Annotated in this window: 59 protein-coding genes (1 of these 59 running past the window's edge); 52 read left to right on the top strand and 7 right to left on the bottom strand. The window is 44.5% G+C overall.

The annotated features are described in order from the left end of the window. The 8 genes from glnA to purH all read left to right on the top strand — a co-directional run. On the top strand, positions 1 to 351 hold the end of the coding sequence (glnA, locus tag A0765_RS00420; RefSeq protein WP_061908712.1) for a type I glutamate--ammonia ligase. 996 nt of this gene lie to the left of the window's left edge; 351 of the gene's 1347 nt are visible here — the last part of the coding sequence; its start codon lies beyond the left edge, outside the window; it ends in the stop codon at positions 349 to 351. 185 nt (positions 352 to 536) lie between these two features. After that, on the top strand, positions 537 to 1244 hold the full coding sequence (gene purC / locus A0765_RS00415; RefSeq protein ID WP_062004021.1) for a phosphoribosylaminoimidazolesuccinocarboxamide synthase: 708 nt from the start codon (positions 537 to 539) through the stop codon (positions 1242 to 1244). Between the two features lie 56 nt (positions 1245 to 1300). Further along, a complete protein-coding gene (locus A0765_RS00410) occupies positions 1301 to 5026 on the top strand; it encodes a phosphoribosylformylglycinamidine synthase (RefSeq protein ID WP_062004019.1) in 3726 nt (1241 codons plus the stop codon). Positions 5027 to 5038: 12 nt separating this feature from the next. After that, complete coding sequence (purF, locus tag A0765_RS00405) at positions 5039 to 6481, top strand: amidophosphoribosyltransferase (RefSeq protein WP_062004017.1); 1443 nt, start codon at positions 5039 to 5041, stop codon at positions 6479 to 6481. 38 nt (positions 6482 to 6519) lie between these two features. Continuing rightward, the gene (gene purM / locus A0765_RS00400; protein ID WP_062004015.1) at positions 6520 to 7542 is read left to right on the top strand and encodes a phosphoribosylformylglycinamidine cyclo-ligase; all 1023 of its coding nucleotides are present in this window, start codon (positions 6520 to 6522) and stop codon (positions 7540 to 7542) included. Beyond that, on the top strand, positions 7539 to 8090 hold the full coding sequence (gene purN / locus A0765_RS00395; RefSeq protein ID WP_062004013.1) for a phosphoribosylglycinamide formyltransferase: 552 nt from the start codon (positions 7539 to 7541) through the stop codon (positions 8088 to 8090). The genes purM and purN overlap by 4 nt, the downstream gene beginning before the upstream one ends. Before the next feature lie 60 nt (positions 8091 to 8150). Then, a complete protein-coding gene (locus A0765_RS00390) occupies positions 8151 to 8858 on the top strand; it encodes a suppressor of fused domain protein (protein WP_062004011.1) in 708 nt (235 codons plus the stop codon). A 41-nt stretch (positions 8859 to 8899) separates the two neighbouring features. Continuing rightward, positions 8900 to 10447, top strand: coding sequence for a bifunctional phosphoribosylaminoimidazolecarboxamide formyltransferase/IMP cyclohydrolase (gene purH, locus A0765_RS00385; RefSeq protein WP_062004010.1), 1548 nt, complete (start codon positions 8900 to 8902; stop codon positions 10445 to 10447). Positions 10448 to 10565: 118 nt separating this feature from the next. Here the strand turns inward: purH and A0765_RS00380 are convergent, their stop codons facing one another. Next, positions 10566 to 10865 (bottom strand): YbaB/EbfC family nucleoid-associated protein, encoded by a 300-nt coding sequence (locus tag A0765_RS00380; RefSeq protein WP_045500544.1) that lies wholly within the window; start codon positions 10863 to 10865, stop codon positions 10566 to 10568. Between the two features lie 169 nt (positions 10866 to 11034). On the opposite strand from A0765_RS00380, the gene A0765_RS00375 reads away from it, so the two are divergent. After that, the gene (locus tag A0765_RS00375) at positions 11035 to 11448 is read left to right on the top strand and encodes a hypothetical protein (RefSeq protein WP_062004008.1); all 414 of its coding nucleotides are present in this window, start codon (positions 11035 to 11037) and stop codon (positions 11446 to 11448) included. Between the two features lie 36 nt (positions 11449 to 11484). On the opposite strand, the gene A0765_RS00370 is transcribed toward A0765_RS00375, so the two are convergent. Further along, the gene (locus A0765_RS00370) at positions 11485 to 13776 is read right to left on the bottom strand and encodes a Xaa-Pro dipeptidyl-peptidase (protein WP_062004005.1); all 2292 of its coding nucleotides are present in this window, start codon (positions 13774 to 13776) and stop codon (positions 11485 to 11487) included. A 102-nt stretch (positions 13777 to 13878) separates the two neighbouring features. Here A0765_RS00370 and gla point away from each other — a divergent pair, with 102 nt between their 5' ends. The 11 genes from gla (at position 13879) to A0765_RS00315 (ending at position 22479) form a co-directional block, all read left to right on the top strand. Continuing rightward, positions 13879 to 14775 (top strand): aquaglyceroporin Gla, encoded by an 897-nt coding sequence (gene gla, locus A0765_RS00365; RefSeq protein ID WP_062003995.1) that lies wholly within the window; start codon positions 13879 to 13881, stop codon positions 14773 to 14775. A 192-nt stretch (positions 14776 to 14967) separates the two neighbouring features. Further along, the gene (locus A0765_RS00360) at positions 14968 to 15705 is read left to right on the top strand and encodes a CppA N-terminal domain-containing protein (RefSeq protein WP_062003993.1); all 738 of its coding nucleotides are present in this window, start codon (positions 14968 to 14970) and stop codon (positions 15703 to 15705) included. Then, positions 15702 to 16634, top strand: coding sequence for a serine hydrolase domain-containing protein (locus tag A0765_RS00355; RefSeq protein WP_062003991.1), 933 nt, complete (start codon positions 15702 to 15704; stop codon positions 16632 to 16634). The genes A0765_RS00360 and A0765_RS00355 overlap by 4 nt, the downstream gene beginning before the upstream one ends. Positions 16635 to 16813: 179 nt before the next feature. Beyond that, the gene (gene mvk / locus A0765_RS00350) at positions 16814 to 17692 is read left to right on the top strand and encodes a mevalonate kinase (RefSeq protein ID WP_062003990.1); all 879 of its coding nucleotides are present in this window, start codon (positions 16814 to 16816) and stop codon (positions 17690 to 17692) included. Next, positions 17674 to 18621 (top strand): diphosphomevalonate decarboxylase, encoded by a 948-nt coding sequence (mvaD, locus tag A0765_RS00345; protein WP_062003988.1) that lies wholly within the window; start codon positions 17674 to 17676, stop codon positions 18619 to 18621. The genes mvk and mvaD overlap by 19 nt, the downstream gene beginning before the upstream one ends. After that, positions 18611 to 19630 (top strand): phosphomevalonate kinase, encoded by a 1020-nt coding sequence (locus A0765_RS00340; protein WP_062003986.1) that lies wholly within the window; start codon positions 18611 to 18613, stop codon positions 19628 to 19630. The genes mvaD and A0765_RS00340 overlap by 11 nt, the downstream gene beginning before the upstream one ends. Continuing rightward, entirely contained in the window at positions 19614 to 20618 is a 1005-nt protein-coding gene (gene fni, locus A0765_RS00335; RefSeq protein ID WP_062003983.1) for a type 2 isopentenyl-diphosphate Delta-isomerase, read from the top strand. The genes A0765_RS00340 and fni overlap by 17 nt, the downstream gene beginning before the upstream one ends. Positions 20619 to 20795: 177 nt before the next feature. Next, positions 20796 to 21086, top strand: coding sequence for a 30S ribosomal protein S6 (rpsF, locus tag A0765_RS00330; protein ID WP_002896497.1), 291 nt, complete (start codon positions 20796 to 20798; stop codon positions 21084 to 21086). An 11-nt stretch (positions 21087 to 21097) separates the two neighbouring features. Then, positions 21098 to 21592, top strand: a complete 495-nt coding sequence (locus A0765_RS00325; RefSeq protein WP_062003981.1) for a single-stranded DNA-binding protein — start codon at positions 21098 to 21100, stop codon at positions 21590 to 21592. Positions 21593 to 21632: 40 nt separating this feature from the next. Beyond that, entirely contained in the window at positions 21633 to 21872 is a 240-nt protein-coding gene (rpsR, locus tag A0765_RS00320) for a 30S ribosomal protein S18 (protein ID WP_000068664.1), read from the top strand. A gap of 97 nt (positions 21873 to 21969) precedes the next feature. Then, on the top strand, positions 21970 to 22479 hold the full coding sequence (locus A0765_RS00315) for a GNAT family N-acetyltransferase (RefSeq protein ID WP_062003979.1): 510 nt from the start codon (positions 21970 to 21972) through the stop codon (positions 22477 to 22479). A 32-nt stretch (positions 22480 to 22511) separates the two neighbouring features. On the opposite strand, the gene A0765_RS00310 is transcribed toward A0765_RS00315, so the two are convergent. Together A0765_RS00310 and A0765_RS00305 are read right to left on the bottom strand one after the other, a co-directional pair. Continuing rightward, positions 22512 to 23186: a DUF1129 domain-containing protein gene (locus A0765_RS00310; RefSeq protein WP_062003977.1), complete on the bottom strand. Its 675-nt coding sequence runs from the start codon at positions 23184 to 23186 to the stop codon at positions 22512 to 22514. A gap of 18 nt (positions 23187 to 23204) precedes the next feature. Continuing rightward, the gene (locus A0765_RS00305; protein WP_045500579.1) at positions 23205 to 24149 is read right to left on the bottom strand and encodes a magnesium transporter CorA family protein; all 945 of its coding nucleotides are present in this window, start codon (positions 24147 to 24149) and stop codon (positions 23205 to 23207) included. Between the two features lie 122 nt (positions 24150 to 24271). Here A0765_RS00305 and uvrA point away from each other — a divergent pair, with 122 nt between their 5' ends. Next, the gene (uvrA, locus tag A0765_RS00300) at positions 24272 to 27097 is read left to right on the top strand and encodes an excinuclease ABC subunit UvrA (protein ID WP_062003975.1); all 2826 of its coding nucleotides are present in this window, start codon (positions 24272 to 24274) and stop codon (positions 27095 to 27097) included. 114 nt (positions 27098 to 27211) lie between these two features. Here uvrA and A0765_RS00295 read toward each other — a convergent pair whose 3' ends face one another. Further along, entirely contained in the window at positions 27212 to 27667 is a 456-nt protein-coding gene (locus tag A0765_RS00295; RefSeq protein WP_061422220.1) for a universal stress protein, read from the bottom strand. A gap of 257 nt (positions 27668 to 27924) precedes the next feature. Here A0765_RS00295 and A0765_RS00290 point away from each other — a divergent pair, with 257 nt between their 5' ends. From A0765_RS00290 to A0765_RS00245, 10 genes are all read left to right on the top strand, one after another. Beyond that, on the top strand, positions 27925 to 29139 hold the full coding sequence (locus A0765_RS00290; protein ID WP_062003973.1) for a pyridoxal phosphate-dependent aminotransferase: 1215 nt from the start codon (positions 27925 to 27927) through the stop codon (positions 29137 to 29139). Between the two features lie 205 nt (positions 29140 to 29344). Further along, positions 29345 to 30133: a GTP-sensing pleiotropic transcriptional regulator CodY gene (gene codY, locus A0765_RS00285; protein ID WP_062003971.1), complete on the top strand. Its 789-nt coding sequence runs from the start codon at positions 29345 to 29347 to the stop codon at positions 30131 to 30133. Beyond that, on the top strand, positions 30133 to 30690 hold the full coding sequence (locus A0765_RS00280) for a cysteine hydrolase family protein (protein ID WP_062003969.1): 558 nt from the start codon (positions 30133 to 30135) through the stop codon (positions 30688 to 30690). The genes codY and A0765_RS00280 overlap by 1 nt, the downstream gene beginning before the upstream one ends. A 311-nt stretch (positions 30691 to 31001) precedes the next feature. After that, positions 31002 to 32738 (top strand): aspartate--tRNA ligase, encoded by a 1737-nt coding sequence (aspS, locus tag A0765_RS00275; RefSeq protein ID WP_062003967.1) that lies wholly within the window; start codon positions 31002 to 31004, stop codon positions 32736 to 32738. Between the two features lie 201 nt (positions 32739 to 32939). Next, positions 32940 to 33242 (top strand): Asp-tRNA(Asn)/Glu-tRNA(Gln) amidotransferase subunit GatC, encoded by a 303-nt coding sequence (gene gatC / locus A0765_RS00270; RefSeq protein ID WP_062003965.1) that lies wholly within the window; start codon positions 32940 to 32942, stop codon positions 33240 to 33242. Then, positions 33242 to 34708, top strand: a complete 1467-nt coding sequence (gene gatA / locus A0765_RS00265; protein WP_062003963.1) for an Asp-tRNA(Asn)/Glu-tRNA(Gln) amidotransferase subunit GatA — start codon at positions 33242 to 33244, stop codon at positions 34706 to 34708. The genes gatC and gatA overlap by 1 nt, the downstream gene beginning before the upstream one ends. Beyond that, the gene (gene gatB / locus A0765_RS00260) at positions 34708 to 36141 is read left to right on the top strand and encodes an Asp-tRNA(Asn)/Glu-tRNA(Gln) amidotransferase subunit GatB (protein WP_062003961.1); all 1434 of its coding nucleotides are present in this window, start codon (positions 34708 to 34710) and stop codon (positions 36139 to 36141) included. Before gatA ends, gatB begins: the two co-directional genes overlap by 1 nt. Positions 36142 to 36231: 90 nt before the next feature. Beyond that, entirely contained in the window at positions 36232 to 36588 is a 357-nt protein-coding gene (locus A0765_RS00255) for a hypothetical protein (RefSeq protein WP_048763482.1), read from the top strand. A 48-nt stretch (positions 36589 to 36636) separates the two neighbouring features. Next, complete coding sequence (locus A0765_RS00250) at positions 36637 to 36834, top strand: hypothetical protein (RefSeq protein ID WP_257000776.1); 198 nt, start codon at positions 36637 to 36639, stop codon at positions 36832 to 36834. A gap of 199 nt (positions 36835 to 37033) precedes the next feature. Next, the gene (locus A0765_RS00245) at positions 37034 to 37945 is read left to right on the top strand and encodes a DMT family transporter (protein ID WP_062003959.1); all 912 of its coding nucleotides are present in this window, start codon (positions 37034 to 37036) and stop codon (positions 37943 to 37945) included. Between the two features lie 66 nt (positions 37946 to 38011). Here the strand turns inward: A0765_RS00245 and A0765_RS00240 are convergent, their stop codons facing one another. Continuing rightward, positions 38012 to 39379 carry an aspartate kinase gene (locus A0765_RS00240; protein WP_062003956.1) on the bottom strand — a complete coding sequence of 456 codons (1368 nt, stop codon included), beginning with the start codon at positions 39377 to 39379 and terminating at the stop codon, positions 38012 to 38014. Between the two features lie 245 nt (positions 39380 to 39624). Here A0765_RS00240 and A0765_RS00235 point away from each other — a divergent pair, with 245 nt between their 5' ends. The 17 genes from A0765_RS00235 (at position 39625) to A0765_RS00155 (ending at position 53659) form a co-directional block, all read left to right on the top strand. Then, entirely contained in the window at positions 39625 to 40416 is a 792-nt protein-coding gene (locus tag A0765_RS00235; RefSeq protein ID WP_062003954.1) for an enoyl-CoA hydratase, read from the top strand. 118 nt (positions 40417 to 40534) lie between these two features. Further along, positions 40535 to 40969: a fatty acid biosynthesis transcriptional regulator FabT gene (fabT, locus tag A0765_RS00230; RefSeq protein ID WP_045500607.1), complete on the top strand. Its 435-nt coding sequence runs from the start codon at positions 40535 to 40537 to the stop codon at positions 40967 to 40969. Next, positions 40969 to 41943: a beta-ketoacyl-ACP synthase III gene (locus tag A0765_RS00225; RefSeq protein ID WP_062003952.1), complete on the top strand. Its 975-nt coding sequence runs from the start codon at positions 40969 to 40971 to the stop codon at positions 41941 to 41943. The genes fabT and A0765_RS00225 overlap by 1 nt, the downstream gene beginning before the upstream one ends. Before the next feature lie 54 nt (positions 41944 to 41997). After that, entirely contained in the window at positions 41998 to 42222 is a 225-nt protein-coding gene (locus A0765_RS00220; protein ID WP_005591706.1) for an acyl carrier protein, read from the top strand. A 130-nt stretch (positions 42223 to 42352) separates the two neighbouring features. Continuing rightward, positions 42353 to 43327: an enoyl-[acyl-carrier-protein] reductase FabK gene (gene fabK / locus A0765_RS00215; protein ID WP_005591707.1), complete on the top strand. Its 975-nt coding sequence runs from the start codon at positions 42353 to 42355 to the stop codon at positions 43325 to 43327. Then, complete coding sequence (gene fabD / locus A0765_RS00210) at positions 43320 to 44240, top strand: ACP S-malonyltransferase (protein ID WP_062003950.1); 921 nt, start codon at positions 43320 to 43322, stop codon at positions 44238 to 44240. Before fabK ends, fabD begins: the two co-directional genes overlap by 8 nt. Before the next feature lie 12 nt (positions 44241 to 44252). Beyond that, a complete protein-coding gene (fabG, locus tag A0765_RS00205; RefSeq protein ID WP_062003948.1) occupies positions 44253 to 44987 on the top strand; it encodes a 3-oxoacyl-[acyl-carrier-protein] reductase in 735 nt (244 codons plus the stop codon). Positions 44988 to 45038: 51 nt separating this feature from the next. Beyond that, complete coding sequence (fabF, locus tag A0765_RS00200; RefSeq protein WP_062003945.1) at positions 45039 to 46271, top strand: beta-ketoacyl-ACP synthase II; 1233 nt, start codon at positions 45039 to 45041, stop codon at positions 46269 to 46271. Beyond that, complete coding sequence (gene accB / locus A0765_RS00195; protein ID WP_062003943.1) at positions 46272 to 46769, top strand: acetyl-CoA carboxylase biotin carboxyl carrier protein; 498 nt, start codon at positions 46272 to 46274, stop codon at positions 46767 to 46769. After that, entirely contained in the window at positions 46766 to 47188 is a 423-nt protein-coding gene (gene fabZ, locus A0765_RS00190; RefSeq protein WP_008809611.1) for a 3-hydroxyacyl-ACP dehydratase FabZ, read from the top strand. The genes accB and fabZ overlap by 4 nt, the downstream gene beginning before the upstream one ends. Positions 47189 to 47206: 18 nt before the next feature. After that, the gene (locus tag A0765_RS00185) at positions 47207 to 48574 is read left to right on the top strand and encodes an acetyl-CoA carboxylase biotin carboxylase subunit (RefSeq protein WP_062003941.1); all 1368 of its coding nucleotides are present in this window, start codon (positions 47207 to 47209) and stop codon (positions 48572 to 48574) included. 65 nt (positions 48575 to 48639) lie between these two features. Next, the gene (gene accD / locus A0765_RS00180) at positions 48640 to 49503 is read left to right on the top strand and encodes an acetyl-CoA carboxylase, carboxyltransferase subunit beta (RefSeq protein WP_062003939.1); all 864 of its coding nucleotides are present in this window, start codon (positions 48640 to 48642) and stop codon (positions 49501 to 49503) included. Further along, the gene (locus tag A0765_RS00175) at positions 49500 to 50270 is read left to right on the top strand and encodes an acetyl-CoA carboxylase carboxyl transferase subunit alpha (RefSeq protein WP_062003937.1); all 771 of its coding nucleotides are present in this window, start codon (positions 49500 to 49502) and stop codon (positions 50268 to 50270) included. The genes accD and A0765_RS00175 overlap by 4 nt, the downstream gene beginning before the upstream one ends. Positions 50271 to 50453: 183 nt before the next feature. Next, positions 50454 to 51002 (top strand): carboxymuconolactone decarboxylase family protein, encoded by a 549-nt coding sequence (locus A0765_RS00170; protein WP_009659051.1) that lies wholly within the window; start codon positions 50454 to 50456, stop codon positions 51000 to 51002. A 246-nt stretch (positions 51003 to 51248) separates the two neighbouring features. Further along, entirely contained in the window at positions 51249 to 51827 is a 579-nt protein-coding gene (locus tag A0765_RS00165; RefSeq protein WP_062003935.1) for a TetR/AcrR family transcriptional regulator, read from the top strand. Beyond that, positions 51824 to 52504 carry an ABC transporter ATP-binding protein gene (locus A0765_RS00160; RefSeq protein WP_062003933.1) on the top strand — a complete coding sequence of 227 codons (681 nt, stop codon included), beginning with the start codon at positions 51824 to 51826 and terminating at the stop codon, positions 52502 to 52504. The genes A0765_RS00165 and A0765_RS00160 overlap by 4 nt, the downstream gene beginning before the upstream one ends. A 3-nt stretch (positions 52505 to 52507) precedes the next feature. Further along, a complete protein-coding gene (locus A0765_RS00155) occupies positions 52508 to 53659 on the top strand; it encodes an FtsX-like permease family protein (RefSeq protein ID WP_062003931.1) in 1152 nt (383 codons plus the stop codon). A 27-nt stretch (positions 53660 to 53686) separates the two neighbouring features. On the opposite strand, the gene A0765_RS00150 is transcribed toward A0765_RS00155, so the two are convergent. Then, positions 53687 to 54154, bottom strand: coding sequence for an NUDIX hydrolase (locus tag A0765_RS00150; protein WP_062003928.1), 468 nt, complete (start codon positions 54152 to 54154; stop codon positions 53687 to 53689). 121 nt (positions 54155 to 54275) lie between these two features. On the opposite strand from A0765_RS00150, the gene truA reads away from it, so the two are divergent. From truA to A0765_RS00130, 4 genes are read left to right on the top strand one after another with little or no spacing between them, the layout of a single operon-like run. Further along, entirely contained in the window at positions 54276 to 55025 is a 750-nt protein-coding gene (gene truA, locus A0765_RS00145; protein ID WP_062003926.1) for a tRNA pseudouridine(38-40) synthase TruA, read from the top strand. Next, a complete protein-coding gene (locus tag A0765_RS00140; RefSeq protein ID WP_062003924.1) occupies positions 55015 to 55776 on the top strand; it encodes a bifunctional hydroxymethylpyrimidine kinase/phosphomethylpyrimidine kinase in 762 nt (253 codons plus the stop codon). The genes truA and A0765_RS00140 overlap by 11 nt, the downstream gene beginning before the upstream one ends. After that, positions 55766 to 56248, top strand: a complete 483-nt coding sequence (locus A0765_RS00135) for an ECF transporter S component (RefSeq protein WP_015605737.1) — start codon at positions 55766 to 55768, stop codon at positions 56246 to 56248. Before A0765_RS00140 ends, A0765_RS00135 begins: the two co-directional genes overlap by 11 nt. Positions 56249 to 56260: 12 nt before the next feature. After that, positions 56261 to 56824 (top strand): TIGR01440 family protein, encoded by a 564-nt coding sequence (locus A0765_RS00130; RefSeq protein WP_062003922.1) that lies wholly within the window; start codon positions 56261 to 56263, stop codon positions 56822 to 56824. The last annotated feature ends 112 nt before the right edge of the window (positions 56825 to 56936 follow it).

The following is a 56936-nucleotide window of genomic DNA, read 5'->3' as shown; positions in this document are numbered from 1 at the left end:
GGAACTCGCTTAGAATTGCGTTCAGTAGACCCCATGGCCAATCCTTATATTGCTATGGCAGTGCTCTTAGAAGTGGGACTGCATGGTGTGGAAAATAAAATTGAAGCGCCAGCTCCAATCGAGGAAAATATCTATGTGATGACAGCTGAGGAGCGCAAGGAAGCTGGTATTACAGACCTGCCATCTACCCTCCACAATGCCCTTAAGGCTTTAACTGAAGATGAGGTCGTCAAGGCAGCTTTAGGAAACCATATCTACACTAGCTTTGTTGAAGCCAAGCGAATTGAATGGGCTAGCTATGCGACCTTCGTTTCCCAATGGGAAATCGATAATTATTTGGACTTATATTAATGAATTCTGGAACAGGGCTTGAAAAAGTCCTGTTTTTGTATGGGGAAAATATATTTTCAGCTTTTTACTGTTAATTTTTCCAATACCTTTCATGTTTTTGCATCTATAATGTACGGGAAAAACTTGTAAAATATATTTAAAAGTGATACACTTAAAGCATAAAAACACGAAAGGCGAATAATAAAATGTCAAACAAGTTGTTATATTCGGGAAAAGCAAAGGATATTTTTGCGACAGAAGATGAGCAGGTGATTTTGTCCCGCTACAAGGATCAGGCGACTGCTTTTAATGGTGTCAAAAAGGAGCAGATTGCGGGCAAGGGAGTATTGAATAATCAGATTTCAGCCTTTATCTTTGAAAAGTTGAACGCTGCCGGTGTAGCAACGCATTTTATCGAGAAAATCTCAGATACAGATCAGCTTAATAAAAAAGTTGACATTATTCCCTTGGAAGTTGTGCTTCGCAACTACACAGCTGGTTCATTTTCAAAACGTTTTGGCGTAGAAGAAGGAATCACCTTGGAAACTCCGATTGTCGAATTTTACTATAAAAATGATGATTTGGATGATCCTTTTATCAATGACGAACATGTGAAATTCCTTAAAATTGCGGATGATCAGCAGATTGCTTACTTGAAGGAAGAAACCCGTCGTATCAATGAACTTTTGAAAGCTTGGTTTGATGGAATTGGTCTTAAATTGATTGACTTTAAGCTAGAGTTCGGTTTTGACAAGGATGGCAAGATTATCTTGGCAGACGAATTTTCACCAGATAACTGCCGTTTGTGGGACGCAGATGGCAACCACATGGATAAGGATGTTTTCCGCAGAGGTCTGGGTGAATTAACAGATGTTTACGAGATCGTCTGGGAGAAATTGCAGGGATTGAAATAACAACCTAAAGGCTGTTTGGGAATATTGCAAGAGCTGAAATAAAGGAATAAGAATTGATGGATAAACGTATTTTTGTTGAAAAAAAGGTTGATTTTCAGGTCAAGTCAGAGAGTCTGGTAAGGGAGCTCCAGCACAACTTGGGATTGTCAACTTTGAAAAGTATTCGCATTGTGCAAGTTTATGATGTCTTTGACTTGGCAGAGGACTTGTTTGCACCTGCAGAGAAGCACATCTTCTCTGAACAGGTGACAGATCATGTATTGGACGAAGCTACTGTACAAGCGGATCTGTCCAACTATGCTTTCTTTGTCATTGAAAGTTTGCCAGGGCAGTTTGACCAACGTGCGGCTTCTTCGCAAGAAGCCTTGCTTTTGCTGGGAAGTTCGAGTGATGTGACAGTCAACACAGCCCAACTTTACTTGGTTAATAAAGATATTGATGCGAATGAGTTGGAAGCGGTCAAGAACTACTTGCTCAATCCAGTTGATTCTCGTTTCAAGGACATCACGACAGGAATTGCCAAGCAGGAATTTTCAGAATCGGACAAGACCATTCCTAAATTGACTTTCTTTGAAAGCTATACAGCAGAAGACTTTGCTCGCTACAAGGCTGAACAAGGGATGGCCATGGAAGTGGATGATTTGCTCTTTATCCAAGACTACTTCAAGTCAATTGGGCGCGTGCCGACGGAAACAGAGCTTAAGGTTTTGGATACTTACTGGTCTGACCACTGCCGTCACACGACTTTTGAGACAGAGTTGAAAAATATCGACTTCTCAGCTTCTAAATTCCAAAAGCAATTGCAGGCGACTTATGACAAGTATATTGCCATGCGTGATGAGTTGGGGCGCTCGGAGAAACCACAAACCTTGATGGATATGGCGACTATTTTCGGTCGTTATGAGCGTGCTAATGGGCGTTTGGATGACATGGAAGTCTCTGATGAAATCAATGCTTGCTCGGTTGAAATCGAAGTGGACGTTGATGGTGTCAAGGAACCTTGGCTCCTCATGTTCAAGAACGAAACCCACAACCACCCAACGGAAATTGAGCCATTTGGTGGAGCGGCTACTTGTATCGGTGGGGCTATTCGTGATCCATTGTCAGGTCGTTCCTACGTTTACCAAGCTATGCGTATCTCAGGTGCGGGTGATATTACAGTACCGATTTCGGAAACGCGTGCTGGGAAATTGCCACAACAAGTCATTTCTAAGACAGCGGCTCATGGTTATTCTTCTTATGGGAACCAGATTGGGCTTGCGACGACTTATGTTCGTGAATACTTCCACCCAGGATTTGTAGCTAAACGCATGGAGTTAGGTGCCGTTGTTGGTGCTGCTCCTAAGGGCAACGTTGTCCGTGAAAAACCGGAAGCCGGCGATGTGATTATCTTGCTTGGTGGGAAAACTGGACGTGATGGTGTCGGTGGTGCGACGGGATCTTCTAAGGTTCAAACAGTTGAGTCTGTAGAGACTGCTGGAGCTGAGGTTCAAAAGGGGAATGCCATCGAAGAACGCAAGATTCAACGTCTTTTCCGTAATGGCGATGTGACTCGTCTTATCAAGAAATCCAACGACTTTGGTGCTGGTGGTGTCTGCGTGGCTATCGGTGAATTGGCAGACGGTCTTGAAATTGATCTCAACAAGGTTCCTCTTAAATACCAAGGTTTGAACGGTACAGAAATTGCTATCTCTGAATCACAAGAACGGATGGCGGTTGTGGTTCGTCCTAAGGATGTAGATACCTTCGTTGCGGAATGTAATAAAGAAAATATTGACGCGGTTGCGGTGGCGACAGTGACTGAAAAACCAAATCTAGTCATGCACTGGAATGGTGAAACCATTGTCGACTTGGAACGCCGTTTCCTTGATACCAATGGTGTGCGTGTCGTTGTTGATGCCAAGGTTGTGGACAAGGATGTCAAGCTTCCAGAGGAGCGTACAACAAGCGCTGACACACTTGAAGCTGGTACCCTTGCGGTCTTGTCTGATCTCAATCATGCGAGTCAAAAAGGCTTGCAAACCATCTTTGACTGTTCGGTTGGTCGTTCAACTGTCAATCATCCACTTGGCGGTCGCTACCAACTCACACCAACTGAGGCATCTGTGCAGAAATTGCCAGTTCAGCACGGTGTAACTCACACTGCGTCAGTCATGGCTCAAGGATTCAATCCATATGTGGCAGAATGGTCTCCATACCATGGTGCTGCTTATGCGGTTATCGAAGCGACTGCTCGTTTGGTAGCTGCTGGTGCCAACTGGTCCAAGGCTCGTTTCTCTTACCAAGAGTATTTCGAGCGTATGGACAAACAGGCAGAGCGTTTTGGTCAGCCAGTAGCAGCTCTCCTAGGCTCTATCGAAGCACAAATCCAACTTGGCTTGCCATCTATTGGTGGTAAGGACTCTATGTCTGGTACCTTTGAAGAATTGACCGTACCACCAACCTTGGTCGCCTTTGGGGTGACAACAGCAGATAGCCGTAAGGTGCTCTCTCCTGAGTTCAAAGCTGCGGGTGAAAATATCTATTACATCCCAGGTCCAGCCCTCTCTGCAGAGATTGATTTTGACTTGATTAAGCAAAACTTTGCTCAGTTTGAAGCTATTCAAAAGGCACACAAAGTGACGGCGGCTTCAGCTGTTAAATATGGTGGTGTCCTTGAAAGCTTGGCTCTTGCTACCTTTGGAAATCATATCGGTGCAGAGGTGACCTTGCTTGAACTTGAAACAGCCTTGACAGCTCAATTAGGCGGATTTGTCTTCACATCTCCTGAAGAAATCGCTGGAGTAGAGAAGATTGGACAAACGAAAGCAGACTTTACACTCGTTGTCAACGGTGTGAAGCTAGATGGACACAAACTTGACAGTGTCTTCCAAGGAAAACTGGAAGCAGTCTACCCAACTGAATTTGCCCAAGCTAAAGAACTGGACGAAGTTCCAGCTGTCGCTTCTAACGCAGTCATCAAAGCCAAAGAAACCATTGAAAAACCAGTTGTCTACATCCCAGTATTCCCAGGGACCAACTCAGAATATGATTCAGCTAAGGCCTTTGAAAAAGAAGGTGCAGAGGTCAACTTGGTGCCATTCGTGACCTTGAATGAAGAAGCTATTGTCAAGTCAGTTGAAACTATGGTTGACAACATCGGCAAGGCTAATATCCTCTTCTTTGCAGGTGGCTTCTCGGCTGCGGATGAGCCAGATGGGTCAGCCAAGTTCATCGTCAATATCCTGTTAAATGAAAAAGTGCGTGTAGCCATTGATAGCTTTATCGCTCGTGGTGGCTTGATTATCGGTATCTGTAATGGATTCCAAGCCCTCGTCAAATCAGGTCTTCTTCCCTACGGAAACTTTGAAGATGCTAATGGTACTAGCCCAACCCTCTTCTACAACGATGCCAACCAACACGTGGCCAAGATGGTAGAAACTCGAATTGCTAATACAAATTCACCGTGGCTTGCCGGAGTGCAAGTGGGCGATATCCACGCTATTCCGGTTTCACACGGTGAAGGGAAATTTGTTGTGACGGCTGAGGAATTTGCGGAGCTCCGTGACAATGGTCAAATCTTCAGCCAATACGTTGATTTTGACGGCAAACCAAGTATGGACTCTAAGTACAATCCAAACGGTTCTGTCAATGCCATCGAAGGAATTACTAGCAAGAACGGTCAAATTATCGGTAAAATGGGGCACTCAGAACGTTATGAAGACGGTCTCTTCCAAAACATTCCAGGAAATAAAGACCAGCACCTGTTCGCGTCAGCTGTGCGTTATTTCACAGGGAAATAAAAGGTATAAAAAATGACATACGAAGTAAAATCTCTTAATGAAGAATGCGGTGTTTTCGGTATCTGGGGGCATCCAGATGCTGCTAAAATGACCTATTTTGGGCTCCACAGTCTTCAGCACCGTGGTCAGGAGGGTGCAGGAATCCTCTCCAATGACCAAGGACAACTAAAGCGCCATCGTGATATGGGGCTTTTATCAGAAGTGTTCAAAAATCCTACCAAATTGGACAAACTGACAGGAACTGCTGCCATCGGTCATGTGCGTTATGCGACCGCAGGAGAAGCTTCTGTAGATAATATACAGCCTTTCATTTTTCGCTTTCATGATATGCAGTTTGGTTTGGCCCATAATGGAAATCTGACCAACGCTGAATCGCTCAAAAAAGAATTGGAACAAAGAGGCGCTATTTTCAGCTCAACCTCTGATTCTGAAATCTTGGCTCATTTGATTCGTCGGAGTCACAATCCAAACTTGATGGGCAAAATCAAGGAGGCGCTCAGTCTTGTCAAAGGTGGCTTTGCTTATATCTTACTGTTTGAGGATAAGTTGATTGCGGCCCTTGACCCTAATGGTTTCCGTCCGCTTTCTATTGGGAAAATGACCAACGGAGCGGTGGTGGTTTCCTCCGAAACCTGTGCTTTTGAAGTTATTGGTGCTGAGTGGATTCGAGATTTGAAGCCTGGAGAGATTGTGGTCATTGATGATAAGGGCATCCAGTATGATAGCTATACAGATGATACACAGTTGGCGATTTGCTCTATGGAGTATATATATTTTGCCCGTCCTGACTCTAATATCCATGGTGTCAACGTCCATACAGCTCGCAAACGTATGGGGGCTCAATTGGCGCGTGAATTCAAGCATGAAGCAGATATCGTGGTTGGTGTGCCCAACTCCTCACTCAGCGCAGCCATGGGCTTTGCAGAAGAATCTGGTCTGCCAAATGAAATGGGTCTCATCAAGAATCAATACACCCAACGTACCTTTATCCAACCGACTCAAGAATTGCGGGAGCAAGGGGTGCGGATGAAATTGTCTGCTGTTTCGGGTGTTGTCAAAGGCAAACGTGTGGTCATGATTGATGATTCCATTGTTCGCGGGACGACCTCTCGCCGTATCGTTCAGCTTTTGAAAGAAGCAGGTGCGTCCGAGGTTCACGTTGCTATTGGCAGTCCTGCGCTAGCTTATCCATGCTTCTACGGTATTGATATCCAGACGCGTCAGGAGCTGATTGCTGCCAATCATACGGTCGAAGAAACATGCCAAATTATTGGTGCAGATAGCCTGACCTATCTTTCAATTGATGGCTTGATTAATTCTATCGGGATTGAAACAGATGCGCCGAACGGTGGCCTCTGTGTCGCTTACTTTGACGGCGACTACCCAACTCCTCTCTACGACTATGAGGAAGACTATCGTAGAAGTTTGGGGGATAAGACCAGTTTTTACAAATAGACGGATAAAGACTCTCCATGAAAGGAAAGGAAGAGAAGATGACAAATAAAAATGCTTATGCGCAATCTGGTGTAGATGTTGAAGCGGGTTATGAAGTTGTTGAGCGGATCAAAAAGCACGTGGCTCGCACGGAGCGTGCGGGTGTCATGGGAGCTCTTGGTGGTTTCGGTGGCATGTTTGACCTCTCAAAAACAGGTGTCAAAGAGCCGGTCTTGATCTCAGGGACTGATGGTGTCGGAACCAAGCTCATGCTGGCAATCAAGTATGACAAGCACGATACCATCGGGCAGGACTGTGTGGCCATGTGTGTTAATGACATCATCGCTGCAGGTGCGGAGCCTCTTTACTTCCTTGACTACGTCGCGACTGGCAAGAATGAACCAGCTAAACTAGAACAAGTCGTTGCTGGTGTGGCAGAAGGTTGTGTGAAGGCAGGCGCTGCCCTCATCGGTGGGGAAACGGCTGAAATGCCTGGTATGTATGGCGAAGATGACTACGATTTGGCTGGTTTTGCAGTCGGTGTGGCTGAAAAATCTCAAATCATTGACGGTTCAAAAGTGGCAGAAGGCGATGTTCTTCTCGGACTTGCCTCAAGTGGTATCCACTCAAATGGTTACTCACTCGTCCGTCGTGTCTTTGCCGACTACACAGGTGAGGAAGTTTTGCCAGAATTGGAAGGTAAGAAACTCAAGGAAGTCCTTCTGGAGCCAACTCGTATCTATGTCAAGGCTGTCTTGCCACTCATCAAGGAAGGTTTGGTTCATGGGATTGCCCACATCACAGGTGGTGGTTTTATTGAAAATGTCCCTCGTATGTTTGCAGCTGACTTGGCTGCTGAGATTGAGGAAAGCAAGGTTCCAGTCTTACCAATCTTCAAAGCCCTTGAAAAATACGGTGAAATCAGGCATGAAGAAATGTTTGAAATCTTCAATATGGGTGTGGGACTCATGCTGGCAGTTAGCCCTGAAAATGTAGGTCGAGTTAAGGAATTGCTGAATGAACCAGTCTATGAAATCGGTCGCATCGTCAAGAAAGAAAACGAAAGTGTCATCATCAAATGAACAAAATAGCGGTTTTTGCCTCTGGTAATGGCTCAAACTTTCAGGTGATTGCCGAAGAATTTCCGGTGGAGTTTGTCTTTTCAGACCATCGTGACGCCTATGTGCTGGAGCGGGCAGAAAAGCTCGGCGTCCTGTCCTATGCTTTTGAACTCAAGGAGTTTGAGAGCAAGGCAGACTATGAAGCAGCTCTTGTTGAGCTTTTGGAAGAGCACCAGATTGACTTGGTTTGCCTAGCAGGCTACATGAAAATTGTTGGGCCTAGCTTACTGGCAGCTTATGAAGGTCGAATCATCAACATTCATCCTGCCTATTTGCCAGAGTTTCCAGGAGCTCATGGCATTGAGGATGCTTGGAATGCAGGTGTTGAGCAGTCTGGTGTTACCATTCACTGGGTGGACTCGGGTGTGGATACAGGCAAGATTATCAAACAAGTCCGTGTGCCACGGCTGGCTGATGATACGATTGATAGTTTTGAAGCCCGGATTCATGAAGCGGAGTACAAGTTGTATACAGAGGTGTTAGATAGTTTGGGAGTTGCACGAAAATAAGAAGGAAATCATAGACGATTTTGCGGCAAGGATTAAAAGTCATCTGCTAAGGAGAAATTTATGGGTTTGTTTGATTTTTTTAAGAAAAAACCTTCTAGCGAAGAGACGCCGACTAAAGATAAGGACAAGATTGTTATTAAAGTTGAAAATACAGATGATAGCGTTCCAGGATGGGAAGCGATTGATGCAGAATTTAATCGTTTATACCCTGATCAGCCCAGTCCTCTTCATTATGGAACAGTTATCAAGTATATGCTAGGCGGTCCAGATCCACTTGATGGCATCAGTGTTTACGATGCAGGAGATTTTTGGCATTTTGTGAGTTATGGTTTATCAGAATTATATACCAAAGAAAGCGAAGATCTTGAATACAGTGGTTATGGGATTGAATTAACCTTTAAGTTAAAGAAATCAAATAATGACGAAGAAGAAATTAAAAATGGCTGTGGTTTGCTACAGTATGTGGCAAGATATATTTTTAAAACGGGTAAAGTGGTTTTGCCAGAAGAATACATCTATACCAAGCAAACGGTAGGAATTGATGCCCAACAGAAATCTAATTTGACAGGATTCTTGACTGCTGCTGATGATTTAGCTAAGCCTCTAGATACTCCACATGGAAAAGTGGAATTTGTAACCTTAATTGGTGCAACAGACGCCGAACTGCGAAGTATTTATGAAAGTGAAACAAGTAAGCTGGAGGTTAGGAAATTGTTGCAAGGACTTGGAGATCAGCTTACAGACTATGATCGCCAGTCTTTGGTTTAAATGATGTGAAAGCACTTCTTGATACAATGAAAGGAAATAACATGATTAAACGCGCCTTAATTAGCGTCTCAGACAAAGCGGGCATTGTTGAATTTGCCCAAGAACTCAAAAAACTTGCTTGGGATATTATCTCAACAGGTGGGACAAAGGTTGCCCTTGATAATGCTGGAGTGGAGACCATTGCAATCGATGATGTGACTGGTTTTCCAGAAATGATGGACGGTCGCGTCAAGACCCTCCATCCAAATATCCATGGTGGGCTCCTTGCTCGTCGTGACTTGGATAGTCACCTAGAAGCAGCCAAGAACAATAAGATTGAGCTCATCGACCTTGTGGTGGTCAACCTCTATCCTTTCAAGGAAACGATTCTCAAACCAGATGTGACGTACGCTGATGCAGTTGAAAACATCGATATCGGCGGGCCATCTATGCTTCGTTCAGCAGCTAAAAATCATGCTAGCGTTACGGTTGTGGTAGATCCTGCTGACTATGCTGTGGTGCTTGACGAATTGTCAGCAAACGGCGAAACAAGTTATGAAACTCGCCAACGTTTGGCAGCCAAGGTTTTCCGTCACACAGCAGCTTATGACGCCTTGATTGCAGAGTATTTCACAGCTCAAGTCGGAGAAAGCAAGCCAGAAAAACTGACCTTGACTTATGACCTCAAACAAGCTATGCGTTATGGGGAAAATCCTCAACAGGATGCGGATTTCTATCAAAAAGCTTTGCCGACTGACTACTCAATTGCATCAGCGAAACAGCTCAACGGTAAGGAATTGTCCTTCAACAATATCCGCGATGCGGATGCCGCTATCCGTATCATCCGTGACTTCAAAGACCGTCCAACCGTTGTGGCTTTGAAACACATGAACCCGTGTGGAATCGGTCAAGCAGATGACATCGAGACTGCTTGGGACTATGCTTATGAGTCTGACCCGGTGTCTATCTTTGGTGGAATTGTCGTCCTTAACCGTGAGGTGGACACTGCGACAGCTGAGAAGATGCACGGCGTTTTCCTTGAAATCATCATCGCACCGAGCTATACAGATGAAGCGCTAGCCATTTTGACCAACAAAAAGAAAAACTTGCGTATCCTTGCCTTGCCATTTGATGCTCAAGATGCTAGTGAAGTAGAGGCAGAATACACAGGCGTGGTTGGTGGACTTCTCGTGCAAAACCAAGACGTGGTCAAAGAGAGCCCAGCTGACTGGCAAGTGGTGACCAAACGTCAACCAACCGAGACAGAGGCGACTGCCCTTGAGTTCGCTTGGAAAGCCATCAAGTACGTGAAATCAAACGGTATCATTGTGACCAACGACCACATGACACTTGGTGTTGGACCGGGTCAAACCAACCGTGTGGCCTCTGTTCGTATTGCCATTGAACAAGCCAAAGACCGCCTTGACGGCGCTGTTCTTGCTTCTGATGCCTTCTTCCCATTTGCCGATAACGTGGAAGAAATTGCCAAAGCAGGTATCAAGGCCATCATCCAGCCGGGTGGCTCTGTCCGTGACCAAGAATCTATCGAAGCAGCGGACAAATATGGTTTGACCATGGTCTTCACAGGCGTGAGACATTTTAGACATTAAGAAGATGTATATTGGAGAAAATGCTTAGATCTTTTCTCCAATTTTTTGCGCAAAAAAACTCCCAAAAGGATGAGCAGTTCATCTTTTGGGAGTTGATTTTTAAAATGACTTAACAGAATTAGAAAGAAAGTCCACTTTGGAAAGCGCTGAGTTTTTGTTTAGCTACTTCGTTGATTTGATCGATAGCAGCATTGATAGCTTGGCTAGTCAAATCAGACAGAGTTTCTGTATCTTCTGGGTCTACGATAGCAGGTTGAAAGTCAATTTTGACAACCTTTTTATCACCAGTAAGAGTTGCTACAACTAAATCTTGGCTAGATTTTCCAACAAATTCAGTTGCGGCTAATTCTGCTTGAGCAATGTCCATTTCTTTTTTAAGTTTTTGGGCCTGCTTCATCATGTTTTGCATATTCATCATAAGATTTTCTTTCCTTTCTCTCGCAAGGGCTGAGCCCCTTAGTAATCTTCACTCTTCAATTATATCATTTTTTGGAAAAGTGGCAAGAAGAACATTTCTAGAAGGTTTGACAAAGATTTAGCGTTTATAGTAGAATGGTCATGAATCTATATCCCAAGGAGAAGATAACTTGAAAAATAAGAAGATAAAAGCTTTGCTGTTGGTAGTGCTCTCATCCCTCTTCATCCTAATCGGCTGTAGTGGTAGCCCTAAAATTCAGGGGAAATGGAATGTTCAGGATGTTAGAGGAGAACAAACAACCATTGAAATAAAGGAGAAAACCATCATTATCAACGAAGAAGAGTATAAATATACTCAAAATGCTGTTGGTTTTAAAAATGGGGTGAGTTATTATGGCCTGACTCGGAAAGATAATGGCAAATTATTTTCTATCGTCTTTCCTGAGAAAGATAAAAATGTTGCTATTATGCTAATTCCTGATTCAGACGATGATTATCTCACAGGCAGTATGCTCTTTGCTATGAACCGCAAGGAAAAGCCAGATTATAAAAAATATGCAGAAAAATATTTCAATCTACAATAAAAGAAAAAGGCGCTGAATTTCAGCGTCTTTTAGGTTTTATGAAAGTGATGCCATGGTTGGCAAGTCTATACTAGATTGCTCTAGATCTACCGTCAGCTCATAGTCTGTCTTATCACGGACGGTGTGCTCAAAGTCAGTGGTGTAGAGGACGAGGCGCAGTTGGTCGCCTTTTTTCATCTTGTAGATAGTTGGTTGCAGTTCAAAGCTACATTCCATCCATTGGTCAGGAGTGACTTCTTCTACCGTCAGCAAATCTGTCCGATTTTGCAGGTTGAGGAATCCTTTGGTGATGACACGGTGTGGCGTTTCAGCAAAAGGCAACTCAACTAGATTGTCCAGCATATAGTAGCGGCCGTTGTCCATGACTCTAGGTTCAATAGGCGTAGGAATTGGTGTGAGGCGCTTAGCTGGTCCAAAGTCCAGTAGCTGGGCGGAAATCAGCCCCTTGTCCGTGCTGGATTTGAGGCGCAGTTTGAGCTGGGTGGCTCCGTTGAGGAAGAGGTCGTCTTCCAAAGTCCAATCCAGAGTAATCTGGTTGACCTTGCCGTCAAAGAGTTCGTTTTTAAAGCTTTGGTAGTTTTTAGCAAAACGATTGTAATCTTCTTCTGAATATTGGTTTTGAATCTCTTGAAAGCCTTTACCTAGATGGAAATGAGCGTAGTTTTTTTGTCCACCAAAGTCTTCCAGAGTTAGCCAATTTTGAGCTTGGCTGTTGTCCTGCCAGATGACTTGCGGCAGTTCGAAGTCTGAGGCATGGCCTAGCAGTTTCTTGCTGAGGAGGGCATTCATGGCTTCGCGGAAGTCGATGGACTGCCAGTTGTTCATGTAAACATGGGCACCGTTATGGAAAAAGAGGTGCTTTTTGATGTAAGCTGGCAGAGCTCGGAACATATTATAAACATGGAGGGGCTTGACATTCCAGTCCTGAGAACCATGTGTGAAGACGACTTCGGCCTTGACCTTATCTGTATGAAGCAGATAGTTGCGGTCATGCCAAAATTGATTGTAATCTCCAGTTTGCCTGTCTAGGTCTTTGCGCTGTTGCTCCAGGCTTTGCTGATAAGCATCATTATGACGCAGGTAGTCACCAGCCCTCAGGTTGCGGGAGTAGGTCAGTTCGGTCAGGGATTCAAAGTCCTCTCCTGGGTAACCTCCGGGACTTGTGACGAGGCCATTTTCGCGGTAGTAGTTGTACCAAGAAGAAATCCCAGCTTCTGCGATAATGACTTCCAACCCATCTACGCCAGTCGTAGCCAGTCCGTTGGACATGGTGCCCAGATAGGAGATGCCGGTCGTAGCGACTTTTCCGTTGGACCAAGTAGCCTTGATTTCCCGTTGGCGAGTGTGGTCGGTGAAGGCTCGGCAGCGGCCGTTGAGCCAGTCAATAACGTTCTTATAGGCCTCAATCTGCTGGTAGTCACCGCTGGTCATCAGGCCTTGAGAATCTTTGGTTCCCACGCCAGACACATAGAGATTGGCAAAACCGCGGGGTAGCAAGTAGTCGTTGAGCGTGTAGGTGCCGATATGACCTAATTTTTCCTCAGCTTCAGAGACTTCTTGAGCTGGAGCTGGCGAATTCAACTGGAGCAATTTAAGCTCGGGATCTTGTACTGTGATGTGATGAGGTTCTTTCCTTGCTAGGTCCACATTCATATTGTGGAGAGCCTTGTCGCTGGCAGGGTCGTTGGTTCCCTGATGATAAGGAGAAGCGGTCATGACGGCGGGGATTTGCCCTTGGTAGCGAGGACGGATAATGCTAACCTTTACTAAATCTGGCAGGCCGTCTACATCAGTATCAACTCGGCTTTCCACATAAACCACCTCACGGATGGCATCGTGGCTGGAAAAGGTTGCCAAGCTCTTGCCGTTGAAGTAGTGGTGGGTATTGTCCTCAGGAATCAAACCCTCGCTGACTAGCTTATCAACCAGCAGATTGCCGTTTTTTGTTCGAGTGTTGAGCAACTGATAGAGGTTTTCTAGCAGATCGCCGTAAACGATAGGGAAGTTGCTTTCTGTACGGAATTTCTCAAGATCGGTGAAATCAACAAAAGGTACAAAGTCCAAGAGCTGAAAGGCAGTCATATAGAAGGTCTCAGCTGTCAGTTCGCGGTCTGACTTGAAGAAGGTCAACAGGTCAGTTTCGCTATCAGCTGCCCAAGCTCGAAGCAAGTAGTCGGTATCCTGATAGAGAAAGAAACAGCGTCGTAGAAAGTTTTGGAGATTGTATTTGTCAGAAAGGTGCGGCTCATAGATGAAGCCCAACTCGGCTAATTCTTGGCGCATAGTGTCTGGATTTGTCTTGCTATAACTATACTGATTGAATCGCATATTTTTCCCTCTTTTTCTGGTTTTTATTTAAAATGACCTTTACATTATCCATTATACTTGATAAAATATAGATTGTCTAAAAAATTTTAAAGGAGAAATTAGATGGATTTCAGTTGGGCTATTAAATATGCCACGGAATTTTTAGGAACAGCTATCCTTATTATTTTGGGGAATGGTGCTGTTGCCAATGTTGAATTAAAAGGAACTAAAGGTCATCAAAGTGGCTGGTTGGTCATTGCTGTTGGTTACGGTATGGGGGTTATGATTCCAGCTTTGATGTTTGGAAATACCTCAGGTAACCACATCAACCCTGCCTTCACTTTAGCACTTGCGATTAGTGGTTACTTCCCATGGGGACATGTAGCACCTTACATTCTTGCTCAAGTTTTGGGTGCTATCTTCGGACAGGCTTTGGTCGTAGCGACACACCGCCCTTACTACTTGAAAACAGAAAATCCAAATAATATCTTGGGTACTTTCTCAACCATTTCAAGTCTAGATCACGGAACACCTGAATCTCGTAAAGCAGCAACAATTAATGGCTTTATCAATGAGTTTGTTGGTTCCTTTGTTCTTTTCTTTGCAGCGATGGGCATGACTAAACTTCACTTCGGTGCGGAATTGAAGGTTCTTATCGAGAAGAATGTACAACAACAAGCTCTTCAAGCAGCTCAAGCAGGCCAAAAAGTAGCAGAATCAGATGTTCAAAGTCTTATTCACAATACATTTGCACAAGCAACAAATGGTTCATCTGCTGTCGCTCACTTGGCGCTTGGTTTCCTTGTCATGGCTTTGGTAACTTCACTTGGAGGTCCTACTGGACCAGGTCTTAACCCAGCCCGTGACCTCGGACCTCGTATCTTGCACTTTATCTTGCCAAAATCAATCCTTGGTGAACACAAGGGTGATTCAAAATGGTGGTATTCTTGGGTACCGGTTGTGGCACCAATTGCGGCTGGTATTGCAGCAGTAGCTTTGTTTAAAGCGATTTACGGATAATATTTATCAAAAGACTGAGAGAAATCTCGGTCTTTTTTTGTTGGTTTCTGACTAGTAGAAAAATGCGATTTGCTTTATATTTTTGGTCTGTTAGATTAGGATAGTGGAAATGTTCTGAAAATTGTTGGTTTGCGCATAATTTCTTGTCAAAAAAATGAAAATTTATTACAATAAAATAGTTTGGAGGAAGTTATGAGTGTGAATCATGTTGCAAGAATTGTTCCAGTAATAAAAGTAAATAATCGGAACCTAAATCAAGATTTCTATAGCAAAACGCTAGGGATGAAATCCCTATTAGAAGAAGGAGCCCAGTTGTCTTTGGGCGATCAAACCAAAACAGAAAGATTGATCTTAGAAGAATCTCCAAGCATGCGCTCTCGTCGAGTAAAAGGGGCAAAGAAATTGGCTCGCTTAGTGATCAAGGTGGCACAAGCGTCAGAAATTGAGGCTTTGTTGGCTCGAGGGATTGAAGTTGACAGTTTATATCGTGGGGAAAAAGGTTATGCATTTGAAGCGACTTCCCCGGAAGGTGATCATATCTTACTCCATGCGGAAGAGAATCTGAGTAGCTTACAACCAGTCCAAGAAACTCCTGCATTTGAAGGGCAGGACGATTTTATCGGCTTGAGTCAATTTGATGTGGAAAAGATTGAGCTTCGTGTCCCAGATTTACAGGTTGTCAAGGCTTTCTATCAGCCAGTGAGCAATGTCTTGGATTTCCTAGATGTGCAGGAAGCCCAAGGACAAGATTTGACGGCTGATAATACGAAAACTTGGGATTTGGCTATGCTCAAATGTTTGGTGACGGACTTTGATGTGGAAAAATTGTCATCGATTTTTGCGACACAGGAATTTTTTGTACCTAAATCTAAAAAATTCTTGGTCAGCCAAGATCAAAGTAATATTGAACTATGGTTTGAGCAACTATGACCCAGCGGATTTTAGAAAAGATAAATCAGCAGCTTGCTGCGGGGCTTTATCCTGGGGCTAGTTTGTCTCTTTATCGTGATGGACACTGGCAGAGTTTTTATCTTGGCTTAGCAGACCCAGCCAATCAATCAGTAACGCGAGCCGGTTTGGTTTATGATCTGGCCAGCGTTAGTAAGGTGGTTGGTGTAGGGACCTTGGTAGCATTTTTGTTTCAGACTGGTGACTTGGATATCGATGCTCCTTTGCGACTATATTATCCTGCCTTTTATGATGATCGGGTGACCCTGCGCCAGCTGTTGACCCATACCTCTGGGCTCGATCCCTTTATTCCCAATCGAGATAGGCTCGATGCTCAAGAATTAAAGGTGGCTCTTAATAGCTTGATGGTGCTGGATGACAAAACCTTCCATTATACAGATGTTAATTTTCTCCTGCTGGGCTTTATGCTGGAGGAGCTGTACGGGGAAGCTTTGGACCGCTTATTTGAAGACAAGATTTTTAAGCCGTGGGCGATGCAGGACACTAGCTTTGGACCAGTAGCTTCTGCGGTGCCGACTGTTCGTGGTGTTGAAGCAGGGCTGGTTCATGATCCCAAAGCGCGTGTATTAGGCCATCATGCCGGTAGTGCAGGGCTTTTTTCAAGGCTTGAGGATTTGCAGATTTTTTTAGAGCATTATTTGCAGGATGAGTTTGCAGAGAAATTGAGCCAAAACTTTGCTCTAGAGCCGGGCAAGACACGCAGTCTAGCTTGGAATTTGGAAGGGGAATGGCTGGATCATACTGGCTATACAGGGACTTTTATCATGTATAATCGAGCAGACCAGAAAGCTGCAATCTTTCTGTCCAATCGCACCTATGAAAAGGATGAGCGTGCCCAGTGGATTTTAGACCGCAATGAACTGATGGATTTAATAAGGAAAGAGTGGTAGCATCCTCCTTACCGAAGTTAAAGGTCAGTCGCTGATGTTGAAATAGGATAGAACTCCGGCACTTGCTTGGAGTTTTTGACTGCTTGACGTGACTTTGTCAGTTAAGATGGGAAAAGATCGCTTTTTTTCCAAAAGTATATTAAAATATAGAAGATAGAAGGAAGAAATAGAGAGAAAATATGACAAAAGAGAAGGGTGTCGGCAAGGCACATAGCAAGATTATTCTGATGGGGGAGCATTCGGTGGTCTATGGCTATCCAGCCTTGGCTTTGCCTCTCAATAATATCGAAGTGACTTGTCAGGTATTTCCTTCTGAGAAGCCTTGGACTCTCTATGAGGAAGATACCTTGTCCATGGCTGTTTTTGCCTGTCTGGAGCACTTGGGGAAGCAAGGTGCTCAGATTCGTTGCCAGGTGAATTCCATGGTGCCAGAAAAGCGGGGCATGGGTTCGTCTGCGGCTGTCAGTATTGCAGCCATTCGTGCAGTTTTTGACTACTTCGAAGAAGCCTTAGATCATGAGACACTGGAAATTCTGGCCAATCGAGCAGAGATGATTGCCCATATGAATCCAAGCGGTCTGGATGCCAAGACCTGTCTTAGTGATGTAGCCATCAAATTTATCCGCAATGTCGGATTTTCAGAGATTGAGTTAGATTTGGGCGCTCATCTGCTGATTGCGGATACGGGTATTCACGGACACACGCGGGAAGCCATCAAAAAGGTGGAAAGCTTGGGTCAGGAGGCTCTGCCCCTCTTACAGGAGCTGGGAAATCTGACAAAAATCGTTGAGAAGGCGATCCATCTAAAGGATTTGCTAACCATGGGACAGGCCATGACCAAGGCTCACGGCAAACTAGCCCAGTTGGGAGTTTCCTGCCAGCTATCTGATGACTTGGTCGAGCTAGCACTTGAAAATGGAGCTCTCGGAGCCAAAATGAGCGGCGGTGGCCTAGGCGGCTGCGTGATTGTGCTAATAAAAGAAAAGAAAGAGGCGGAAGTCCTAGCCCGCCTCCTGAGAGAGAAAGGAGCCAGCAATATATGGATAGAAAGCCTGTAAGTGTCAAGTCTTACGCCAATATTGCTATTATCAAGTATTGGGGTAAGGCGGATGCCGAGCGGATGATTCCTGCTACCAGCAGTATTTCCTTAACTTTAGAGAATATGTACACCCAAACCCAGTTAAGTCCGCTTTCGGCTGAGGCTGCTGGCGATGAATTTTATATCGATGGGCAATTGCAAAGCCCAGAAGAACATGCAAAGGTCAGTCAGATTATTGATCGCTTTCGCACGGAGCCAAGTGACTGGGTGCGGATTGATACCAGTAACAATATGCCGACAGCAGCAGGTTTATCCTCTAGTTCCAGCGGTTTATCTGCTCTGGTCAAGGCTTGTGATGCTTATTTTGAAACTCATTACAATACTGAGGAGCTGGCTCAGTTGGCCAAGTTTGCTTCAGGTTCGTCAGCCCGCTCCTTCTTTGGTCCTTTGGCAGCATGGGACAAGGATAGCGGAGCGATTTATCCTGTGCAAACCGATCTTAAGCTAGCTATGATTATGTTGGTGCTTCATGATGAGAAAAAGCCGATTTCTAGTCGACTTGGCATGCAGCTCTGTGCCGAAACGTCCAAAAATTTTCAGGCTTGGATTGACCAGTCAGCTCAGGACTATCAGGATATGCTGGTCTACCTAAAGGATAATGATTTTGAGAAAGTTGGGCTGTTGACCGAGGAGAATGCCCTGCGGATGCATGCAACGACCGAGACAGCTACGCCTCCATTTACTTATCTGACGGTGGAAAGCTATGCTGCAATGGACTTTGTTCGCCAGCTCCGAGGCCAGGGGCATCCTTGCTATTTCACGATGGACGCTGGTCCTAATGTCAAGGTTCTCTGCCTTGAAGAGGACTTGGAAGACTTGGTGCCCCTCTTTGAGAATCAGTACCGTTTGATTGTCTCCAAAACGAAGGAATTGCCTGATGGAAACTAAGATGCAAGTCCAGACCTGCGGAAAGCTCTATCTAGCCGGGGAATATGCTGTCCTAAGTCCTGGTCATGCGGCTTTGATTAAGAATATTTCCATCTATATGCGGGCAGAGATTGAGGCGGCGGACAGCTATGAGCTGGATTCGGATCTTTTTAGCCATAAAGCCAGTCTAGCACCAGATGCGGATTATGCCTTGATTCAGGAGACCATTCAGCTGATGAACGACTATCTCAGCTTGCTGCAACATCCATCGCGCCCTTTTGCTTTGACTATCAGGGGAAAAATGGAGAAAGACGGGCGAAAGTTTGGGCTGGGTTCTAGCGGAAGCGTTGTTGTCCTGACGATCAAGGCGATGGCTGCCTTTTATCAACTGGAACTAAGCTCTGACCTCCTTTTTAGACTAGCTTCAGCAGTGCTTCTCAAGCGGGGGGATAATGGCTCCATGGGTGATTTGGCCTGCATTGCTTATGAACAACTGGTTTATTATCGTTCTTTTGATCGGATGACAATCCGCCAGCGATTGGTCGAAACAAATCTGTTAGAAATTCTAGAGCAAGATTGGGGCTATGAAATCAAACCAATTCAGCCTAGTTTGGGCTGTGATTTCTTAGTTGGTTGGACGAGAGAACCGGCTATTTCGAGTGACCTTGTCAAGCAGGTTAAGTCGAGTTTAAACGAGGACTTCTTGACTCAAACCCAGCTTCAGGTGGACGGTCTGAAAGAAGCTTTTTTGTCGGCTGATAAGACAGCTGTAAAAAATAGTTTATTGACTGTCAGTCAGTTATTAGACAGGCTCAGTCCGCTGATTTACACGGAGAAATTACAGGACTTAAGAGAGGCGAGTCAGGGCTTAGATTGTGTCGCTAAAAGCAGTGGGGCTGGCGGTGGAGACTGTGGTTTCGCTTTGTCTTTTGCTACCGAAGATAGCCAAACCTTGATCCAACGCTGGCAAGAAGCTGGTCTGGAATTGCTCTACCAAGAAAGGATAGGTGCTCATGAGCCAAAGTCGTAAAGATGATCATATCAACTACGCCCTAGAACAGCCCCTTGGCTACAATAGCTTTGATGATATAGAATTGATCCATCGTTCTTTGCCAACCTATGATTTGGACGAGATTGACTTATCCACTCATTTCGCTGGACGTGGCTGGGATTTTCCCTTTTATATCAATGCCATGACAGGTGGAAGTCCAAAAGGGCGAGAAATCAATGAAAAACTAGCTAAAGTAGCCGAAGCCTGCGGCATCCTCTTTGTGACAGGTTCCTACAGTGCTGCTCTGAAAAATCCAGATGATGATTCTTATGCTGTGGCAAAGGATAAGCCTAATCTACTCTTGGCCAGCAATATCGGACTTGACAAACCAGTAGCAGCAGGCTTGCAGGCGGTGTCGGATTTGAAACCTTTGTTTCTCCAGCTACATGTCAATGTCATGCAAGAATTGCTAATGCCTGAGGGAGAGCGGACTTTCAGAACTTGGAAGCAGCATCTGGAAGCCTATGGAAAAGATTTTCCAGTCCCCCTTGTCCTCAAGGAAGTAGGCTTTGGCATGGATTGGAAAACGATTGAGGAAGCTCAGGCACTAGGGATTTCAACCTTTGATATTTCTGGTCGTGGTGGAACGAGCTTTGCCTATATTGAAAATCGGCGGAGCGGTCAGCGAGACTATCTTAACGGTTGGGGACAGACCACAGCTCAAGCCTTACTGGCAGCGCAAGACTGGGTGGACAAGGTGGAGTTGCTGGCAAGCGGTGGCATTCGCCATCCTCTAGACATGGTTAAAGCCTTGGTCCTTGGTGCTAAAGCAGTCGGCCTTTCTCGGACTATGTTAGACTTGGTCGAAAAACACTCAGTCGAAGAGGTCATTGCTATTGTAAATGGCTGGAAAGAAGATTTACGGCTGCTGATGTGTGCCCTATCCTGTCGCAACCTTCAAGAATTAACATCCGTCCCCTATCTGCTCTATGGTCGATTAAAAGAAGGAGCCGAGCAGGTGCAATAAATCACCAGCTTATGTGCTTTGTCTAGTTGATAAAATGCTTTAGCAAATCATTCAAGGAAAAGCGAAAATTATTCTTGCTATTTGTTGGAAAATCTAGTATAATTATTATTTGTGAGTGAACCTCACTTACCCCTTGCAGCGACTTGGGGTCATTAGACCAAAAGGAGGAACATATCAATGGCAAAATACGAAATTCTTTATATTATTCGTCCAAACATTGAAGAAGAAGCTAAAAACGCTTTGGTAGCACGCTTTGACTCTATCTTGACTGACAACGGTGCAACTGTTGTTGAATCAAAAGACTGGGAAAAACGTCGTCTTGCATACGAAATCCAAGATTTCCGTGAAGGACTTTACCACATCGTTAACGTTGAAGCAAACGACGATGCAGCTCTTAAAGAGTTTGACCGTCTTTCAAAAATCAACGCTGACATTCTTCGTCACATGATCGTCAAACTTGACGCTTAAGAAGGTAAATTATGATTAATAACGTTGTACTTGTGGGACGTATGACCCGTGATGCTGAACTTCGCTATACACCGCAAAACCAAGCGGTCGCAACCTTTACTCTGGCTGTTAATCGCAACTTTAAAAATCAAAGTGGTGAGCGTGAAGCGGACTTTATCAATGTTGTTATCTGGCGTCAGCAGGCAGAAAATCTTGCTAATTGGGCCAAAAAAGGCGCTCTAATCGGAATTACTGGTCGCATTCAGACTCGTAACTATGACAATCAGCAAGGCCAGCGTGTCTATGTCACAGAAGTCGTTGCAGACAACTTCCAGCTTCTGGAAAGTCGTGCAAGCCGTGAAGGGCAACCTTCAGGTGGCTTTGGTGGCGGTGGCTTCGGTGGAAATTCTGCACCAAGCTATGGTAATGCTGACTCATTCAACCAAGTACCGAACTTTTCTCGTGAAGAAAGCCCTTTTGGAAATTCAAATCCAATGGATATCTCAGACGATGATTTACCATTCTAATAATGGACAAAACTAGAACTATAATATAAAGGAGAATAACATGGCTCAACAACGTCGTGGCGGATTCAAACGCCGTAAAAAAGTTGATTACATCGCAGCAAACAAGATTGAATATGTTGATTACAAAGATACTGAGCTTCTTAGCCGTTTCGTTTCAGAACGTGGGAAAATCCTTCCTCGTCGTGTAACAGGAACTTCAGCTAAAAACCAACGTAAAGTAACAACAGCTATCAAACGCGCTCGCGTAATGGCTTTGATGCCTTTCGTAAATGAAGACTAATATGAATCCCTGCTTCTAGCAGGGATTTTTGCTGTCTTGATGATAGGAAGGGACAGTGCTATAATAGGAGCAACTATCGAGATATGGGAGGTTTGCCATGACAGAAGAACTAGCCATCAGAAAGATGCTTTTTGAGGATATTGAAGGCTTATCGAATGCTTTTATCCAGCAAGGCTGGCCTGGTCGGAGAGAGATTTTAAAAAACTACTTTCTGGAGCAAGAGGAGGGTGAGCGCCAAGTTTTGGTGGCGGTTGTTGGGGAATTTTTGGCTGGCTACATTACAGTCATCCCATTGGCAAAGCATGGGCCTTTTGCTGGTCTTTATCCTGAGTTAACGGATTTTAATGTTTTTGAAAGTTTCCAAAAGCGAGGAATTGGGACAGCTTTATTGGACAAAGCTGAGCAAGCAGCGCAGCATTATTCAGATGTGGTTAGCTTGGGAGTTGGCCTGCATAAAGGCTATGGTCCAGCACAACGACTATATGCAGGTCGCGGTTATATGCCAGATGGGTCAGGAGTTTGGTTTCAAAATCAGCCACTCACGCCCTATGTTTCGTGCGAGAATAACGACGACTTGGTCTTATACTTTTCAAAAAGTGCAAAATAAAAGAGGTTGCAAAACCTCTTTTTCTATGCTGCTTAATATTTCGCTGGTCCCATAGTCGCACTCTTGATATTGAAGCGCTTCTTGAGGTAGAAACGGAGTGCTAGGGTGATCCCTCCGATGATGGCAACGACAATGTTTGACAAATGTGGGTTGAGAGAATCGGGCAGTAGGCTAGAACCAATGATTGAAAGGGTCCAAAGACCAATGGCTACTAGCATGATAAGGATAGATTTGAGTAGATGTGGACGCTGGCTACGGTCAGTGTCTGGTCCGTAAAAACGGTAAACGAAATGATAGAGGGCGTAGAAAGCGAGACCGCCGACAATACTTCCAAAGACAAGTGTCGTCATGCCGTAAACAGACGGTCGAGAAGATGCCAAATTAACGATGGAAGTCAGAACGGTGAAGAAACCGAAAATGAAGAGGACGGAATCCAGCATCATCCATTTTGGATCATCGTTTTGTTTTGGATGCTCGGCGTCATAGCGCTCCTTAGCAGTGAGAGAAGAGGCCCAGTAAGTTGGTGCACCGTAGAGAGCACGGGCAGGAATGCCCTTGGCTTGATTTTCTAAAATGTTTGGAATGATTTCCTCTAAGATTGCCTTCACTTCTTCATCGGATTTGCCATCTTTGAGGAGTTGGTGAGTGGCGATGTGGAGAAATTCCTTGTTTTTCTTAGTTAGTTTGTCTGATACTACTTGTGACATGTGAGTCCTTTCTGCTGGTTAGAATAATTTTTTATGGAAGAGGTAGAGGGTCAGAGAGCCACTCAGAGCAAAGGCGATAAACATGATAATCCAGAAGGCATGTGGCTCGCCATTTAGAGGTAGTTCATTATCTTTGAAGTTCATCCCATAGGCTGAGAAGAGCATGGTCGGGATGGACATAACAACGGTTACCAAAGCCAGTGTCTTCATGACATTATTCTGGTTGTTGGAAATAATGGAAGCAAAAGTATCTGTCATGCTGTGAAGGATGTTTCCGTAAATATCAGCCATCTCGATGGCCTGCTGGGTCTCAATCAGGGTGTCTTCCAGCAAATCTTCATCTTCCAAGTATTTCTTGATATTGCTGGTAGAGCTGGTTAGTTTTTTAATTACGCGTTCATTGGTTTTGAGGGAGGCTTTAAAATAGACGATGGTCTTTTCCAGCTCCATGAGCTCAATCAGTTCTTCATTTCGAGTTGATTGGTGCAGCTGGCTTTCAATCTGCTCACTCTTGCGGTCAATGGAACGAAGGGCTGTCAGATACAGCTCGGCATTGCGGTAAAGAATCTGAAAGATAAAACGTGACCGCATAAAGGTATAAAAGTTACGCAAGCGACGGTGGATAAAGATATCCAGCAGGGGCAGCTTTTCCAAACAGGTCGTGATGATAGCTTCTTCTGTAATGATAATACCAAGCGGGATCGTGACATAGTAAGTCTGGTTATTCCGCTCCTCAGTGATGGGTACGTCTACGATGATCAGTGTGTACTCATCCTCGATGGTGACCCGAGACATTTCCTCGGCATCGAGGGGGGCTCGTAGGTCGGCTATGTCAATGCCAAAGGCGTTTGCGATTTCTAAAGATTCATTTTGGGAAGGATTTACCATATTTATCCAAGTTCCCGATTCAAGTGTATCAATCTCCTTGAACTCGGTTGTTGTTGATAAAAATACTTGCTTCATATCTCCTCCTAGAATCGTTTATAAGCACCGTCTTATTATACTACAAATTCTAGTCTTTTGGGAAAAAGTTTGCAGAAAAATTTGCTATAATAGAAGAAGTTTAAAGGTAAAGTGTGGAATAGATGCAAGATAAAATTGTGATTCATGGAGCGCGAGCTCATAATTTAAAAAATATTGATGTAGAAATACCCCGAGACAAGCTGGTCGTGGTGACTGGCCTGTCTGGTTCAGGTAAGTCTAGTCTGGCTTTTGATACCCTCTATGCAGAAGGGCAGCGCCGCTATGTGGAGAGTCTGTCGGCCTATGCTCGTCAGTTTTTGGGCAATATGGAAAAGCCGGATGTGGACTCGATTGATGGTCTTAGCCCGGCTATTTCCATTGACCAGAAGACGACCAGTAAAAATCCGCGCTCAACAGTGGGAACTGCCACTGAAATCAATGATTACCTGCGCTTGCTCTATGCGCGTGTTGGAACGCCCTACTGTGTCAATGGACATGGAGCGATTAAGGCCTCGTCTGTTGAGCAGATTGTCGACAAGATTCTGGAATTGCCAGAGCGTCAGCGATTACAGATTTTAGCGCCAGTCATTCGCAAGAAAAAGGGACAGCATAAGACCGTTTTTGACAAGATTCAGAAAGACGGCTATGTCCGGGTGCGCGTGGATGGGGATGTCTACGATGTAACAGAAGTGCCAGAGCTTTCTAAGAGCAAGCAGCATGATATTGAAGTCGTGGTAGACAGAATTGTCATCAAGGAAGGAGTGCGCAGCCGCCTCTTTGACTCGGTCGAAGCAGCTCTGCGGATTGCTGAGGGCTATGTGGTGATTGATACTATGGATGGTCAAGAACTGCTCTTTTCTGAGCACTATGCCTGTCCAGTTTGTGGCTTTACGGTGCCAGAGCTAGAGCCACGCCTCTTTTCTTTCAATGCGCCTTTTGGCTCCTGTCCAGATTGTGATGGTCTGGGAGTTAAGCTGAAAGTGGATCTAGATGTGGTCGTGCCAGATTCTAGCAAGACTTTGCGCGAAGGAGCGCTAGCGCCTTGGAATCCCATCTCTTCCAACTACTATCCGCAGATGCTGGAGCAGGCTATGGCAGCCTTTGGCATTGATATGGACAAGCCTTTTGAGGAGCTGACTGAGGAAGAAAAGCAGTTGATTTTCTTTGGCTCAGATGGACGGGAGTTCCATTTCCACTATGAAAATGAGTTTGGCGGTGTGCGCGATATTGATATTCCTTTTGAGGGGGTTGTCACCAATATCAACCGTCGCTACCATGAAACCAATAGTGATTTTACTCGGACACAGATGCGGACATATATGAATGAGCTGACTTGTGCGGCTTGTCACGGTTATCGACTTAGTCCTCAGGCTCTGTCTGTCAAGGTTAGTGGCGAAGACGGCTTGCATATCGGTGAGATTTCAGACTTGTCCATTGCAGATCACTTGCTTCAGTTGGACAAGCTTAGCTTGACTGACAATGAAGCTACTATTGCGCGGCCGATTCTTAAGGAAATTCATGACCGGCTAACCTTCCTTAATAACGTCGGTCTTAATTACCTGACCCTGTCTCGCTCGGCTGGAACCTTATCAGGCGGTGAGAGTCAGCGGATTCGCTTGGCGACTCAGATTGGTTCTAATCTAAGTGGCGTTCTCTATATCCTGGACGAGCCCTCTATTGGCTTGCACCAGCGTGACAATGACCGCCTAATTGCCAGCCTCAAGAAGATGCGCGACCTGGGCAATACTTTAATCGTGGTTGAGCATGATGAGGACACCATGCGGGAGGCTGACTGGCTGATTGATGTGGGACCAGGAGCCGGTGTTTTCGGCGGTGAAATCGTCGCAGCCGGCACTCCTGCACAAGTGGCTAAGAATAAGAAGTCTATTACTGGCCAATACTTGTCAGGTAAGCGCGAGATCCCCGTACCATTGGACCGCCGTGTCGGCACTGGTCGCTTTATCGAAGTGACTGGTGCTCAGGAAAATAACCTGCAGAATATCTCAGCTAAATTCCCCTTGGGCAAATTCATTGCTGTGACGGGAGTTTCTGGCTCTGGCAAGTCAACGCTGGTCAACTCTATCCTTAAAAAGGCTATTGCCCAAAAACTTAACCGTAATTCTGCTAAACCAGGTAAGTTCAAGAAAATCAGTGGTATTGAGCATGTGGACCGCTTGATTGATATTGACCAAAGCCCGATTGGCCGGACGCCGCGCTCTAATCCGGCTACCTATACTGGAGTCTTTGACGATATTCGCGATCTGTTTGCCAAGACCAATGAAGCCAAGATTCGCGGCTACAAGAAAGGTCGTTTCAGCTTTAATGTCAAGGGCGGCCGCTGTGAGGCTTGCTCGGGTGATGGAATTATCAAGATTGAGATGCACTTCCTGCCTGACGTCTATGTGGCCTGCGAGGTCTGCCACGGTACTCGCTATAATAGCGAGACTCTAGAAGTTCACTACAAGGAGAAGAATATTGCCCAGGTTCTGGACATGACAGTCAATGATGCGGTGGAATTCTTCCAGCATATTCCCAAGATTGCCCGCAAACTTCAGACGATTAAGGATGTGGGACTAGGCTACGTGACTCTGGGGCAGCCAGCCACAACCTTGTCAGGTGGTGAAGCCCAGCGGATGAAGCTGGCCAGCGAGCTTCACAAGCGCTCGACTGGCAAGTCCTTCTATATCTTGGATGAGCCTACCACAGGGCTTCATACAGAGGATATTGCTCGCTTGCTTAAAGTCTTGGCTCGTTTTGTTGACGATGGCAATACAGTCCTCGTCATTGAGCACAATTTGGACGTTATCAAGACAGCTGATCATATCATCGACCTAGGTCCAGAAGGCGGTGTCGGTGGTGGTACGATTATTGCGACGGGGACACCAGAAGAAGTTGCAGCCAACTCAGCCAGCTATACAGGTCAGTATTTGAAAGGTAAGCTGAAATAAGATTTTTATTGTTCTAAAACACAAATCCCTCACTAGGCTAACCTAATGAGGGATTTTAACTTACAGTTATGAGGGAAGTGGGGCACAGCTATCGCAGCTGCCTACTCGAGACTTTTAGAATGTTTTCTCTTTGTCACGAACGACCAGTAAGTCCACTTTCGCGTGGCGAAGGATATACTCAGATGATGAGCCGACTAGGAGGCGTTCAAAGGCATTGAGACCAGTAGCTCCGACCATAATCAAGTCAACCTTGTGTTCGTCGGGAATGTCAGTCGCAAGGAGGGTTTTGGGATTACCCAATTCAATGACGATATCAACGTATTTGACCCCTGCTTTTTGCGCCTTTTCCTTGTATTCTGTCATCAACTTTTGTGCTTCTTCTTGGAGGTCTTCGTAGACCTCAGCGTCAAAGGTTGAGACGCTTTGGAGAGCCCGTGTATCAATCACATGAGCAATCGTCAGGCGAGAAGCATTTCTCAGTGCTACATTAACACCTTTTTCAAAAGCGAGTTCTGCTTCGCGAGAGCCGTCAACAGCGACCATGATATTTTCATATTTTTGTTGAGTCATAAAGCTACCTCCATCTTTTGTCGAATACTAGATTCGAGTTTCTTATATCTTCACTTATATTGTAAACCTTTTCAGAAAAAAAGTAAAGCTGCAAATGAAATTCAGAAATCAAGTGAAATTATCATGATGGACAAGTGTATTTTCCTAAGTTAGAAGCTTTATTTTAGTTGAAAGGAGCTTTCTTAGATTCTTCCTAATTGTCAATCTTTTTTTCTGATGGTATAATAAAATCATTCAGATGAATTGAGGAAAATAGGATGAAAGAATTTAATAAGTCCAGTAAACTGGAGCATGTAGCCTATGATATTCGTGGACCAGTTTTGGAAGAAGCGATGCGAATGCGGGCTAATGGAGAAAAAATTCTCCGTCTCAACACAGGAAATCCAGCTGAATTTGGCTTTACCGCACCAGACGAGGTCATTCATGATTTGATTATGAATGCGCGTGATAGTGAGGGTTACTCTGATTCTAAGGGGATTTTCTCAGCCCGTAAGGCCATTATGCAGTATTGCCAGCTCAGAAATTTCCCTAATGTTGATATCGATGATATTTATCTTGGAAATGGAGTCAGCGAGCTGATTGTTATGTCTATGCAGGGACTCTTGGATGATGGGGATGAGGTCTTAGTACCGATGCCGGACTATCCGCTCTGGACGGCTGCAGTTAGTCTGGCTGGTGGGAATGCGGTTCATTATGTCTGTGATGAGCAGGCAGAATGGTATCCAGATATTGACGACATCAAGTCAAAAATCACCTCTAATACTAAAGCTATCATTATTATCAACCCAAACAATCCAACGGGGGCACTTTATCCTAAGGAACTTTTGCTAGAGATCGTAGAAATTGCTCGCCAGAACAATCTTATCATCTTTGCGGATGAAATTTATGACCGCATGGTGATGGATGGACATGTGCATACGCCTGTGGCAAGCTTGGCACCTGATGTTTTCTGTGTCAGCATGAATGGTCTATCAAAATCTCACCGTATCGCTGGTTTTCGTGTAGGATGGATGGTGCTATCTGGTCCTAAGCATCATGTTAAAGGCTATATCGAAGGCCTCAATATGCTGTCTAATATGCGCTTGTGCTCTAACGTCTTGGCTCAGCAGGTTGTGCAAACATCGCTTGGAGGTCACCAGTCGGTGGATGAATTGCTTTTGCCTGGTGGCCGTATCTATGAACAAAGAAACTTCATTTACAATGCCATTCAAGATATTCCAGGTTTGTCTGCAGTCAAACCTAAGGCGGGTCTTTACATCTTCCCGAAAATTGATCGAGAAATGTACCGTATCGATGATGATGAGCAGTTTGTCTTGGATTTCCTCAAGCAGGAAAAAGTCCTTCTTGTCCATGGACGAGGCTTTAACTGGAAGGATCCAGATCATTTCCGAATCGTTTATCTGCCTCGGGTAGATGAGCTAGCTCAGATCCAAGAAAAAATGACGCGCTTCCTACGCCAATACCGCAGATAAGCATAATTATAAGTCATAAACCGTTTAAAACAAATTAGTCTTAGAATTGTTTTAAATGGTTTTTTTGATGGAGTGATTTTTTCGCTACAATTCTGAATCTTTCAGAATTGTAGCGAATTTTTTTTCAATACACAATTTTCAGATAATTATTGAAAATCTCGGTCGATTATGGTACAATCAAGGGGACTAAATACGAGGTAAATGTATGGCAAAACTATTAGAAAAAACAAGGAAGATTACTTCTATCTTGAAACGTTCAGAAGAGCAACTTCAGGAGGAACTTCCTTACAATGCGATCACTCGCCAGCTTGCTGATATTATTCATTGCAATGCCTGCATCATCAACAGCAAGGGCCGTCTCTTGGGCTATTTCATGCGCTACAAGACAAATAATGATCGTGTAGAAGCCTTTTTCCAAGACAAGACTTTCCCAAAAGAATATGTCCAAGAAGCAAACATGGTGTATGAGACGGAGGCTAATCTGCCTGTAACTCACGATTTGACGATTTTCCCAGTGGAAACCAAGGATGAATTTCCAGATGGTTTGACTACTATCGCACCGATTCATGTTTCAGGAATCCGCTTGGGCTCGCTGATTATCTGGCGCAATGACAAGGAATTTTTGGATGACGATTTGATTTTGGTCGAGATTGCCAGCACAGTGGTCGGTATCCAGCTGCTTAACTTCCAGCGTGAAGAGGACGAGAAGAACATCCGTCGCCGGACAGCTGTGACCATGGCAGTCAATACTTTGTCTTACTCAGAGCTAAGAGCCGTTTCAGCTATTCTGGGCGAGCTCAATGGCAATGAAGGGCAACTGACGGCTTCTGTCATTGCTGACCGCATCGGGATTACTCGTTCAGTCATTGTCAATGCTTTGCGTAAGCTGGAAAGTGCGGGGATTATTGAAAGCCGCTCGCTGGGGATGAAGGGAACTTATTTGAAAGTTCTTATTTCGGATGTCTTTGATGAAATTAAAAAGAGGGACTACTAATGGCTAAAGCACTGATTTCCATTGATTATACAGTTGATTTTGTCGCAGATGAGGGCAAGTTGACAGCAGGAGCGCCAGCGCAGGCAATTTCTGAAGCCATTGCTCAAGTGACGGAGGCAGCTTTTGACCGAGGAGATTATATCTTCTTTACTATTGATGCCCATGATGAAAATGACGCCTTTCATCCTGAGAGCAAGCTGTTTCCACCTCATAATATCAAAGGGACCAGTGGTCGTAATCTTTATGGTCCTTTGGCTGATTTTTATGACAAGCATCAAGCAGACTCTCGGGTCTTTTGGATGGATAAGCGTCATTATTCTGCTTTTTCTGGTACGGATTTAGATATTCGATTGCGGGAAAGAAAGGTAGATACGGTCATTTTTACTGGAGTCTTGACGGATATTTGCGTCTTGCATACAGCGATTGATGCCTATAATCTTGGTTACCAGATTCAGGTGGTAGAGCCGGCAGTGGCTTCTCTGTCAGAGGAAAATCACAAATTTGCCTTAAACCACTTGCAAAATGTCCTGGGTTCGACTATAATAGATACAATTTAAGAGTAAAAGAGAAGCAGAGTAGGCTTGCTGACTTGCACAGAGAGTACTGATAGCTGAGAGCAGTACCAAGAAAGCAAAAACCGAAGAACATGCTTCGTAATCTTTTGTGTGATTAAGCACAAACGTCGCTCACGTTACGAGCTCAGAGGCTGCCTTTTAGGGTAGCGAATAACAGTGGTACCACGGCTTTCGTCTGTTTCAGAGACGAAGGCCCTTTTCTTTTGCCGCGATTCAAGTGAAGACGATGGAAGAACGTGGTAATATCCTGAACAACAGGGCGAAGCTACAAATTGATGTGAGAGGGAAAAAATATGAAAGAAATTTTTATCGGAAACTACGGTTTAGAGCAGGTCGGACAGACCATGACCGCAACTGGCTGGGTGGCCAATATCCGCAATCATGGTAAGCTGGCCTTTATTGAATTACGGGACCGTGAAGGCTTGCTTCAGGTCTTCGTTGGCGGTGAGATTGAAGATTTTGCCAAGCTGGAAGACATTGGCAAAGAGGATGTTATTTCAGTGACAGGGCAAGTAGTTCAGCGGGAAGAGCGCTTTGTCAACAAGGCTATCAAGTCTGGTCAGGTTGAGCTAAGGGCAGAGAAGATTGAGGTCATTGTTAGCAGTAAGCCTCTGCCTTTTGAGTTGGACCAGCATGCCCATACAGGGGAAGATCTACGTCAGAAATATCGCTACCTGGACTTGCGCCGTGAGAAGATGACACATAACCTCAAACTGCGCCATCAGGTCACCTCAACCATTCGGGAATATTTAAACGGTTTGGACTTTTTGGAAGTGGAGACACCTTATCTGACTAAGTCAACACCTGAAGGGGCTAGAGACTTCTTGGTTCCTAGTCGGGTCTTTAAGAATCAATTCTACGCGCTGCCGCAGAGCCCGCAGATGCTCAAGCAGTTGCTGATGGGAGCTGGCCTTGAGCGCTACTATCAGATTGTTCGTTGTTTCCGTGACGAAGACTTGCGGGGCGATCGTCAGCCAGAGTTTACCCAGGTGGACTTAGAGCTGAGTTTTGCCAGCGAAGAAGAAATCCGAGCTCTGGTTGAAGCTATGCTCAAAGCAGTTGTCAAGAAAACCCATGGGTTGGAGTTGACAGAAGCTTTTCCGACTATCAGCTATGATGAGGCTATGAGCCGCTTCGGCTCTGATAAGCCAGATACACGCTTTGGTTTAGAGCTGAAGAGTTTGACGGATTTGTGCCAGTCCAATGATTCGCTCCTCATCAAGAAAGCCTTGGATAACCAAGAGGAAGTGATGGGAATTTGTGTGCCAGATGCAGCTAGTGCTTTTAGTAAGAAACAGCTGAGTCACTACTATCAGGAAATGAAGGAATTTGGCTGCAGTCGTTTCGCCAGTCTAAAGGTTGAAGATGGCCAGTTAGTTGGAGATTTGGCTAGCACCTTTGAAGCTGAGAGTCAGGATTTACTAGCACGTTTTGAGGCCAAGGATGGAGACCTCATCCTGCTAGTCATGGCTAAGAAGCGTCGGGCTCAGGAAGCTTTGGGACATCTGCGTCTAGAAGTCGCAAAAGCTTTGGATCTGATTGATCCGAGTCTGCTTCATTTTCTCTGGGTTGTGGATTGGCCGCTGTTGGAGTGGAATGAAGACCAAAATCGTTATCAAGCCATGCACCATCCTTTCACACAGGGCATTTTTGAAGAAGGTCAGGAGCCAGATCAATTCCGCAGCCATGCCTACGACATCGTCTTGAATGGCTATGAAATTGGCGGAGGAAGTCTACGGATCCATGATCGGGAGGCTCAGGAAGCGATGTTTGAGCTATTGGGCATGAGCCGAGAAGACTATGAGCGAGACTTTGGTTTCTTCCTAGAAGCCTTGGAGTACGGCTTCCCACCACACGGTGGCTTGGCTCTAGGCTTAGATCGCTTGGTTATGATTTTGGCTGGGGAAGAAAATATCCGCCAGGTCATTGCTTTTCCGAAAAATGGTACTGGCTTTGACCCTATGCTGGAAAGTCCGAGTTTGGTGGACCAAAGACAGCTCAAAGAACTGTATTTGGAATTGAAGAATTAGCCTGAAATATGGTAAAATGAAATGATGCGAATTCCTGAAGAAATCAGGAAGAAGTTAAAGAAAGAGGTCACAGCTACGAGAGCTTGGTGCCCCTATCTTAGCAAAACAATGCGAGTTAAAACCTCGAAAACAAAGATCTTTCTTAGATTTATCGTTTTCGGTCGGTATTCAGGCTCGCCTATCTTATGAAAGGAATCAGAGATGAAGATTACTCAAGAAGAAGTAAGTCACGTTGCAAAACTGTCAAAACTGTCTTTTTCACCAGAAGAGACAGCTGAGTTTGCGACAACCTTGTCTAAAATTGTCGACATGGTCGAATTGCTCAATGAAGTGGATACGGAGGGTGTGCCTTTCACTTCCAATGTGGCAGCTAACATCAACTATATGCGAGAAGATGTGGCTCAGCCAGGCTGGAACCGGGACGAGCTTTTCCAAAATGTACCTGAAAAAGAGCGGGGCTACATCAAAGTGCCTGCCATCCTAGATGACGGAGGAGATGCCTAATGACTTTTAATCACAAGACCATTGAAGAGTTGCATGATTTGCTGGTCAAGAAAGAAATTTCTGCAGTAGAGTTAACTCAGGCGACTTTGGCAGACATCAAAGAACGTGAAGCTGCCGTGGACAGTTTCATCACTATCAGCGAAGAAGAAGCTTTGGCTCAGGCTGCGGCTCTGGATGCCAAGGGCATTGATGCTGACAATCTCATGAGCGGGATTCCGCTGGCAGTCAAGGATAATATCTCAACTAAGGGGATTTTGACGACAGCTGCCTCTAAAATGCTCTACAACTACAAGCCGATTTTCGATGCGACCAGCGTAGAGAAGCTCTACGGTAAGGACATGATTATCGTCGGTAAGACCAACATGGACGAGTTTGCCATGGGTGGATCCAGCGAAAACTCTTACTTTAAGACGACTAAGAATGCTTGGGACAGCAGCAAGGTTCCTGGTGGCTCATCTGGTGGTTCAGCGACAGCTGTTGCCTCTGGTCAGGTTCGTCTATCACTGGGTTCAGATACGGGTGGTTCTATTCGTCAGCCTGCTTCCTTTAACGGTGTAGTCGGCCTCAAGCCAACCTACGGCCGTGTTTCCCGTTTTGGTCTCATTGCTTTTGGATCTTCTTTAGACCAGATTGGGCCTTTCTCTCAAACGGTTAAGGAAAATGCACAGCTTCTGAATGTTATTTCTGGTAATGATCCTAAGGACTCTACATCATCACAAGAAGCAGTGCCAGACTTTACCAGCAAGATTGGCCAAGACATCAAGGGCATGAAGATTGCCCTACCTAAGGAATACATGGGTGAGGGAATTGACAGCAAGGTCAAGGAAACGATTCTGGCAGCGGCGAAGCACTTGGAAAGCTTGGGAGCTATCGTTGAAGAAGTCAGCCTACCTCACAGCAAGTACGGCGTGGCTGTTTACTATATCATTGCTTCCTCTGAAGCCAGCTCTAACCTGCAACGTTTTGACGGTATTCGCTATGGCTACCGCGCAGAAGGCATTGAAAATCTAGAAGATGTCTATGTCAAATCTCGTAGTGAAGGCTTTGGTGAAGAGGTGAAACGCCGCATCATGCTGGGAACTTTCAGTTTGTCATCTGGTTACTACGATGCTTATTTCAAGAAAGCTGGTCAGGTTCGGACCTTGATTATGCAAGATTTTGCTAAGGTTTTTGAAAAATACGACTTGATCTTAGGTCCAACTGCACCAACTGTTGCTTATGACTTAGGCAGTCAAAACCAAGATCCAGTGGCCATGTATCTGGCTGACCTTTTGACCATTCCGGTCAATCTGGCTGGCCTGCCAGGTATTTCAATTCCAGCTGGCTTTGCAGATGGTCTTCCCGTCGGCTTGCAGCTGATTGGGAACCACTTCGATGAAGCGACCATCTATCAGGCAGCCGCAGCATTTGAAGCGACGACTGACTACCACAAACAGCAGCCAGTTATCTTTGGAGGTGAAAAATAATGAACTTTGAAACAGTTATCGGACTGGAAGTCCATGTTGAATTGAAGACCAATTCAAAAATTTTCTCACCGGCTCCAGCTCACTTCGGTGAAGATCCAAATGCCAACACCAATATCATTGACTGGTCCTTCCCAGGTGTCCTGCCTGTTATGAACAAGGGTGTTATCGACTATGGAATCAAAGCTGCTCTGGCTTTGAACATGGACATTCACCAGAAGATGCACTTTGACCGCAAGAATTACTTCTATCCGGACAATCCAAAAGCCTATCAAATTTCTCAGTTTGATGAGCCGATTGGTTACAATGGCTGGATTGAAATTGAGCTAGAAGATGGCACGACCAAGAAAATCCGTATAGAGCGGGCCCACTTGGAAGAAGATGCTGGGAAGAATACCCACGGCAGCGATGGCTACTCTTATGTGGACCTCAACCGCCAAGGGGTGCCGCTGATTGAGATTGTATCTGAAGCGGATATGCGCAGTCCAGAAGAGGCCTATGCATATCTGACTGCTCTCAAGGAAATCATCCAGTACACGGGTATTTCTGATGTCAAGATGGAAGAGGGCTCCATGCGGGTTGATGCCAATATTTCCATCCGTCCTTACGGCCAGAAAGAGTTTGGTACCAAGACTGAGCTGAAAAACCTTAATTCCTTCAACTTTGTCCGCAAGGGTCTGGCCTTTGAGGAAAAACGCCAAGCTGAAATCTTACGCAGCGGTGGTCAAATCCGTCAGGAAACCCGTCGTTATGACGAAGCGACTGGCGAAACCCTGCTCATGCGGGTTAAAGAAGGTTCAGCGGACTACCGTTACTTCCCAGAGCCTGATCTGCCGATCTTTGAGATTGAAGATGCTTGGATTGAGCAAGTACGCAGTAGTCTGCCAGCCTTTCCAAAAGAACGTCGGGCTAAGTATGTGGGCGATTACGGTCTGTCTGACTATGATGCCAAGCAGTTGACAGCAACGAAGGCTGTGTCAGACTTCTTTGAAGCAGCTGTTGCTGCAGGTGGTGACGCTAAGTCGGTCTCTAACTGGCTCCAAGGTGAAATGGCTCAATATCTCAATGCTGAAGGCAAGACTATCTCTGAGATTGAGTTGACGCCTGAGAACCTGACTGAGATGATTGCCCTGATTGCAGACGGAACGATTTCTTCTAAGATTGCCAAGAAGGTCTTTGTCCACCTGGCTAAAAATGGCGGTTCTGCTAAGGAATATGTACAAAAAGCAGGCCTGATTCAAATCTCAGACCCTGCGCAGCTTCTGCCAATCATCCAAGAAGTATTTGCTAACAACGAAAAAGCTATCAATGACTATAAGGGCGGCAATAAGAATGCGGCCAAGTCACTGATTGGTCAGCTCATGAAGGCTACCAAGGGCCAAGCCAACCCACAAGTAGCACAAAAACTGCTCAACGAAGAGTTGGAAAAACTTTAAAAATAAATAGAGAACCAGTCGTGAGACTGGTTTTCGCCTTTTATTTGAATGGTACTTATGGTAAAATAGATAAAAAATAAAGGAGTTCTTATGTCAGAAATTAAAGTAAAACGCGGAACAGGCTTTGTAGGGATCATTGGGAATTTTCCAATTTTAATCAATGGTCAAAAAGTTGGTACAATCCAGAATGGCGACGAGGCGGCCTTTCCTATTGAGGGAGAAGAAGCTGTTGTTCGTGTAGGAGCAGCTCCTATGAGAACCAAGCCAGTGACAGTTAAAGCAGGGCAAACCTTGCTGGTTGAAACAAATTTTACTAATTTTTCTATCTGTCTAGGAGTTTTGTTGCTGGGCCTGTTCTTTGGTGGTCTAGTGCGTGCAATTCTCTTAATTCTTTATATTGTTTTAATGTTTCTTCTGCCTTTTTACTCAGCTAGGATTGAAGAATAAACTGAAGAATTTTTGTTGATAGGCTGGGTTAAAATAAAGGGGTTTCTGATGCTAAAATTTACCATTACGCGTTCTACGGGTATGGTCGGAGTAGCTCAAAATGTTGCAGTATATCTAAATGGTGAACTTGTGGATAAACTTGCGAATGATGAAAGTAAAACGCTGACTTTTGAGGGAAACAGTGTTGAACTAAAGGTTGGACAAAGTTTTATGAAATCGCATAAGATTCAGGTGAAAGATGGCTAGAAAGTACTCGTTACAGCTTCTGGAATGCGGGCTATGCTAGGGATTATTGGGCATATCTTAGGTTTTCCTTATTTACTTCTTGAGATAGAGGATTAAACATCTTTGGGCTCTGCTAAATCATAAAAAATCAGTCAAAACAGACTGATTTTTCTTTATGGTTTGTGTTATAATGATCAAAGTTAACAGAAAGAGGTTTGGGATGTCAAAAGTTTTAAGGGGAACCCTTTATACCTTGGCTGCGGGAATTGCTTGGGGCTTATCGGGAACAAGTGGTCAATATCTGATGGAGAACGGTTTTTCGGCGCTGAGTTTAACCAATGTGCGCTTGTTGCTAGCGGGGTTGGTTTTGATGATGTTGGCTTATGCTACAAATAAAGAATCCTTTAAAAAGATTTGGAAAGACAAGAGCTCTCTGTTACACATTTTAATTTTTGCAGTTCTAGGCTTATTTATCAATCAATATGCTTATTTAGCGGCCATTCATGAGACGAATGCAGGAACAGCAACGGTCTTACAATATCTCTGTCCAGTGGGAGTTTTGGCATACACTTGTATCAAAGACAGAGTAACACCGACTGTGGCTCAGGTTTGCTCTATGATTTTGGCTATCGGAGGAACCTTTCTGATTGCGACCCACGATCAGATCAATCAGCTCTCGATGACGCCAAAAGGCTTATTTTTAGGTGTTTTTTCGGCCTTTACATACGCGCTATATATTCTGTTGCCGATTGAGCTCATTAAAAGGTGGGGAAGCATGCTGGTCATCGGGATTGGGATGACCATTGCAGGTATCTTGCTCCTTCCTTTCAGCGGTATTTTCCAGCATCAGTGGCAATTCCGTTTGGATATCCTTCTAGCCTTGGTCGGCATAATTGTCATCGGGACAATCTTTGCTTACACCGTCTTTTTGAAGGGAACAAGCTTGGTTGGCCCTGTTAAATCTAGTCTTTTAGCTTCGATTGAGCCTATTTCAGCGGTCTTCTTTGCCTTTGTCATTATGAATGAACGCTTTTATCTGCTTGATTTTGTAGGTATGGGCATGATTTTGCTAGCTGTCCTATTGATATCTGTCAAGGACTTAATCTTGGAAAAGAAAAAAGGTTTATTATAAGCAAGAAAGAATAAGGAAAGACCTGGCTCCATATAGAGCTAGGTCTTTGTTGTTTACTTATTCGGTTTATTCATCGCTTTCTGAGCTGCCAAAGAATGCTTTGTACAGAGCACGGATGGCCTCTTTTTCTTGGTTCTTATTGACAACAAACATGATAGAAACTTCACTGGAACCTTGTGACATCATTTGGATATTGATTTTGTTGTCAGAAAGAGCTCTAGTCGCAGTAGCAGTTACCCCGATATGACTTTTCATTTTTTCGCCGACAATCATGATGATAGAAAGATCATGCTCAATCTCAGCGTAGTCTACTTCTGCCTTTTGTACAAGTTGGCGCAGAATCTCTTCTTCTTTAATTGGAGTTAATTCACGTTCACGAAGAATGATGGAAAGATCATCGATTCCTGTTGGCATATGCTCCCAACCGATATTTAGATCTTCCAAAATCTGAAGCGCCTTTCGGCCAAATCCAACTTCTCGGTTCATGAGATACTTGGACATGTTAATACTTACGAAGCCAGAATCACCAGCGATTCCTACAACAGGAGGATGATCTTCGCTATGTTTATGGACGATGCGTGTACCAGGGTGTTCTGGATTGTTGGTATTTTTGATAACGAGTGGAATTTTTCCGCGATAGGCTGGAAGCAGAGCTTCATCGTGAAGGACGGTAAAACCTGCATAGGCTAATTCCCGCATTTCACGGTAAGTAAGCTCAGCGATGGAGCGTGGCTTATGAATAATCCCAGGGTGAGCAGCAAAGATGCCGTCCACATCAGTGAAGTTTTCATAGACGTCAGCTTTGACACCAGCTGCAATAATTGATCCTGTAATATCCGACCCGCCACGAGAAAAAGTACAGATCTGTCCATCTTGAGTGACACCGAAGAAGCCAGGAATGACAAGGACTTCATCAGAATGAATTAGTTCTTCCAATTTATCATAGCTTGAAGGGAGGATTCGAGCATTTCCTGGTTCGCTTGAAACCACTAGTCCAGCTTCTCTAGGATGGACGTAGCGAGCTGGAATGCCATTGTGGTTAAAGTAGGCTGCGATGAGCTTAGCATTGTTGTTTTCACCAGCTGCTAGGAAAGTATCGTAAAGAAATTCATTATTTTCAATTGGCAGAGTAGCTAGGGAGATGATGCTCTTAGAGATTTTTTCAATGATTGCAGATTTTAGACCTAGCTCAGAGACCATATCGGAGTAGCGTTTAATAATCCAACTTTGCTCCTTGGAGACATCATTTCCTGCAATGTACTGGCGATAATACTTAATCAGGGCATCGGTGACTTTTGTATCTTGGTCATCTCTTTTTCCTGGCGCGGAAACGACGACGAAACGACGCTCAGCATCAGACTTTACAATATGTAAGACTTTTTCTAATTGTGAAGCAGAAGCAAGTGAACTTCCGCCAAATTTTACAACTTTCATAGAAACTCCTAAACATGATTTAGGAAAAATTATAACAAAATTCTGAAAATTTTGCAAATCTATCAGAAGCACTGCTTTATGTAAATTTATTGCAAAAATAAGCAAAAAACGAATATAAAATCAAATTTTCCAGTTTTTGTTTTCTTTCTTACATCTTTTATGATAGAATAAATGTAATTTGACTATCAAATTATTTAATTATGAAATAAAATGACTGTAATTACCCAGTCTGGAATGGAGTTAGAATGACTTTTAATGGTATTCTTTATAAGATAGTTGATGAAGTGGCGACTATTACCTTCAATCGTCCTGAAGTTTCAAATGGTTTCAATATTCCCATGTGTGAGGAGATTTTAGAAGCGATTGAGCTGGCCGCAAATGATGAGGCAGTGAAGTTTCTAGTGATCAATGCCAATGGGAAGGTATTTTCTGTCGGTGGCGACCTAGCTGAGATGCAAAGAGCTGTCAGTGCTGACGATATTCAATCCTTGGTAAAAATTGCAGAGCTGGTCAATGACATTTCTTTTGCCATGAAACGGCTACCCAAGCCAGTTATTATGAGTGTGGATGGCCCTGTTGCTGGTGCAGCTGCCAATATGGTCGTGGCTGCAGATTTCTGCATTGCGACAGAAAAATCTCGCTTCATTCAAGCTTTTGTGGGAGTGGGCTTAGCGCCAGATGCTGGCGGGCTTTATCTCTTGACTCGGGCAATTGGTGTGACTCGGGCGACTCATTTGGTCATGACGGGAGAGGCCCTGACAGCAGAGAAGGCTCTGGATTATGGTTTGCTCTATAAGGTTTGTGAAGCAGAAAAATTGGAAAAAACAACAGAACAGCTACTGAAAAAGCTAAAACGCGGTTCGCTGAATTCTTACAGAGCCATGAAAGAAATGGTCTGGAAGAGTCTCTTTAGCGGTTGGAAAGAGTATGCAGAGCTGGAGTTGGCTTTGCAGAAATCCCTTGCTTTCACAGAGGACTTCAAAGAAGGCGTCCAGGCTTACACTGAGAAGCGTCGTCCTCAATTTACAGGTAAGTAAGGATTTTGCAGTCTAAGAAAATTGTTTGAAAATCAAATAAATTTTCAAAAGGACTTGCAAATTATTTTGAGATCTGATAAAATTTGAATGTCAAAGTATTTATGAAGGAGGTGTTGGTTTGAATTATCAATTAGTCAATGATTATTTAACATCCATTTTTAATAATGTTTTGGTTATTGAAGAGTCCAGCCTCCGAGGCAGTCAATTTAAAGACGTCTCCATTAAAGAAATGCACACTATTGATGTTATTGGCACCATGCCTAATGCGACTCCAAGCGATATTTCAAAGGAATTGTTAGTCACTTTGGGGACTGTCACAACCAGCTTGAATAACTTGGAGCGTAAAGGGTATATCGAGCGTCGCCGTTCATCCATTGACCGTCGTGTAGTTCATCTGAGTTTGACTAAGAAGGGGAGGCTCTTGTATCGCCTTCATAAACGATTCCACAATCGCATGGTCATGCAAGTAGTGGAAGGAATGTCCTCAGAAGAAAAAAATGCAATGCAAAAAGGTTTGCAGAACTTGTATAATTTTTTAGAGGAGTTGAAATAATGAACTATGCAAGAATTACTCAAGTAGCTCATTATGCTCCAGAGCAGATTGTCACAAATGATGATCTAGCCAAGATGATGGATACAAGTGATGAATGGATCTCCAGCCGCACGGGTATCAAACAGCGACATTTATCTCGGACTGAGTCAACAAGTGATTTAGCTACAAAGGTTGCTGAGCAATTGCTAGAAAAGGCCCAACTGTCTGCTGATCAGCTTGATTTTATCATTGTTGCGACGATCACTCCGGATTCTATGATGCCGTCAACTGCAGCTAGGGTGCAGGCCAATATTGGAGCTGCCAAGGCTTTTGCTTTTGACTTGACGGCAGCTTGCAGTGGCTTCATCTTTGCCTTATCAACTGGAGAAAAGTTCATTTCCTCTGGTCGCTATCAAAGAGGTTTGGTCATCGGTAGCGAAACGCTTTCGAAAGTCGTTGATTGGTCGGATCGTGCGACGTCAGTCTTGTTTGGTGATGGGGCTGGAGGAGTCTTGCTTGAAGCGGCAGAAAAGCAGCATTTTTGGGCTGAAAGTCAGTTTACTGATGGCTTGAGAGGTCAGAGTCTGACTTGTGGTGGACTTGGTTTGTCCTCTCCGTTTTCGGAAAAGCAAGTTGATGATCGCTATTTGAAAATGGAAGGCCGAGCAATCTTTGATTTCGCTATTCGTGATGTGGCACAGTCTATCAAAAATACCATTGAAGTGAGTCCATTTTCAGTGGAGGAGCTTGATTATCTGCTCTTGCATCAAGCCAATATCCGAATTTTAGATAAAATGGCTAAGAAACTCGGAGTTTCTCGGGAAAAAATACCTGCTAATATGATGGAATATGGCAATACTAGTGCAGCTAGCATCCCGATTTTATTATCTGAGTGTGTCCAACAGGACTTGATTAAGCTGAACGGAGATCAGACTATTTTATTGTCAGGTTTCGGTGGAGGTTTGACATGGGGCACGCTTATTGTTACAATTTAGTTAATCATGTGGAAACACATAGATAAAAAATATATTTTTTAAAGGAGTCTATCCATGGCAGTATTTGAAAAAGTACAAGAAATTATCGTTGAGGAACTTGGTAAAGAGCCATCAGAAGTTACACTTGAGTCAACTTTCGATGATCTTGAAGCAGATTCATTGGATTTGTTCCAAGTAATTTCAGAAATCGAAGATGCATTTGACATCCAAATCGAAACTGAAGAAGGCTTGAAAACAGTTGGTGACTTGGTTGCCTACGTAGAAGAAAAAACAAAATAATAAAGATTTGAGAGTATCGCAAGATATTCTCTCTTGTTTAGGTAATAGTTTGAATTTCAAAGTAAAAAGTCTGCTATCTAGCGGTTTGGGCTCAAGCTATTACTTAAGCAATGATTATGAGGAAGGTATTATGCAAACACGAATTACAGAATTATTAGATATTAAATATCCTATTTTCCAAGGTGGTATGGCCTGGGTTGCAGATGGTGATTTGGCTGGTGCTGTTTCAAAGGCTGGTGGTCTTGGGATCATCGGTGGCGGAAATGCTCCTAAGGAAGTGGTGAAAGCTAATATTGACAAGATTAAGTCTTTGACGGATCGTCCTTTCGGAGTCAATATCATGCTTTTGTCGCCTTTTGTAGATGACATCGTGGATTTGGTGATCGAAGAGGGTGTAAAAGTGGTGACAACTGGTGCGGGCAATCCAAGCAAGTACATGGCTCGTTTCCACGAGGCAGGTATTACGGTGATTCCTGTTGTACCAAGTGTGGCTTTGGCTAAACGGATGGAAAAAATCGGAGCAGATGCCGTTATTGCTGAAGGAATGGAAGCTGGTGGTCACATCGGTAAGTTAACGACTATGACCTTGGTTCGTCAGGTTGTAGAAGCAGTTAACATTCCAGTTATTGCGGCTGGTGGTATTGCGGATGGATCTGGTGCTGCGGCTGGCTTTATGTTAGGAGCAGAAGCGGTTCAGGTCGGCACACGCTTCGTCGTAGCTAAGGAATCTAATGCCCATCAAAATTATAAAGATATGATTTTGAAAGCTCGTGATATCGATACGACAATTTCTGCTCAGCACTTCGGTCATGCGGTTCGTGCGCTCAAGAATAAGCTGACTCGCGATTTTGAAAAGGCTGAAAAAGAAGCCTTCAAGCAAGAAAATCCAGACTTGACTGTTTTTGAAAATCTGGGTGCTGGTGCCTTGGCTAATGCAGTTGTCCGTGGCGATGTGGAAAATGGTTCCGTCATGTCTGGTCAGATTGCCGGCTTGGTCAGCAAGGAAGAAACGGTCGAAGAAATCCTCAAGGATATCTATTATGGTGCTGCTGAGAAGATTCAGCAAGAAGCAAAACGTTGGGCAGGAGTAACTAGAAATGACTAAGACAGCCTTTCTATTTGCTGGTCAGGGAGCCCAATATCTGGGAATGGCTCGTGACCTCTATGAGCAGTATGATGTGGTTAAGGCGACTTTTAAGGAAGCGAGTCAAGTTCTGGGATATGATGTTCGGGCATTGATTGACCAAGATGAAGAAAAACTCAACCAAACTCGCTATACTCAACCAGCAATTTTGACAACTTCTCTTGCTATTTATCGCCTGCTAGCTGAAAAAGGAATCCAGCCTGATATGGTAGCTGGTCTCTCTCTAGGCGAATACTCTGCCTTGGTAGCTGCTGGTGCGCTGGACTTCAAAACAGCGGTAGCTCTAGTCGCAAAACGTGGAGCTTTCATGGAAGAAGCAGCTCCTGCTGGTTCTGGAAAGATGGTAGCGGTCTTGAATGCGGAAGTAGCTCTTATTGAAGAGGCCTGCCAGACGGCTAGTCAGCTAGGAGTCGTCTCTCCTGCTAACTATAACACTCCAGGTCAAATCGTCATTGGGGGAGATGTGGCAGCGGTGGATAAAGCGGTAGAACTCCTCAAGGAAGCAGGTGTGAAACGCTTGATTCCGCTGAATGTTTCAGGTCCTTTCCATACAGCACTCTTGAAACCAGCCAGTGAACAATTAGCTCAGCTCTTGGCTGAAACTGAATTTGCTGAATTTCAGCTTCCGTTAGTGGGCAATACAGAAGCGGATATTATGGAAGCTGGCAGAATTAAGGAATTGCTGACCCGCCAGGTCATGGAGCCAGTTCGTTTCTACGATAGTATCGCTAAAATGCAGGAAGCTGGTGTGACTGAGTTTATCGAGATTGGTCCAGGGAAAGTATTGTCTGGCTTTCTGAAAAAAATTGATAAATCAGCAGTTGTTTATCATGTTGAAAGTGTGGAGACTTTGACAGCCCTACTGGAAAAATAATGGGGAATACCTATGGAATTAAAGAATAAAAATGTTTTTATTACTGGCTCTAGCCGTGGGATTGGTCTGGCTATTGCCCATAAGTTTGCAAGTGCAGGTGCCAATATTGTTTTGAACGGTCGCGGTCAAATTTCAGACGACGTTTTGGCTGAGTTCGCTGGCTATCCGATCAAAGTCGTGGCTATTTCAGGCAATGTATCTAATAGCGCTGATGCTAAGCGAATGATTGAAGAGGCGATTGTGGCTTTGGGCTCTGTAGATGTCTTGGTCAATAATGCTGGGATTACCCGCGATAAGATTATGATCAAGATGACAGAGGAAGACTTCGAGCAAGTGCTAAAGGTCAATCTGACTGGAGCCTTTAATATGACGCAAGCCGTCTTGAAACCAATGACCAAGGCTCGCCAAGGAGCAATTATCAACCTATCAAGTGTTGTCGGTTTGACTGGTAATGTCGGTCAGGCCAACTATGCAGCTTCTAAAGCTGGCTTGATTGGATTTTCTAAGTCGGTTGCTCGTGAGGTAGCTGGGCGCAATATCCGTGTCAATGTGATTGCCCCAGGCTTTATCGAATCGGATATGACAGACGGGCTTTCTGAAAAAATCAAAGAAGCTTCTCTGGCTCAAATCCCAATGAAACGGTTCGGCAATACCGAAGAAGTAGCGGATGTTGCCCTATTCTTAGCAGGTCAGGAATACCTTACTGGTCAGGTCATCGCGATTGATGGCGGACTGACAATGCAGTAATTGCATGCATTTGGATTTGACAGTTTACCAATTATCATAAAGGAGTTCACTATGAAACTAAATCGAGTTGTTGTAACAGGTTATGGCTTAACCTCTCCCATCGGAAATACACCAGAAGAATTTTGGAATAGTTTAAAAGAAGGTAAGATTGGGATTGGTCCCATCACCAAGTTTGATCACAGCGATTTTGCTGTTCATAATGCGGCTGAAGTCCAAGACTTTCCTTTTGATAAATACTTTATCAAGAAAGATACCAATCGTTTTGACAATTATTCTTTGTATGCTTTGTATGCAGCTCAAGAAGCGGTAACAAATGCCAATCTTGATGTAGAAGCAATTGACAAAGATCGCTTTGGTGTCATCGTGGCTTCTGGTATCGGTGGTATCAAGGAAATCGAAGATCAAGTTATCCGTTTGCATGAAAAAGGTCCAAAACGCGTTAAGCCAATGACTCTTCCAAAAGCTTTGCCAAATATGGCTTCAGGGAATGTTGCTATGCGCTTCGGAGCAAACGGGATTTGTAAATCAATCAATACAGCTTGTGCCTCATCAAATGATGCGATTGGGGATGCCTTCCGCTCTATCAAGTTTGGCTTCCAAGATGTCATGTTAGTTGGTGGATCAGAAGCTTCTATCACTCCATTTGCCATTGCTGGTTTCCAAGCTTTGACTGCCCTATCAACTACAGAAGATCCAACTCGTGCTTCTATTCCATTTGATAAAGACCGTAACGGCTTTGTCATGGGAGAAGGTTCTGGTATGTTGGTGCTTGAAAGTCTGGAACACGCTGAAAAACGTGGAGCAACTATCTTGGCTGAAGTAGTTGGTTATGGAAATACTTGTGATGCTTATCATATGACTTCACCTCATCCAGAAGGTCAAGGTGCCATCAAGGCAATTAAGTTGGCTTTGGAAGAGGCAGAGATTTCTCCAGAGCAAGTAGCTTATGTCAATGCCCACGGTACTTCAACTCCTGCTAATGAAAAAGGAGAAAGTGGTGCTATCGTAGCTGTTCTTGGTAAAAAAGTACCTGTATCTTCAACCAAGTCATTCACAGGACACTTGCTTGGGGCTGCAGGAGCGGTAGAAGCAATCGCTACCATCGAAGCTATGCGCCATAATTTTGTACCAAAAACAGCTGGAACAAGTGAATTGTCAGACTATATTGAAGCGAACGTCGTTTATGGACAAGGCTTGGAGCAAGAAATTCCTTATGCGATTTCCAATACATTTGGTTTTGGCGGTCACAATGCTGTTCTGGCATTCAAGCGTTGGGAGGGCTAGATGAATATCAATGAAATTAAAGACTTGATGGCTCAGTTTGACCAATCAAGCCTGCGTGAATTTTCTTATAAAAATCAAAGTGATGAGCTGACTTTCAGTAAGAATGAAGGGCAAGCCGCAGTCGCAGCAACTCCATCAGTCAGTGCAGCTCCTGTTGTAGCTCCAGTGCAGCCAGCAAGTGCACCTGTATCTGAGACAGTTTCCCAAGCAGCTCCAACTGTAGCACCTGAGGTGGCTCCAGAGGCTCCGGCACCAGCTGCTGAGGGTGATGTCGTGGAAAGTCCCTTGGTTGGCGTGGCTTACTTGGCCGCAGGTCCAGATAAACCAGCTTTTGTCAGTGTAGGAGACCAAGTTAAAAAAGGTCAAACCCTGATGATTATTGAAGCCATGAAGGTCATGAATGAAGTGCCAGCACCGAAAGATGGTCTGATTACAGAAATTCTGGTTCAGAATGAAGAAATGGTTGAGTTTGGGAAAGGGCTGGTACGTATCAAATGATTGATATCAATGCAATAAAAGAGGCGCTTCCGCACCGCTATCCTATGTTGTTGGTGGACCGTGTATTGGAAGTCAGCGAAGATGAGATTGTCGCTTTGAAAAATGTGACGATCAACGAGCCATTCTTTAACGGACATTTCCCTCAGTATCCAGTTATGCCGGGTGTCTTAATCATGGAAGCACTGGCTCAAACGGCTGGTGTGCTGGAATTGTCTAAAGAAGAAAACAAGGGCAAGCTGGTCTTCTATGCTGGCATGGACAAGGTCAAGTTCAAGAAGCAAGTTGTACCAGGTGACCAGCTGATTATGACGGCCAAGTTTGTCAAGCGTCGTGGCACTATTGCAGTGGTGGAGGCCAAGGCCGAAGTTGACGGTAAACTTGCAGCCAGCGGAACCTTGACCTTTGCAATTGGTCAATAAGAAAGAGGAGATTTCACCATGTTTCGTAAAATTTTAATTGCTAACCGTGGGGAAATTGCGGTCAGAATTATTCGTGCAGCTCGCGAGCTGGGAATTGATACGGTAGCTGTTTATTCAACAGCTGACAAGGAAGCGCTCCATACTTTACTGGCTGATGAGGCAGTCTGCATCGGGCCAGCCAAGTCTACGGATTCTTATCTGAATATGAACGCTGTCCTATCTGCTGCTGTTCTGACAGGTGCAGAAGCCATTCACCCTGGTTTTGGTTTTTTGAGTGAAAACTCTAAATTTGCGACCATGTGCGAAGAAGTCGGCATTAAGTTTATTGGACCTTCAGGTGCTGTTATGGACCTGATGGGGGACAAGATCAATGCTCGGGCTCAGATGATTAAGGCCAAAGTGCCGGTTATCCCAGGTTCTGATGGAGAAGTTCATACCTCGGAAGAAGCCTTGGAAGTAGCCGAAAAACTTGGCTATCCAGTCATGCTCAAAGCTTCTGCTGGTGGCGGCGGTAAGGGCATTCGTAAGGTTGAAAAGCCTGAGGATTTAGTAGCGGCCTTTGAGTCTGCTTCCAGTGAAGCCAAAGCGGCCTTTGGTAATGGTGCCATGTATATGGAGCGGGTTATCTATCCAGCGCGCCATATTGAGGTGCAGATTTTGGCAGATCAGCAGGGGCATGTGGTCCACTTGGGCGAGCGGGATTGCTCTTTGCAGCGGAATAATCAGAAGGTATTGGAAGAAAGTCCATCTGTGGCGATTGGGAAAACCCTGCGCCAGCAGATTGGGGAAGCGGCTGTTCGGGCTGCTGAGTCTGTCGGCTATGAAAATGCCGGAACGATTGAGTTTCTGCTGGATGAAGCCAAGGGTGAATTCTACTTTATGGAGATGAACACTCGGGTGCAGGTAGAGCATCCAGTGACTGAGTTTGTCACCGGTGTGGATATTGTTAAAGAGCAGATTAAGATTGCGGATGGTCAGGAGCTATCTTTCAGTCAAGAAGATGTTGAAATTCGCGGTCATGCGATTGAATGTCGGATCAACGCTGAAAATCCAGCCTTTAACTTTGCACCGAGCCCAGGAAAAATTTCCAATCTTTATTTGCCAAGTGGCGGAGTGGGATTGCGCGTGGATTCGGCGGTCTATCCTGGCTACACCATTCCTCCTTACTATGACAGTATGATTGCCAAAATCATCGTTCACGGGGAAAATCGCTTTGATGCCCTGATGAAGATGCAGCGGGCTCTCTATGAGCTAGAAATCGACGGTGTCGTGACCAATAGCAGTTTCCAACTGGATCTGATTTCAGATCCTAATGTGATTGCTGGTGATTATGATACAGCCTTTCTCATGGAGAAGTTCCTTCCGGCTTATCAAGAGAAAAAATAGATGACAAGGAGTGATTTTGTTTGAAAGAAGCAGAATCACTCTAAAATTTAATGAAGGAGTAAGCAATGCCTTTGTTTTCAAAAAAGGATAAATATATTCGAATCAATCCTAATCGTTCCTCTCGTGCTTTGCCTCAGCCAAAACCAGAAGTTCCAGATGAGCTTTTTTCTAAGTGTCCAGGTTGTAAGCATATCATTTATCAAAAAGATTTGGGGGCAGAGCGTGTCTGTCCAAGCTGTGGCTACACTTTTCGAATTTCAGCTTTTGAGCGCCTGAGTTTGACGGTGGATCAAGGAAGTTTTGAGGAATTGTTCGCTGGTATTGAGACGACAGATCCCTTACATTTTCCAAATTATCAAGAAAAACTGGCAAAGATGCGGGAAAAGACTGGTCTAGATGAGGCTGTTTTGACTGGAACCGCTCTGATAAAAGACCAAAAATTAGCTCTTGGGATCATGGATTCCAACTTTATCATGGCTTCCATGGGAACGGTTGTGGGTGAAAAGATTACCCGCCTCTTTGAGTATGCGACAGAGCATAAGCTGCCAGTCGTCCTCTTTACGGCTTCTGGTGGTGCCCGCATGCAGGAAGGTATCATGAGCTTGATGCAGATGGCTAAAACTTCTGCTGCTGTACAACGTCATTCAAAGGCTGGTCTTTTTTACCTGACCGTTTTGACAGATCCGACTACAGGTGGTGTCACAGCCTCTTTTGCTATGGAAGGGGATATTATCTTGGCAGAAGCGCAGGCTCTGGTAGGCTTTGCTGGTCGTCGAGTTATTGAGTCTACTGTACGAGAAAAGTTGCCAGATGACTTTCAAAAGGCAGAATTTTTGCTGGAGCATGGCTTTGTTGATGCGATTGTCAAGCGTGGTGAATTGCGGGATCGGATTGCTACTCTCTTGAGATTTCATGGAGGTGACCAATGACAAAAATCAGTCAGATTATCAAAGCAGCGCGTGATCAGTCCCGCTTGACGGCTCTGGATTTTGCCCAAGGAATTTTTGATGATTTTGTGGAATTGCACGGAGATCGTGGTTTTCGTGATGATGGTGCTGTCATTGGCGGTATCGGAACCTTAAATGGTCAGCCAGTCACAGTGGTCGGCATTCAAAAAGGTCGCAATTTGCAGGATAATTTGCGGCGGAACTTTGGTCAGCCTCATCCAGAAGGCTATCGTAAGGCCTTGCGTCTCATGAAGCAGGCTGAAAAATTTGGCCGTCCAGTCGTGACCTTTATCAATACGGCTGGTGCCTATCCTGGCGTCGGTGCTGAGGAGCGTGGACAGGGTGAAGCCATTGCCCGTAATCTCATGGAAATGAGTGATTTGAAAGTGCCCATTATTGCCATTATCATCGGCGAGGGTGGCTCTGGTGGGGCGCTAGCCTTGGCAGTTGCTGATAAGGTCTGGATGCTGGAAAACTCTATGTATGCCATTCTCAGTCCTGAAGGCTTTGCTTCGATTTTATGGAAAGATGGCAGCCGAGCAATGGAGGCGGCTGAGATGATGAAAATCACCTCGCATGAGCTTTTGCAGATGGGTGTCGTTGATAAGGTCATCCCCGAACGCGGATTTAATAAAAATGAGCTCCTAGCTGCAGTCAAGCAAGAGATCAGTACTGAACTAGCGGGACTTTCTAAACTTTCTCTCGAGCAACTTTTGGAAGATCGCTATCAACGTTTTAGAAAATATTAGCCAGAAGCCTTAGGGCTTCTTTTTCTTGCTTGAGAGAGGTATGGAGGCAATTAAGATGGGTAATATATTTTGGTTTGATATGTAGCAATATATTCTCTTTATAGAGGTCATATAAAATATATATTATACAAGCTGTCAGACCTATGTTAAGATAGTTGCTAATCAAAAGAAATGAGGTTTCATATGTCAGAATTTACTATCCATACGATTGAGTCCGCGCCAGCTGAGGTGAAAGAGGTTTTAGAAACGGTTCAAAAAGATAACGGTGGCTACATTCCAAATCTTATCGGTCTTTTGGCCAATGCGCCAACGGCTTTGGAAACTTATCGGACGGTTGGAGCCATCAATCGTCGAAACAGCTTGACACCGACTGAGCGTGAAGTAGTGCAGATTACGGCTGCGGTTACCAACGGCTGCGCTTTCTGTGTAGCGGGTCATACAGCTTTTTCAATCAAGCAGATTCAAATGAATGATGATCTTTTGGAGGCTCTACGCAATCGTACTCCGATTGATACAGATCCGAAGCTAGATACGCTTGCTAAATTTACCATTGCTGTCATCAATACCAAGGGACGAGTCGGAGATGAGGCTTTGGCAGACTTCCTAGAAGCGGGCTATACACATGAGAATGCTCTGGATGTAGTTCTGGGTGTCAGCCTAGCGACCCTTTGTAATTATGCCAATAATTTGGCCAACACGCCAATTAATCCAGAATTGCAGCCGTATGCCTAGTCTTTGAGGAGGTGAGGAAGGCTTTTATCCCCTTCTCTATCATTGGCTATAGCCAAGCAAAAAACTAGTTCCGAGGTGGAGAGACTTTCTCTGGCTCAACTTCTGAAAGAGCTTTATCAATATTTTAGAAAATATAAAAAATCGAAGCCGAAAGGCTTCTTTTTATACTTGTTTTTTAATGTTTTGTGTGATATTATATTTTAAGAAACAAATGTTGCGCAACGATTGTATCTAAAAGGAGTTTTGATGCCACCTAAAAATAAATTTACTCGTGATGAAATTATCCAAGCAGCTCTAGGGATTGTCAGAGAAGACGGTTTGGCTGGTTTGACGGCTCGTTCTCTGGCGGAACGATTACATTCTAGCCCCAAGGTCATTTTCGGTCAGTTTGAAAATATGGAGGATCTAAGTCATTCGGTTGTTCGGGCGGCAGAGTTCGTTCTGGTTCAATATATTCGTTCGGCTTTGGAGCGAGCCAAGCCTTTCAGAGCAGTTGGTATGGCCTATATTCTTTTTGCCAGTCAGGAACCTCAGCTTTTTAAAATTCTCTATCTAAATCCTCATAAGCACCCCATTGAGTCTTTCAAGGACTTTTTACCTCAGAAAGACCACAGTTATCAGCAGATATTAGAGTCGATTGTGGAGGATTATCCCATGTCCATAGAGAGTGCAGAGTTTGTTTATCAGCATTTATTTATCTATTCTCATGGTTTGGCTAGCATGATAGCATCGGGTATTTATTCTTTTAGTCAGGAGGAAGTGACAGAACGCTTAACGCAAGTATTTACTGCCCTTCTAAAGGAAATGAAAGGAAAGCAAGAATGATTAGATTAAAGGGAATTCGTAAGTCTTACAGTGGAAGAGAAGTTTTAAAAGGGATCGACTTAGAGATTGCTGACCAAGATTACTTGGTCATTTTGGGAGCTTCTGGATCTGGAAAGTCAACCTTGCTCAACGTTTTATCAGGCCTAGAAAAACCAGACAGTGGTCATGTTTATTACGATGAGGAAGATCTATCCCAGCTGACAGAAGCTCAATTGACGGCTTTTCGCCGAGCTCAGATTGCCTTTATTTTCCAGCAGTATTTCTTACTTCCAAATCTTACAGTGGAGCAAAATGTCAAAATGGGTGCTAATTTAGCAGGCAATCAAGATTATGTTCGTATTTTGGAGGCTTTAGGTTTAAGTGATAAACTTCAGCATTATCCAAGTCAGCTGTCAGGTGGTGAGCAGCAGCGGGTGGCTATTGCACGAGCCCTAGCTAAAAGACCGAATGTCCTCTTTTTGGACGAGCCGACTGGAGCCTTGGACGAAGCAACAGGTCGTCAGATTCTGGCCTATATTTCAAGTCTTCAAGAGGAGCTAGGTTTTACGCTGGTCATGGTGACCCACAATGCAAATATTGCTCAGATGGCTAAGACCATTGTCCATATCAATAGCGGTCAGATTCAAAGCTTAGAGACAAATAGTCAGCCCAAGACGGCCTATGAGATTGGATGGTAAGCTATGTTTTCAATAAAAGATTTGTATAGATTAGTCGTTGTATCAATTATTAGCTTTTGCGCGGTCTTTGTGACCAATCTCTTCTTAAATTTTTATCTGGATATCCGTTTACTAGATCAAACAAATTGGTTGCCTGAGATTCGAGCTGCTTACGATGCTCAAGTTGCGATTTCTTGGTTAATTGCATCCATTAGCGGAGCTGTTTTATCCCTAACATCGATGCTCCTCCTCTTCTTTTACATTCGGCAATTTATTGACCAGCATAAGCCAGAATTAGGAGTTTTAAAGGCTCTAGGCTATAAAAACTGGGAAATTGCTCGAAGGTTTTGGTTTTTTAGTCTTCCAATTGGTTTGGGAACAGGCACTGGCTACTTCTCTTCGTTTGTCATGATGCCACATTTTTATCAGTTGCGTAATCAAAGCGGAGTTTTGCCTGAAATTACCATCCGGCAACATTGGCCCCTCTTCTTGTTTCTCGTTGTCTTGCCGACTCTTGCCTTTGCTGCTTTAGCTGTCCTCTACGCTAGTTATTGTCTACGTTTGCCTGCTCTAGACTTGCTCAAGCGGGTCAGCTCTAGTAAAAAGTCACCAAAAAGGAAAGTAGGAAAGAAAATAAGGAAAGACCGTCCCTTTTTAACAGACCTTTCTGCCAGCCTGCTCTGGTCTAGAAAATTATTAATATTCTTTGTCATTTTTGGTTCGATGTGCTTTTCAGCTATGATTCAGCTATCATTTGGTATGAAAGAATTGACAGATGAGACCATTCAGAGCATGATGATGTCAATCGGTACTGTCCTGTCAGTGGCAATCCTCTATCTGTCGCTGGGAGTACTCCTGCAGGAAAATCAAGAAACCCTAGCTATTATGAAGGTTTTTGGTTATAGCAGAAATGAGTGCCATAAGAGTTTATTTGCTCCTTATCGTATTCTTGCTTTTTTGGGCTTTGTCTTAGGAACGGGCTATCAATACGGGATTATGCAGCTTTTACTCAGATTGATGGAAAAATCAATAGCTCAGAAAGTTGACTATGATTTTGATTTTGGAGTCTGCCTGATGACTTTGCTAGTCTTTGTCTTAGTTTATGAAGGTTTAATCTATTTATCCAGCAGGAGGCTGGATAAACTGACTATTAAGCAGGTCATGTTAGGAGAATAAAGAAAAAATGAAGTGATGCTGTTCACTTCATTCTTTTTTACTGATGATATGCTGGATGCCTGTCTGGAGGTGCTTGAGGATGTGTGTGATTTCTTTTGGAAAAACTTTATAGTTTTCCAAGTCTGTCAGGGGAATCCAGTAGACTTGTTCTTGCTTATGTTGGTAGTCAAATTGCTTGCCGTGAGGCTTCATCAGGTAATAGAAGCAAATCTCATGACAGTCTAGCCCTTTGAGGACGCCAGTTGAGTTGGAAAATAAATTTTCATGGACAAAAGCCAGCTTTTCAATCTCATACCTTTGTCCTGTTTCTTCGAAAACTTCTCGCTGGACAGCTTCTTCGGAGGTCTCTCCAAATCTGACCGCTCCTCCCACTGAATAGAAATAGTCCTCGCTAGGAGAAGATATGACACAGAGGGCTTCCTCCTCAATGATGAGTGCAGCAGCCCGATAGCGAAAGCGCTCCTGTCCTTGCCTATAAGAAATATCCTTTGCCATAGTATCCTCCCTGCGTTTTTTAGTTTACTTGATTTAGAGCTTCCTGTCAACACTTTCTGTACCCAGACAGTTGTATTCTTTCTCTCTTGCGACAGGCTTTTTTTCCTGTTAAAATAAGGGCATGACTCGTTATAAAGCCCTTATTTCCTACGACGGGCATGACTTTGCTGGCTTTCAGCGCCAGCCTCATGCTCGGAGCGTTCAGGAAGAAATCGAAAAAACCTTAACTCGCATCAACAAAGGCCAGCCTATTGTCATCCACGGAGCTGGTCGGACCGACAGCGGCGTTCATGCGCTTGGGCAGGTCATTCACTTTGACCTCCCGTCAGCCAGGGATGAAGAAAAGCTGCGGTTTGCTTTAGATACCCAGACGCCAGAGGATATTGATGTCATTTCTGTGGAGGAAGTGACGGAGGATTTCCATGCCCGTTACAAGCCGCACAGCAAGACCTATGAGTTTCTGGTGGATATTGGTCGGCCAAAAAATCCGATGATGCGCCACTATGCGACCCACTACCCTTATCCTTTGGAGATTCCTCTGATGGAGCAAGCCATTAAAGTCTTGGAGGGAACGCACGATTTTACAGGCTTTACAGCCTCGGGTACCAGTGTGGAAAATAAGGTTCGCACGATTACAAGGGCTAGTCTGACTTTTGATGCGCAGCGTAATTTTCTAGTCTTTACGTTTTCTGGCAATGGCTTTCTCTATAAGCAAATCCGCAACATGGTGGGAACCTTGCTCAAGATTGGAAATAAGCGGATGTCAGTCAACCAAATCGAACGGATTTTAGAAGAAAAGGATCGGCAGCTAGCTGGGCCAACCGCAGCGCCTAATGGTCTTTATCTAAAGGAGATTATCTATGAAGAATAAGCTGATTTTAGCCCTTTCTGGCAATGATATTTTTAGTGGTGGTGGTCTTCATGCGGATCTGGCTACTTATACGGTCCATGGCCTGCATGGCTTTGTAGCGGTGACTTGCTTGACTGCGATGACGGACAAGGGATTTGAAGTTCTTCCGACCGACGAGCAGGTCTTTGCGCAGCAACTCTCTTCGCTCAAAGATGTGCCGTTTTCGGCTATCAAGTTGGGCTTGTTACCAACGGTTGCCATTGCAGATCAGGCTCTGGAGTTCATCAAAAAGCAAACGGGCATACCAGTCGTGCTAGACCCGGTCTTAGTCTGCAAGGAAACCCACGATGTGGAAGTTTCGGCCCTCCGAGATGAATTGATCAAATTTTTTCCTTATACGACCATTATCACGCCCAATCTACCAGAAGCAGAGATCTTGACTCAGTCGGATATCAAGACTTTGGATGATCTCAAGGCTGCGGCTGTGACTCTCCATGAACTGGGAGCTCAAAATGTCGTCATCAAGGGAGGAAATCGTTTCAACCAAGATCAGGCCCTTGATTTATTTTACGATGGCAAAGACTTTGTGTTGTTGGAAAGTCCTGTTTTACCAAATAATAATACAGGAGCCGGCTGTACCTTTGCTTCTAGCATAGCTAGTCAGCTTTTAGCAGGCCAATCACCTCTTGAAGCCGTCAACTATTCAAAAGATTTTGTTTACCGCGCTATCCAGCGCTCAGATCAGTATGGAGTTATTCAATATGAAAAATAATCAGACAAGAAAAATCGCTTTGCTGGCTGTCATTACAGCCCTATCCATTGTTTTGGGGAATTTTTTCAAAATCCCTACGCCAACTGGTTTTCTAACTTTGCTAGATGCAGGGATTTACTTTACCGCATTTTATTTTGGTCGTAAGGAAGGAGCCTTGGTTGGTGGCTTGTCTGGTCTCTTGATTGACTTAGTGGCGGGCTATCCTCAGTGGATGGTCTTCAGCCTCATCTGCCATGGCCTTCAAGGCTACTTTGCCGGCTTTACTGGCAAGCAGCGTTATATCGGTTTGCTCTTGGCTGGTCTTGCCATGGTCGGCGGCTATGCTCTCTTTGGTAGCATCTTGAGTGGACCAGGTGCAGCTATTGCAGCGATTTGGGGCAATGTCATGCAAAATATTTTTGGCTTGGTGGTCGGCTATGCCCTTTATAGAGCTTTTCCCCTTGTCTTGAAAAGGGCTCTTCAGCCAGAGTAAGTGAGGTCAAAGATGGATTTAGAGAAGCTTGAAAAGGAGACCAGACAGATCGCTACAGATGTCTTGGACAAGGCGGCTTTGGTCAAGGGAAATATTTTTGTCCTAGGTCTATCTTCTAGTGAAGTCATGGGGGGACACATTGGCCAGCATTCCAGCAGGGAAGTCGGTCAGGTCATTGTCAAGACCTTGTTAGATATTCTGCAAGCTCGGGAGATTTACTTGGCCGTTCAAGGCTGCGAACACCTCAACCGTGCCTTAGTTGTGGAACGAGAATTGGCAGAAAAGAAAGACCTAGAGATTGTCAATGTCCTACCTAGCCTACATGCAGGCGGGAGTGGTCAGCTAGCGGCTTTTGACTATATGAAAGATCCTGTGGAGGTTGAGTTTATCACAGCCCATGCTGGTTTGGATGTGGGAGATACGGCTATTGGTATGCATGTCAAGCATGTTCAGGTTCCCATTCGCCCTCAACTGCGCAGTTTGGGTCAGGCTCACGTTACTGCCCTTGCTAGTCGTCCCAAGTTAATTGGCGGAGCTAGAGCGTCTTATATTGAGGATAGAATTCGAAAATCTTAGTAGAAGAGGAGAAGAGGCTGGGACAAAAGTCCTAGCCTCTCAATTGTCTTTGGATTGTCGAGCAAGACGCAGTGGTTGAGTGGGCTCTACTACGCTGATTTCATCAGCTTTT

Origin of the sequence: Streptococcus cristatus, assembly GCF_001588905.1 — a bacterium.
Taxonomy (GTDB): domain Bacteria; phylum Bacillota; class Bacilli; order Lactobacillales; family Streptococcaceae; genus Streptococcus; species Streptococcus cristatus_N.
This window is presented reverse-complemented; position numbering and strand designations above follow the sequence as displayed.

Coding starts and splice junctions, on each gene's coding strand:
- A0765_RS00390 (WP_062004011.1), top strand. CDS start 8,151: ATGGGTTTGTTTGATTTTTTTAAGAAAAAACCTTCTAGCGAAGAGACG.
- gatC (WP_062003965.1), top strand. CDS start 32,940: ATGAAGATTACTCAAGAAGAAGTAAGTCACGTTGCAAAACTGTCAAAA.
- A0765_RS00295 (WP_061422220.1), bottom strand. CDS start 27,667: ATGACTCAACAAAAATATGAAAATATCATGGTCGCTGTTGACGGCTCT.
- A0765_RS00410 (WP_062004019.1), top strand. CDS start 1,301: ATGGATAAACGTATTTTTGTTGAAAAAAAGGTTGATTTTCAGGTCAAG.
- fabF (WP_062003945.1), top strand. CDS start 45,039: ATGAAACTAAATCGAGTTGTTGTAACAGGTTATGGCTTAACCTCTCCC.
- A0765_RS00140 (WP_062003924.1), top strand. CDS start 55,015: ATGAAGAATAAGCTGATTTTAGCCCTTTCTGGCAATGATATTTTTAGT.
- A0765_RS00305 (WP_045500579.1), bottom strand. CDS start 24,149: ATGAAGCAAGTATTTTTATCAACAACAACCGAGTTCAAGGAGATTGAT.
- mvk (WP_062003990.1), top strand. CDS start 16,814: ATGACAAAAGAGAAGGGTGTCGGCAAGGCACATAGCAAGATTATTCTG.
- purF (WP_062004017.1), top strand. CDS start 5,039: ATGACATACGAAGTAAAATCTCTTAATGAAGAATGCGGTGTTTTCGGT.
- A0765_RS00235 (WP_062003954.1), top strand. CDS start 39,625: ATGACTTTTAATGGTATTCTTTATAAGATAGTTGATGAAGTGGCGACT.
- fabD (WP_062003950.1), top strand. CDS start 43,320: ATGACTAAGACAGCCTTTCTATTTGCTGGTCAGGGAGCCCAATATCTG.
- purH (WP_062004010.1), top strand. CDS start 8,900: ATGATTAAACGCGCCTTAATTAGCGTCTCAGACAAAGCGGGCATTGTT.
- fabK (WP_005591707.1), top strand. CDS start 42,353: ATGCAAACACGAATTACAGAATTATTAGATATTAAATATCCTATTTTC.
- A0765_RS00135 (WP_015605737.1), top strand. CDS start 55,766: ATGAAAAATAATCAGACAAGAAAAATCGCTTTGCTGGCTGTCATTACA.
- purM (WP_062004015.1), top strand. CDS start 6,520: ATGACAAATAAAAATGCTTATGCGCAATCTGGTGTAGATGTTGAAGCG.
- fni (WP_062003983.1), top strand. CDS start 19,614: ATGAGCCAAAGTCGTAAAGATGATCATATCAACTACGCCCTAGAACAG.
- truA (WP_062003926.1), top strand. CDS start 54,276: ATGACTCGTTATAAAGCCCTTATTTCCTACGACGGGCATGACTTTGCT.
- A0765_RS00155 (WP_062003931.1), top strand. CDS start 52,508: ATGTTTTCAATAAAAGATTTGTATAGATTAGTCGTTGTATCAATTATT.
- A0765_RS00315 (WP_062003979.1), top strand. CDS start 21,970: ATGACAGAAGAACTAGCCATCAGAAAGATGCTTTTTGAGGATATTGAA.
- accB (WP_062003943.1), top strand. CDS start 46,272: ATGAATATCAATGAAATTAAAGACTTGATGGCTCAGTTTGACCAATCA.
- A0765_RS00340 (WP_062003986.1), top strand. CDS start 18,611: ATGGAAACTAAGATGCAAGTCCAGACCTGCGGAAAGCTCTATCTAGCC.
- rpsR (WP_000068664.1), top strand. CDS start 21,633: ATGGCTCAACAACGTCGTGGCGGATTCAAACGCCGTAAAAAAGTTGAT.
- aspS (WP_062003967.1), top strand. CDS start 31,002: ATGAAAGAAATTTTTATCGGAAACTACGGTTTAGAGCAGGTCGGACAG.
- A0765_RS00380 (WP_045500544.1), bottom strand. CDS start 10,865: ATGATGAATATGCAAAACATGATGAAGCAGGCCCAAAAACTTAAAAAA.
- A0765_RS00130 (WP_062003922.1), top strand. CDS start 56,261: ATGGATTTAGAGAAGCTTGAAAAGGAGACCAGACAGATCGCTACAGAT.
- A0765_RS00245 (WP_062003959.1), top strand. CDS start 37,034: ATGTCAAAAGTTTTAAGGGGAACCCTTTATACCTTGGCTGCGGGAATT.
- mvaD (WP_062003988.1), top strand. CDS start 17,674: ATGGATAGAAAGCCTGTAAGTGTCAAGTCTTACGCCAATATTGCTATT.
- accD (WP_062003939.1), top strand. CDS start 48,640: ATGCCTTTGTTTTCAAAAAAGGATAAATATATTCGAATCAATCCTAAT.
- A0765_RS00150 (WP_062003928.1), bottom strand. CDS start 54,154: ATGGCAAAGGATATTTCTTATAGGCAAGGACAGGAGCGCTTTCGCTAT.
- gatA (WP_062003963.1), top strand. CDS start 33,242: ATGACTTTTAATCACAAGACCATTGAAGAGTTGCATGATTTGCTGGTC.
- purN (WP_062004013.1), top strand. CDS start 7,539: ATGAACAAAATAGCGGTTTTTGCCTCTGGTAATGGCTCAAACTTTCAG.
- A0765_RS00310 (WP_062003977.1), bottom strand. CDS start 23,186: ATGTCACAAGTAGTATCAGACAAACTAACTAAGAAAAACAAGGAATTT.
- fabG (WP_062003948.1), top strand. CDS start 44,253: ATGGAATTAAAGAATAAAAATGTTTTTATTACTGGCTCTAGCCGTGGG.
- A0765_RS00325 (WP_062003981.1), top strand. CDS start 21,098: ATGATTAATAACGTTGTACTTGTGGGACGTATGACCCGTGATGCTGAA.
- A0765_RS00220 (WP_005591706.1), top strand. CDS start 41,998: ATGGCAGTATTTGAAAAAGTACAAGAAATTATCGTTGAGGAACTTGGT.
- A0765_RS00240 (WP_062003956.1), bottom strand. CDS start 39,379: ATGAAAGTTGTAAAATTTGGCGGAAGTTCACTTGCTTCTGCTTCACAA.
- A0765_RS00165 (WP_062003935.1), top strand. CDS start 51,249: ATGCCACCTAAAAATAAATTTACTCGTGATGAAATTATCCAAGCAGCT.
- A0765_RS00225 (WP_062003952.1), top strand. CDS start 40,969: ATGAACTATGCAAGAATTACTCAAGTAGCTCATTATGCTCCAGAGCAG.
- fabZ (WP_008809611.1), top strand. CDS start 46,766: ATGATTGATATCAATGCAATAAAAGAGGCGCTTCCGCACCGCTATCCT.
- A0765_RS00255 (WP_048763482.1), top strand. CDS start 36,232: ATGTCAGAAATTAAAGTAAAACGCGGAACAGGCTTTGTAGGGATCATT.
- A0765_RS00185 (WP_062003941.1), top strand. CDS start 47,207: ATGTTTCGTAAAATTTTAATTGCTAACCGTGGGGAAATTGCGGTCAGA.
- gla (WP_062003995.1), top strand. CDS start 13,879: ATGGATTTCAGTTGGGCTATTAAATATGCCACGGAATTTTTAGGAACA.
- A0765_RS00170 (WP_009659051.1), top strand. CDS start 50,454: ATGTCAGAATTTACTATCCATACGATTGAGTCCGCGCCAGCTGAGGTG.
- purC (WP_062004021.1), top strand. CDS start 537: ATGTCAAACAAGTTGTTATATTCGGGAAAAGCAAAGGATATTTTTGCG.
- A0765_RS00360 (WP_062003993.1), top strand. CDS start 14,968: ATGAGTGTGAATCATGTTGCAAGAATTGTTCCAGTAATAAAAGTAAAT.
- gatB (WP_062003961.1), top strand. CDS start 34,708: ATGAACTTTGAAACAGTTATCGGACTGGAAGTCCATGTTGAATTGAAG.
- A0765_RS00355 (WP_062003991.1), top strand. CDS start 15,702: ATGACCCAGCGGATTTTAGAAAAGATAAATCAGCAGCTTGCTGCGGGG.
- A0765_RS00175 (WP_062003937.1), top strand. CDS start 49,500: ATGACAAAAATCAGTCAGATTATCAAAGCAGCGCGTGATCAGTCCCGC.
- A0765_RS00250 (WP_257000776.1), top strand. CDS start 36,637: ATGCTAAAATTTACCATTACGCGTTCTACGGGTATGGTCGGAGTAGCT.
- A0765_RS00160 (WP_062003933.1), top strand. CDS start 51,824: ATGATTAGATTAAAGGGAATTCGTAAGTCTTACAGTGGAAGAGAAGTT.
- A0765_RS00280 (WP_062003969.1), top strand. CDS start 30,133: ATGGCTAAAGCACTGATTTCCATTGATTATACAGTTGATTTTGTCGCA.
- uvrA (WP_062003975.1), top strand. CDS start 24,272: ATGCAAGATAAAATTGTGATTCATGGAGCGCGAGCTCATAATTTAAAA.
- rpsF (WP_002896497.1), top strand. CDS start 20,796: ATGGCAAAATACGAAATTCTTTATATTATTCGTCCAAACATTGAAGAA.
- A0765_RS00290 (WP_062003973.1), top strand. CDS start 27,925: ATGAAAGAATTTAATAAGTCCAGTAAACTGGAGCATGTAGCCTATGAT.
- codY (WP_062003971.1), top strand. CDS start 29,345: ATGGCAAAACTATTAGAAAAAACAAGGAAGATTACTTCTATCTTGAAA.
- A0765_RS00370 (WP_062004005.1), bottom strand. CDS start 13,776: ATGCGATTCAATCAGTATAGTTATAGCAAGACAAATCCAGACACTATG.